The following is a 55,352-nucleotide window of genomic DNA, read 5'->3' as shown; positions in this document are numbered from 1 at the left end:
TGTCTCAGTCTCATTTTTTTTTTATAAAAAAGCAGGAATTTTGTTGAATGAAGGTGAATAATGTTGATTACGTAAAATTAAACTGCTTTTCAACGAGCTCGATATCCTCATCAAACTTCTCATGTGTTTTTTGAAACAAATGAACAAACATATCTCCAAGTTCCTCTTCTAATACTTTAATTCCTTCTCCTGTAACACCGCCCTTTACGCATACTTTCTCTTGTAAAGTAGGGAGCGTAAAAATTTCTTTTTCAAGTAATTTACCCATTCCAATAATCATATCACTAGCCATAATGGTTGCTTCTTCTTTTGAAATCTCCGTTTCTTGAACAGCAGCATCAATAAATTTCTGTAACAAGAAGCTGAAAAAAGCAGGTCCACAGCTAACAATATCCGACGATACCCTTGTAATGTTTTGTGGAATTGATACGGTTTTAGACATGCTGCTAAATAAATTTGTTAAGTAATTTTGATAAAAAGATGAACAATGATCGCCATATGTCATAAGTGATACGCCTGACAACGCACGATTTGTAATGCTTGGAATGATTCGTGCTACTTGGGTAGTCACGATGCTTTCCAGCTGCTCCACGCTTATTGGACTTGTAATCGATACAATGCAATGTTCTTTCGTTAACAGCGGTTTTATTTTTATTAAAAGGGGGTGAATATCCAATGGTTTTACACATATAAAAATAAGTTGTGAAGAACGGACAACTTCTTCCGCACAATCTCCCAGCTGAATTTCTCGGTGCTGCTTTTGAATCGTTTTTGCTTTGCCTTTTGTTCGATTTGTGATAGTTAGTTGTGAAGGATGTACGGCTTTTGACTCAATAAAGGCATCAATTAATATTCTCCCCATATTACCTGTTCCAATAAATCCTATATTCACTTGTACTTCCCTCCTTCAAAAGCCTATTCTTCTAAACAGTATGAGATTATTAATCAATTTATGACGTTAGTTCATAATCCCTTAAGGAGGAAACCATGACTTTATCGAAAAAACATTGGATTATTTTGGGTTTTATTTCGGTAGCTGTATGTGGGTTTTTAATTTATACAAATGTTTTATTTCCCCAGGTAGAAACGAGTGCTCAGGTTGGAGATGACTTTCCATTTGCTGAAAAACAAGAAAGTAGTTCTTCAACAAGAGACGTGCCTCAAAAAGATTCTACAAGTACTCAAATCGTTGTTGATGTGAAAGGTGAAGTTCAAAAACCAGGCGTATACGAGCTTGAGGCTGGCCTTAGGGTTCAGGATGCTGTCGAGAGAGCGAGTGGAATTACGAAAGAAGCGGACATGAATCAGGTAAATTTAGCAACAAAAGTAGCTGATGAAATGGTCATCTATATTCCAGCTATTGGTCAAGAGCCTCAAGTACCTGTTGCTAGTGGAGGAAGCGTTGAAAAAAGTGACAGCGGTGTAGTGAATCTTAACACAGCAACGTTAGAAGACCTGCAAACTTTAAATGGAATCGGTCCGTCAAAAGCGCAAGCGATTCTCACATATCGTGAAGAAAATGGTCCTTTTAAAACAGTGGAAGATCTGCTACAAGTCTCAGGAATTGGCGAAAAATCATTGGAGAAAATAAAAGCAGAGATAGCAATAAATTAGTGAATGCGTTGACGTCATCTCCTTTTAACCGATACACTATGTACTAGATAGCGAGACAAGAAAGTAGGGAGTAGAAGATGACAAGAATTTCGTGGGATCAATACTTTATGGCACAAAGTCATTTATTAGCATTACGCAGCACGTGTGAACGTTTAGCTGTAGGTGCCACAATTGTAAGAGATAAACGTATTATTGCAGGCGGATACAACGGATCAATAAGCGGCGGGGTGCATTGTGCAGACGAAGGCTGTTACGTCATTGATAACCATTGTGTCAGAACCATTCATGCAGAGGTAAATGCTCTGTTACAGTGTGCTAAATTTGGTGTTAAAACAGAAGATGCAGAAGTTTATGTCACGCATTTTCCTTGCTTAAACTGTTGCAAAGCACTTATTCAAGCTGGGATTAAGACCGTTTATTATGCCAACGACTACAAAAATCACCCATATGCTATTGAATTATTTGAGCAATCAGGGGTAAGATTTGAAAAAGTCGAGCTAAACGAAGCTGTCATTGATTTAAACAGTCAAGAAAAATGGAGCTTTGTAAACAGTATTTTAGAGAAGCTTCACCAGAGTAATCTTTCAAAAAAAGAAATTGCTCGCTTAGAAGACCAAGCCTTTTCGTTGTTTCAACCTTCATAAGCTAGGCACTTGGTGTCTAGCTATCTCTTTTGAATGGGAGGTGCTTTCTTGAAAGGTTTCTATTTATATATAGCAGTTAGCTCCATGTTAACCATGTTTTTAGCTTATCATCTATCATGGATTACATTCGTATTTGCACTAAGCTACGCGGTTTTTTTATACCTGAAGTGCCCACCGTATGTTTTCGTCCTTTGTGTTCTTGTTGGCGGTTTTTCTTTTGGGTTGTTTTATCTTTTTTCACTTCATCATCAAACATCTATCTCTTCCAATCAAACAATATTTACCGGTCAAATCGCTTCTATTCCTGATATTGACGGAAGCCAAGTGCGCTTTTTCTTTAGCACTCAAGGTGAGGACATATCCGTTACGTATTATATGAAAAAAGAAAGTGAAGTTAAACAGATTCAAAACCTAACGATTTATGACCAATGTATGCTAAAAGGCAAACTTTCTTCTTTTGAAGAAGGGCGAAATCCAAATGCATTTAACTACAAAGCATACATGAATACTCAGCGTATTCACTGGAATCTTAAAGCATCTACTTTTACAACCTCTTTATGCCAACCTCCTAAACGATTATCTCTCATTCAGTCCCTTTCTACCTATCGACAAAAAGGAATTGACTACCTTAAACAGACTGTTCCTCAGCCAGCTTCTTCTTTTATGCAAGCGCTCATTTACGGAGAGAGAAACCAAATCGATTCTGATTTACTCCAGCTTTACCAAAGTTTCGGGCTTATTCATTTGCTAGCTATTTCAGGACTTCACGTTGGTTTAATGACCTTTATGTTTTTTTATATACTGATTCGAGTGGGGGTTACGCGCCAGTTAGCCATAAACATTTTATTAGTAACTCTTCCTTTGTATGCTATTATCGCGGGTGGGGCGCCTTCGGTTATTCGTGCAGTGTTAATGAGCATGTTAGCATTAATTAGCATGCAGTATCAAAAAAAGATTAGTCTAACCGACAGCATAGCAATAGCATTTTTGTTAATGGTAGTTGTTAATCCATTTTATATTTTACAAGTGGGATTTCAATTATCTTTTGTGGTGACCCTTTTTATTGCGCTTAGTACACAGATTATTCTAAAGCGAATTACCTCAACTATAGCTCAGCTACTGATGGTATCGTTGGTTGCGCAGCTCGGATCGCTACCGCTGTTATTGTTTTATTTTTATGAAATTTCGCTACTAAGCCTTCCTCTTAATATGATTTATGTTCCCTTTTTTTCAACAGTCATTCTTCCACTTTGTTTGTTCACATTTATTGCTTCATTTTTCTTTTCACCCATCGGAACTATAGGTCAATGGCTACTAAATAATATATTATTACTGAGCGAATGGTTCTTGAAGCTACTACACGATGTATCTCCTGTGTTCTTAATAACAACCGGCAAGCTTTCTCTATGGGTTGTTGGACTTTTTTACATAGGTATTTACGGCGTTTTATGGTCTATGGAAAACAAGAAATATACGTCTTTTTTTAGCATAGTCACTGTCCTAATGTTTGTGGTTCAATGTCTTTTTCCGTATGTAAATCCATATGGGAAAGTGACGATGATTGACGTGGGTCAAGGAGATAGCTTGTTAATTGAGCTTCCCTATAGGCAAGGGATTTATTTAATTGATACGGGAGGTAGCGTTCCGTTTTTCAGTGAAGATTGGCAAGTACGTCGCGATTTGTTTGATGTGGGAAGGGATGTTATCATGCCAGTTTTAAAATCAAAAGGAATTCGAAAGGTAGATAAGTTATTGATTACGCATGGCGACTATGACCATGGTGGAAGTGCCAGCACGTTACTGAATCAAGTCAAAATTGAACAGGTGGTGCTGGGGAAAAAGAAGCAGTTTACAGATTTAGAACAAGATATTATCAAGCAAGCAAGGAAAGCGAATAGCGAGATTTCTTATGTTCAGAAAGGAGATCACTGGAAACAAGGAGACATTTCTTTTTATATTCTTTCACCAACAGGATCAGAAACAACAAGCAATAATTCATCTATTGTTTTGTTTACAGAGTTTGGAGGACTAAACTGGCTTTTTACAGGTGATTTAGAAGAAGCGGGAGAAAATGAGATTCTTCGCACTATTCCTTCGCTGCAAGCTGATGTGTTAAAGATTGCACATCATGGAAGTAAATCGTCTACATCACCTGCGTTTCTTCGTGCACTTAACCCCAAAATTGCTCTCATATCAGCAGGTAAAAAGAACCGTTACGGTCATCCTCATGAGGAAGTGGTTGAAAGGTTACAAGAAGCCGATGTTTTGATTTACCGAACAGATGAAAACGGTGCAATCACGTATACATTTCGAAAAAACAAAGGAACCTTTTACCCCCAACTTCCATAGTCTATATCAAGTTAAAAAAACGACTGTAGATGACAGTCGCTAAGTGTTGCTGATTTTCTATCTCGTTTACCGATTCAACTAATGAATAAAGGTTGTATTCATTAGCAGCTACTTATGAACCAAAGTAGTGAATGACCGTTGCGATAATAAATAAGGTAGTAAAAAATCCAAATGATGCGATAAATCCTACAGCCGAATCGACTGCGTCGTTTCGTTTACTTTGAACGCTTTCTTCAAATTGATTCATTGCCACCCCTCCTATTTACAGTATAATCCATGTTTTTTAAAAAATCTATAAAATATAAAGCGTTTTCCTAACATGACAACAGTTAACAATCATTGTTTGTGGCAAAAAAGTAAACGATAATTATATGGGTTTACTCATTAACAAATAAGTAACCTAGGGCTTAATTTGTTAGTGTTTATTATAAACTGAGGAGTTGCTGCTTTTAGCAATTCCTTTTTGTATTCTTGCCAAACCGTTGTCGCACCTATACCATAGAAGGTGAAGAACTATAGAATGGAGCGTAAAAAATTGGCAATAGATTCGTTGAAAACTATCAATTCTAAGGACATAAAACCCGTCTATTTATTACATGGTTTAAATGCTTTTATTATGAAAAAAGCAAGAGATAAAATTATTCAACATTCCTTATCAGATGAGGAAAAAGAGTTTAATTTATCGATATATGACTTAGAGGAAACGCCGATTGAACAAGTAATTGAAGATGCTGAAACGCTGCCTTTTTTAGGTGATAAGCGAGTGGTAATTGCCAAGAATGCTTTTTTTCTAACGGCAGAAAAATCAAAATCTAAGGTAGAACACGATGTTAGTAAATTGCAGGACTATCTTGAGCAACCCGCACCTTTTTCAACTTTAATCGTGCAAGCTCCTTATGAAAAATTAGATGAGCGTAAAAAGATAACAAAAGCGTTAAAAAAGCAGGCTACATATGTGGAAGCAAATGAATTTAATGAGCATGACTTAGTGCAGTGGATAAAAGACGTATTGCATAAAAGAAACGTGGAAATGGATGAAGATGCTAAGCAGCTCTTGCTGCAGCTTGTCGGATTAAACGTTACGATCATCACAAATGAAGTGGAGAAAATGATGCTTTATGTAGGAGATAATGGTGTCATTACGCGGGAAGTTGTACACGAGCTTGTAGCCAAAACGTTAGAACAAAATGTTTTTACACTTATTGAAGCAGTTATGAATAAAAACCTAAAAGAAGCGTTAAATATTTATCAAGATTTGCTTCGGAACAATGAGGAGCCAATCAAAATTCTATCGTTACTAGCTTCACAATTTCGCTTAATTTATCATACAAAGCAGCTTTCTGGTCAAGGGTATAGTCAACAGCAAATTGCACAAACGTTAAAAGTGCATCCTTTTCGAGTGAAAATTGCTCTTCAACAAAGTCGAAAATTTGAAGAGCCGTTGCTGCGTAGCATTATCAAAGAGCTAGCAGAAGCAGATTATGAAATGAAGACGGGAAAAATAGACAAAGAATTGCTTTTACAATTGTTTTTCTTAAAGCAAGCTGGTGTCTAGCAAAACATAAAAAAAACGATCCTATAGGGATCGTTTTTTCGCTTATTATGCAGATAAACCGTTAAGTTTTTGCGCTAAGCGAGATTTTTGACGAGCTGCAGCGTTTTTGTGGATAAGACCTTTTTGTGCAGCCTTGTCTAATTTTTTAGAAGCAACAGAGTATGCTGCTTTTGCATTATCTACATCGTTGTTTTCAACTAAAGCTTCAAAGTTTTTGATAGCAGTACGCATAGCAGATTTTACTTGGATGTTATGTGCACGACGAGCTTCAGCAGTTTTTACACGTTTGATAGCTGATTTAATGTTTGGCATTCGTTTCACCTCCCGAAATTATAACAATCGAGATTATATAGAACTCGACATTTCTTACAATAAGAACAAAGGATATTTTATCAAACCCACGGCTATAATGCAATAGCACCTAAAAGGAATTTTATCGCTCTCGTGCATGAATTAATTAGCAAGAGGTGAAACTAACTTCTATGATAATAGCTGAGGAGGGTCTGCAATGAATGAAAACTTAGACTTAAGTCAATATAGTATTCGCACTGATTTAGCCGTGGAAGCAAGAACGATGGCTGTTGAAGACAATGAAAAGCAAGCCAAGCAGTCTGAGCTTGAAGGCGTTATTTTTAAAGAGAAAGATGTCGATGGAGTAAAGGTATCTTTAGTCGAAATAACTGAACGAGGTGCCCAAACGATTGGAAAGAAAAAAGGTCGCTATCTTACTCTAGAATCTGTTGGAATTCGCGAGCAGGATACCGAAAAGCAGGAAAAGATGGAAGAAGTATTTGCCGAAGAACTAAATCATTTTATAAAAGGCTTGAATATCCCAGATGATGCAAGTTGTTTAGTAGTCGGTCTTGGAAACAGCAGCGTTACTCCGGATGCACTTGGACCAAAGACGGTCGAAAATTTATTAATCACTCGTCATTTATTTGCTCTACAGCCTGAAAGCGTAGAAGAAGGGTTCCGTCCGGTAAGTGCTATTATACCTGGTGTAATGGGGATTACGGGAATTGAAACGAGCGATATTATCTTTGGTGTTGTCCAAAAAGTAAAACCTGACTTTATTATTGCGGTTGATGCTTTAGCAGCTCGTTCAATCGAACGTGTGAACGCAACGATTCAAATTTCAGATTCAGGTATTCATCCCGGCTCTGGAGTTGGAAATAAACGAAAAGAAATTAGCTATGAAACGCTAGGTATCCCAGTAATTGCAATCGGTATACCCACAGTTGTTGATGCGGTATCAATTACAAGCGATACCATTGATTTTATTTTAAAGCATTTTGGACGTGAGATGAATGAACAAGACAAGCCTTCGAAGTCTCTTATCCCTTCTGGAATGACGTTTGGAGAAAAAAAACAGTTAACTGACGAAGATTTACCAAGCGAAGAACATCGTCAAACGTATTTAGGAATGATTGGTACGTTACCTGATGAAGAAAAGCGTCGTTTAATTCATGAGGTGTTAGCGCCGTTAGGTCATAATTTGATGGTTACACCAAAAGAAGTTGACTTATTTATAGAAGAGATGGCCAACGTGGTAGCTGGAGGGCTGAACGCAGCTCTTCACCATGAAGTGGATCAAGGAAACTTTGGATCTTATACTCATTAAAAGTGAATGAAACAAGAAGAAGTATCCCATAATGAATACTACGAAAATGAATAGGTATGTTTAGATGAAAGGAGCATTCTCATGGCGAAATTCATGATGAAGTCGCTGCTGCTAAGCGTTGTGTTATTGTTCGGTGTACTATTAGGGATGCAGACTGCCCAGCAAGGGCTAATTAAGATGAAAGGGTATGATGACCCTAGTATTCAGCAAGTTTTTACAGTTTCTAAAACGAGCGAGGGCGAAGTAGAAGCAGATGTAATGGGCAACAAGCGAGTTGTGGACCTTGAAGAAAAACAAAAGCTACTGGAAGAGCGAAAGGCATTTAACTTTTTTTCTTCAATCGGAAAAAGCTTAGCTAACGGCATACAGGCTGTTATGCAAAAAGCAGTCGAAGCTTTTCATAACCTGTTTGTATAAAACAACAAAGCAGAGCAGCCTTAATGTTTCGCTATACATTAAAGCTGCTCTGCTTTACTATTGAGCTCATCTCTCTCCTTCCTTTGAGAAGTTTATTGAATGTTGACTGATGTGTTGTTATAATTTACTTTAGTGTATTTTGCCGATTTTCAGTAGGAGTGAAAAAATGATGGATAGAGAAGCGAAGTTAAACCGACAGTCGAAAATTAGAAACTTTTCGATTATTGCTCATATAGATCACGGAAAGTCAACATTAGCTGACCGTATTTTAGAAAAGACAAATGCGCTTACGCAGCGCGAAATGAAAGCTCAGCTTTTGGATTCTATGGATTTAGAACGTGAGCGTGGAATTACTATTAAGCTAAATGCTGTTCAGCTTAAGTATAAAGCAAAAGATGGGGAAGAATATATTTTCCATTTAATTGATACTCCAGGGCACGTCGATTTTACATATGAAGTGTCTCGTAGTCTTGCAGCTTGTGAAGGAGCAATTCTTGTAGTGGATGCAGCTCAGGGAATTGAAGCGCAAACATTAGCAAACGTATACTTAGCGCTAGATAATGATTTGGAAATCTTACCGGTTATTAATAAAATTGACCTTCCAAGTGCTGAGCCTGAACGCGTACGTCAAGAAGTGGAAGATGTAATTGGCTTAGATGCTTCAGAAGCAGTGCTCGCTTCTGCAAAAGCAGGTATTGGAATTGAAGAGATTTTAGAGCAAATTGTAGAAAAGGTACCTGCTCCTGAAGGCGATCCTGAAGGGCCTTTAAAAGCCTTAATTTTTGATTCATTCTATGATGCGTATCGTGGTGTTGTTGCATCTATTCGTATTGTAGAAGGGTCGGTCAAAACAGGCGATAAAATTCGCATGATGGCAACGGGCAAAGAGTTTGAAGTAACAGAAATTGGTGTATTAACACCAAAAGCAGTTCCACAAGACCAACTATCTGTTGGAGATGTAGGATATTTAACAGCTGCTATTAAAAACGTAGGAGATACACGTGTAGGGGATACGATTACGCTTGCTAAAAATGGTGCAACTGAACCATTACCAGGTTACCGTCGTTTAAATCCAATGGTATATTGCGGCTTGTATCCAATTGATACAGCAAAATATAATGACTTACGTGAAGCCTTAGAAAAACTGGAGCTGAATGATTCTGCCCTTCAATTTGAACCAGAGACATCTCAAGCATTAGGATTCGGCTTCCGCTGTGGATTCTTAGGCCTGCTTCACATGGAAATTATCCAAGAGCGTATCGAGCGTGAGTTTAAGATTGACTTGATTACAACAGCACCAAGTGTTATCTACGATGTTTACATGACGGATGGCGAGAAAGTATCTGTTGATAACCCGTCTAATATGCCAGACGCTCAAAAGATTGAAAAAGTGGAAGAGCCGTATGTAAAAGCAACGATGATGGTTCCTAATGATTATGTAGGAGCTGTTATGGAGCTTTGTCAGAAGAAGCGCGGTAACTTCATCGACATGCAGTATTTAGATGCGAATCGAGTGAGCATTGTGTATGAGATTCCGCTAGCTGAAATCGTGTATGATTTCTTTGATCAATTAAAATCAAACACAAAAGGGTATGCATCCTTCGATTACGAATTAATTGGTTACAAAGAATCTAAGCTTGTGAAAATGGATATCTTATTAAATGCAGAAAAAGTCGATGCACTGTCCTTCATCGTGCACCGTGACTCAGCGTACGACCGCGGTAAGATTATCGTAGAGAAGCTTAGAGAGCTGATTCCACGTCAGCAGTTTGAAGTCCCTATTCAGGCAGCTATTGGTCAAAAGATTGTAGCACGTTCAACAATCAAAGCCATTCGTAAAAATGTATTAGCAAAATGTTACGGTGGAGATATTTCTCGTAAGCGTAAGCTTCTTGAGAAACAAAAAGAAGGTAAAAAACGAATGAAGCAAGTCGGATCAGTAGAAGTTCCACAAGAAGCATTCATGGCTGTACTGCGTATGGATGAAGAGTGAGAAATCATTTAATATAAGCAGTTTAGTGTTTTATAACTGATTGATTTGTTACACTATAGCGTAGAGCGATTAAAGACGCGTTACGATAAAAAATACCGCAGAGAGCATCTGCGGTATTTTTATCATTTACTTTAACTATTTTGAGGTGGAAGACGATGATTGAAGCAGCTTACCTGCACATTCCTTTTTGTCATCATATTTGTCACTATTGTGACTTTAATAAAGTATTTTTCAAAAATCAGCCCGTTATGCCTTATCTAGAAAAAATGAGAGATGAGATGAAGCAGACGGTAGAAAGGTATCCAGCTAATGATTTAAAGACGATTTTTGTCGGTGGAGGAACTCCGACAGCCCTTGATGAAAAGCAACTGACGTACTTTTTAGAATCCATTCATGAATCGTTTCCAGTTCATGATGTAAAAGAGTTTACGTTTGAAGCAAATCCTAATGAGCTAACAGAAGAGAAGTTACGAATTTTACATGCGTACGGTGTAGATCGATTGAGCATTGGTGTTCAAACGTTCAATGAACAGCTTCTTGAAAAAATTGGACGTGTTCATAGCAACCAGCAAGCATTTCAAGCTGTTGACGAAGCGAGAAAAATAGGGTTTAGAAATATTAGCTTAGATTTAATGTACAGCTTGCCTGGACAAACGATTTCTGATTTCAAAGAAACGCTTGATATTGCATTTTCACTGGATGTCGAGCATATATCTGCTTATTCTCTTATCATTGAGCCTAAAACCGTATTTTATAACTTAATGAATAAAGGAAAGCTTCGTGTGCCTTCTCAAGAAGATGAAGCGTTTATGTACGAGATGTTAATGGATGAGATGGATAAGCATGGATATTCTCAGTATGAAATTAGCAATTTTGCTCGTTCAGGCTACGAAAGCCTCCATAACCTGACGTATTGGAATAATAATGATTACTACGGGATAGGAGCGGGAGCTCATAGCTACATTGATGGAATTAGACGATCGAATATTGCACCGTTAAAAAAATATATGCAGGCCGTTACTGAAACGAATCATGCTTATTTAGATGAAATTTCTGTTTCAAAAGTGGAAAGAATGGAAGAAGAGATGTTTCTAGGATTGCGTAAAACAAATGGTGTTAACAAAGCTAGCTTTTACGAAAAGTATAAAGTTGAAATGAATGATGTTTTTTCTGAGCCAATAAAAGAATATACAAACAAAGGATTGCTGGAACAAACCGAAAGTTCGCTGCGACTAACAAAAAAAGGGCGCTTTTTAGGAAATGAGGTATTCCAGGCATTTATTGGTGGAATCTAATCGTTGACATGACCCATAATGATTTGGTAATTTATTATTAGATTTAGCACTCAAGCTTTTAGAGTGCTAACAGAGGTGATGAAACGTGCTTACTGATCGACAACTATTAATTTTACAAGTCATAATTGATGATTTTATTCGATCTGCACAGCCTGTTGGCTCTCGTACACTTTCTAAAAAAAGTGAAATTAACTTTAGTTCAGCAACAATTCGCAATGAAATGTCTGATTTAGAAGAGCTGGGCTTTATTGAAAAAACTCATACATCTTCAGGGCGCGTTCCATCCGAAAAAGGATATCGCTATTATGTGGATCATTTGTTATCTCCGCAGCTATTAACGAATGAAGATATTTCAACAGTTAAGTCTCTCTTTGCTGAACGAGTTGTTGAACTGGAAGAGATTGTGCAAAAATCTGCTCAAATTTTATCAGACTTAACAAGCTTAACGTCCATTGTGCTTGGCCCTAAAGCAGTAACGAATAAGCTCAAGCAGCTGCAGATTTTGCCGTTAACTGAGGAGTCAGCCGTTGCTATTATTGTTACAGATACAGGTCACGTACAGCATCGTACCATTACTTTACCTACTGGTATTGGCGCATCAGATATTGAGAAGATGGTCAATATTTTAAACGATAAGCTAGTAGGCGTTCGGATTACTGAGCTACATGATAAGATGTATAAAGAAGTAGCTTTATTGTTAAAAAATCATATTCGAGGGTATAAAGAAACGATGACGATTTTAAGCGATACGTTAAAGCTGAATACAAGCGGTAAAATGGTTATCGGTGGAAAAACGAATATGTTTGCTCAGCCTGAGTTTCATAACATTGATAAAATTCGTGATTTATTCACTATTATTGAACATGAAAAAGAGTTTTCACAGCTTTTAACGTCTAGTGAATCTGGTATTCACGTTAAAATTGGCCGTGAGAATGAAGTAAACGAAATGGCTGATTGTAGTTTAATTACTGCTACGTATTCGTTTGGTGAAGAACAAATTGGTACCATTGCTTTATTAGGACCGACTCGTATGGAATATGCGCGAGCTATTAGCTTAATGACATTGTTATCTTCTGACATGTCTCGTTTATTAACGAATTTATACAAGCAATAAAAAATAAAAGGAAAGTGCTGGAAGTCATTGCTTCCTGTCTTTCCTATGATAAAATAGACAGCAGCATGAACGTGCTCTAACTTTAAGGAGGTGAAGGAATTGTCAAACGAAAAGCAAGTAGAGGATGTAGTAGAAGAAACTGTAGATACAGAAGTTCAGCAAGAAGAGACTGTTGAAGAATCTGTAGAAGAATCTGTAGAAGCTACTCTTCAAACAGAAATTGACCAATTAAAGCAACAGCTTGAAGAACAGGAAAATAGATATGTACGTCTACAAGCTGATTTCGATAATTTCCGTCGTCGTTCTCGTCTTGATGCAGAAGCAGCACAGAAATATCGTGCTCAATCTTTAGTGACAGATATCTTACCAGCACTAGATAACTTTGATCGTGCTCTACAGGTGAACACAGAAGATGAGAATACGAAGTCTGTGATGAAAGGTGTAGAGATGGTCTACCGTCAATTAGTTGAGGCACTTCAAAAAGAAGGTGTTGAGGCAATTGAATCTGTAGGGAAACCATTCGATCCTTATGAACATCAGGCTGTTATGCAAGTAGAAGATGAGGCGTATGAACCAAATACAGTCGTAGAAGAACTTCAAAAAGGGTATAAACTAAAGGATAAAATTATTCGCCCTGCAATGGTAAAAGTAAACCAATAAAACTATTACATAAAACAAGGAGGTTATTTTACATGAGTAAAATCATTGGTATCGATTTAGGTACAACGAACTCTTGTGTCGCTGTTTTAGAAGGCGGCGAGCCAAAAGTAATCCCAAATCCAGAAGGAAATCGTACAACACCATCTGTTGTTGCGTTTAAAAACGGTGAGCGTCAAGTTGGGGAAGTAGCAAAGCGTCAAGCAATTACAAACCCAAACACAATCATCTCAATTAAACGTCATATGGGTACAGATTACAAAGTAGAAGCTGAAGGGAAAGAGTATACACCTCAAGAAATGTCAGCAATTATTCTTCAACATTTAAAAGGATATGCAGAAGAATACTTAGGTGAGCCTGTAACAAAAGCGGTTATTACAGTTCCTGCATACTTTAACGATGCTGAGCGTCAAGCAACAAAAGATGCTGGTAAAATTGCTGGTTTAGAAGTTGAGCGTATCATCAACGAACCAACAGCAGCTGCTCTTGCATACGGATTAGAAAAAACAGACGAAGATCAAACTGTACTAGTATATGACTTAGGTGGAGGTACGTTTGACGTATCGATTCTAGAACTAGGCGATGGTGTATTCGAAGTACGCTCAACTGCTGGTGACAACCGTCTTGGTGGAGATGATTTTGACCAAGTAATCATCGACTACTTAGTAGCTGAGTTTAAAAAAGAAAATGGCATTGATTTAGCTAAGGATAAAATGGCGCTTCAACGTCTAAAAGATGCTGCTGAAAAAGCGAAGAAAGATTTATCTGGTGTAACTTCTACACAAGTTTCATTACCATTTATCACAGCTGGCGAAGCTGGACCACTTCACTTAGAAGTAACGCTATCACGCGCGAAGTTTGAAGAGTTATCTGCAGACCTAGTAGAGCGTACAATGGCTCCAGTACGTCAAGCATTACAAGATGCTGGTCTTTCTGCAAGTGAACTAGATAAAGTTATTTTAGTTGGTGGTTCTACTCGTATTCCAGCTGTACAAGAAGCAATTAAAAAAGAAACTGGTAAAGAGCCTCATAAAGGCGTAAATCCTGATGAAGTTGTTGCTTTAGGTGCAGCAATTCAAGGTGGCGTATTAACTGGTGATGTAAAAGACGTAGTATTACTAGATGTAACGCCATTATCTCTAGGAATTGAAACAATGGGTGGCGTATTTACAAAGCTAATTGAGCGAAACACAACAATTCCTACAAGTAAATCACAAGTATTCTCAACGGCAGCTGATAACCAAACGGCTGTAGACATTCATGTGCTTCAAGGTGAACGTCCAATGTCAGCTGACAACAAAACGTTAGGTCGTTTCCAATTAACGGACATTCCACCAGCTCCACGTGGTGTACCTCAAATTGAAGTAAGTTTTGATATTGATAAAAACGGTATCGTAAACGTACGTGCAAAAGATTTAGGTACAAATAAAGAGCAAGCAATTACAATCAAGTCTTCTACTGGTTTATCAGATGATGAAATCGAACGCATGGTAAAAGAAGCAGAAGATAATGCGGATGCAGATAAAAAGCGTAAAGAAGAAGTTGAATTACGCAATGAAGCAGATCAACTTGTATTTACAACTGAAAAAACGTTGAAAGACCTTGAAGGTAAGGTTGAAGAAGCGGAAGTAACAAAAGCTAACGAAGCAAAAGATGCGTTAAAAGCTGCAATTGAAAAGAATGACCTTGAAGAAATCAAAGCGAAAAAAGATGAACTTCAAGAGGTTGTTCAAACTCTAACGGTGAAAATGTACGAGCAAGCTCAACAAGCAGCTGGTGGCGAAGGCGCTCAAAACGATGATGTTGTAGATGCAGAGTTTGAAGAAGTAAACGACGATAAAAAATAATGCATCTTGACGACTAATGTGAAGGACGCCACGGTGCAATTCACAGGATTTCAAAAGTCAAAGTCAAGCTATCTCTTGGCTTTGACTTTTTTAACGTACAAAAATAGCAATTCACAATAGGTTCGGTGTGTCGCTTAACTTTTCTGTTGCGATGGAAAGATTAATGATGATACAATTACGTTTATGTGAAACGATTCGGGAGTGAGTATTGATGAGTAAGCGAGATTACTATGAAGTACTCGGCATCAGCAAAGGCGCTACAAAAGATGAAATTAAAAAAGCGTACCGTAAGCTTTCAAAAAAATATCATCCAGATATTAATAAAGCCGAGGATGCTGCAGAGCAATTTAAAGAAGTCAAAGAAGCATATGAAGTATTGAGTGATGATCAAAAGAAAGCACACTATGATCAATTTGGTCATACTGATCCAAATCAAGGCTTTGGTGGTTTTGGCGGCGGATCAGACTTTGGCGGCTTTGGCTTTGAAGATATTTTTAGTTCAATCTTTGGTGGTGGAGGTCGTAGAAGAGACCCTAATGCGCCAAGACAAGGTGCCGATTTACAATATACGATGACGTTATCGTTTGAAGAAGCGGTATTTGGGAAAGAAACAACAATTGAAATTCCTCGTGAAGAAACATGTGACACATGTAATGGGTCAGGTGCAAAGCCAGGTACAAAAGTAAGCACATGTTCACACTGTAACGGTTCTGGGCAATTAAATGTGGAACAAAACACGCCGTTTGGTCGTGTAGTAAACCGTCGTGCTTGCCATCATTGTAATGGAACTGGTAAGAAAATTGAGCAGAAATGTTCAACATGTCACGGAGAAGGAAAAGTAACAAAACGTCGCAAAATTAATGTGAAAATTCCAGCTGGTGTGGATGATGGTCAACAGCTTCGCGTGAGTGGCCAAGGAGAACCTGGTGCAAATGGCGGTCCATCTGGAGACTTATACGTTGTGTTTAACGTTCGATCACATGAACTCTTTGAGCGTGACGGTGATGATATTTATTGTGAAATGCCGTTAACCTTTGCACAAGCCGCACTGGGAGATGAAGTGGAAGTACCGACGCTGCATGGAAAAGTAAAGTTGAAAATTCCTGCAGGTACGCAAACGGGTACAAGGTTCCGACTAAAAGGGAAAGGTGTAGCAAACGTTCGAGGATATGGTCAGGGTGACCAGCATATTCACGTGCGCGTTGTTACACCAACAAAGCTTTCTGAGAAACAAAAACAATTGATCCGAGAATTCGCAGAATTAAGCGGACAAGAAGCAGTTGATGAGCAGCACGATTCTTTCTTTGCAAAAGTAAAGAGAGCAATTAAAGGCGAATAGTAAACACTGACAGGTTGGTAAAATGCTTTACCAACCTGTCAGCTGTCATAAAACAAAATGAAGTGAAAAAATAGAAGGGATGAAGTTGGTAGAGATGAAATGGTCTGAAATTTGTATTCATACGACACAGGAAGCGATTGAACCAATCTCACATATTTTACATGAATCAGGAGCGAGCGGTGTTGTAATCGAAGATCCTGCAGATTTAATAAAAGAAAGGGATACAACTTTTGGGGAAATCTACCAGCTTAATGCCGATGATTACCCTGAAGAAGGCGTAATTGTAAAAGCATACCTTCCTGTAAATAGCTTCTTAGGTGAGACGGTTGAAGGTATTAAAGAGGCTATTAACGGCCTGTTAGTTTATGACTTTGATTTAGGTGCAAACAAGGTGACAATCAGTGAGGTAAATGAAGAAGAGTGGGCAACTGCATGGAAGAAATATTATCATCCTGTAAAAATATCTGAGCGTTTTACAATTGTCCCTACTTGGGAAAACTATGAAAAAGTCAACACAGATGAATTAATTATTGAATTAGATCCAGGGATGGCGTTTGGAACAGGGACCCACCCAACAACGGTCATGTCTTTGCAAGGACTTGAACGAACGGTTAAAGAAAATGATACGGTTATCGATGTTGGAACAGGTTCTGGCGTTTTAAGTATTGGTGCAGCAATGCTTGGAGCAAAATCTGTAAGAGCACTTGATCTTGATGAAGTAGCCGTTCGTTCTGCTCGTTTAAACGTAAAGCTAAACAAAGTGCAAGATGCTGTAACGGTTGCTCAAAATAACCTTTTAAATAATATTGAAGGTCCTGTAGACGTTGTTGTTGCAAATATTTTAGCAGAAATTATTGTTCGTTTTGTTGACGATGCATATGCGGTTCTGAAGCCAGGCGGTTCATTTATTACATCAGGCATAATTAGTGCCAAGAAAGAAGAAGTAAAAGAAGCGCTTGTGAAGGCTGGATTTGTTATTGAAGAAGTAACAATGATGGAAGATTGGGTAGCTATTATTGCGACTAAACAAGCTTGATAAGTGAGAAGGTGTAGCTGTGCAACGTTATTTTCTAAAAAATGATCAATTTGTTGATAAAACGGTGAGAATTACTGAATCAGATGCTCACCACATTCAGCGAGTGATGAGAATGTCAGAAGGAGAACGTATTATTTGTTGCAATGAAAATGGACAAGCGGCTCTCTGTGAGATTGAAATGATTTCCACTGACGAAATCCAAGGATCCATTATAGAATGGCTAAGTGAAGAAAAAGAAATGCCTGTGACAGTTACGATTGTGAGCGGGTTGCCTAAAGGGGATAAGCTTGAGCTTATTATTCAAAAAGGGACAGAACTTGGCGCAACGAGGTTTATCCCTTTTATTGCGGATCGCTCCATTGTGAAATGGGACGAGAAAAAAGGTAAAAAGAAATTAGAGCGATGGAACAAAATTGCAAAGGAAGCTGCAGAGCAATCTCATCGTACCATAGTGCCAGCTGTTGACAGTCCGATGACTTTAAAACAGCTCGTTGCAGCAAGCGACTGTACGCATAAAATTGTAGCGTATGAAGAAGTAGCTAAGCAAGGTGAGTCTTCTAATTTGCATCATGTTTTATCTAATCTACAGCCAGGTGATTCGCTTTTGGTTGTTATTGGACCAGAAGGTGGACTCACAGAACAAGAAGTTGCGTTTTTAGAAGAACATCAATTTATTAAATGTGGATTCGGTCCTCGAATTTTACGTGCAGAAACAGCACCGCTATACGTGCTATCTGCTATTTCATATCAAACTGAGTTAATGGGGTGAACACAATGCCAACAGTTGCTTTCCACACGTTAGGGTGTAAAGTGAATCACTATGAAACAGAAGCTATTTGGCAGTTGTTTAAAGGAGCTAACTACGATCGCGTAGAATATGAACAAACTGCTGATGTATATGTTATCAATACCTGTACGGTAACGAACACAGGTGATAAAAAAAGTCGCCAAGTAATTCGTCGTGCAATTCGTAAAAATCCAGATGCTGTTATTTGTGTAACAGGATGTTACGCACAAACATCACCAGCAGAAATAATGGCGATTCCTGGCGTTGATATCGTTGTAGGTACACAAGATCGCGTGAAGATGCTAGATTACATTGAACAATTTAAACAAGAGCGCCAGCCGATTAACGGCGTAGGAAATATCATGAAAACACGCGTATATGAAGAATTAGACGTACCAGCTTTCACGGACCGTACGCGTGCATCCTTGAAAATCCAAGAAGGCTGTAACAATTTCTGTACGTTTTGTATCATTCCTTGGGCAAGAGGTTTAATGCGTTCACGCGATCCAAAAGAAGTTGTAGCGCAAGCTCAACAATTAGTAGATGCTGGTTATAAAGAGATTGTTTTAACGGGAATTCATACGGGTGGCTACGGTGAAGATATGAAAGATTATAATCTTGCACAGCTATTACGTGATTTAGAGTCTCAAGTAAAAGGATTAAAACGCATCCGTATTTCATCAATTGAAGCTAGTCAGATTACAGACGAAGTTATCGACGTGTTGGATAAATCTGAAATGGTTGTTCGTCATTTACACGTGCCCCTTCAGTCCGGGTCAAATACGGTGTTAAAACGCATGCGTCGTAAGTACACAATGGAATTCTTTGGAGAGCGTTTGACACGCTTAAAAGAAGCGTTACCTGGACTTGCGATTACATCTGATGTAATTGTAGGATTCCCTGGTGAAACAGAAGAAGAGTTTATGGAAACATACAACTTCATTAAAGAGCATAAATTCTCAGAGCTTCACGTGTTCCCATACTCTAAGCGTACAGGTACACCTGCTGCTCGCATGGACGACCAAATTGATGAAGAAGTGAAAAACGAGCGCGTACATCGCTTAATCGAGCTTTCAAATCAACTGGCGAAAGAGTATGCTTCAGAATTTGAAGGTGAAGTATTGGAAGTTATTCCGGAAGAACGTTACAAAGAAGAATCAAATAGCAATCTGTACGTTGGTTACACGGATAACTATTTGAAAGTAGTGTTCCCAGCAACGGAAGAAATGGTTGGAAAGCTTGTGAAAGTAAAAATTTCTAAAGCTGGTTACCCATATAACGAAGGTGAGTTTGTACGTGTGATGGACGATGTAGAAATGCCAGCAGATCGCGTTAAACTAAGTTCTTAATTTCAAAAAGCACACGCAGGTTTGGAAGATAAAGAAAGCCTGCGTGTGCAAGTTTTATAATTGATTGAGAAAATGGGTATGGTTTAATAAGTGAATTCATAAAATACAATTGAATGGGTTTATTACTTTATTTAAACTGGTTGACCTTAAGAGTTCATTATATTATAATGGCAAAAGACATGTCTAACACATGTCATTATGATGTTAGTGGTTTTGTTCGGAGGGAGGGAATTAGAATGTCAAAAACAGTTGTTCGTAAAAACGAATCGCTTGAAGATGCTCTTCGTCGCTTCAAACGTTCAGTTTCAAAAACTGGTACGTTACAAGAAGCAAGAAAGCGCGAATTCTATGAAAAGCCTAGCGTAAAGCGTAAGAAGAAATCTGAAGCTGCTAGAAAGCGCAAGTTTTAATAAGAGGGTGGATTTATTATGAGTCTTCTCGAGCGTTTAAATAGTGATATGAAGCAAGCGATGAAAAACAAAGAGAAAGAGAAGCTAACTGTGATTCGCATGGTAAAAGCATCTCTTCAAAATGAAGCCATTAAGTTGGGCCACGATCTAACTGAAGCAGACGAGTTGACGGTTATTTCTCGCGAATTCAAACAACGTAAAGACTCCCTCCATGAATTTGAGAAAGCAGGTCGTCAAGATCTTGTTGATAAAATTCATTCTGAATTAGTTATATTAGAAGCTTATGCGCCTAAGCAACTAAGTGAAGAAGAGTTAAGCGAATTGATTAAAGCAACGATTGAAGAAACGCAGTCTTCCTCTAAAGCTGATATGGGGAAAGTTATGGGAGCGCTTATGCCTAAAGTGAAAGGTAAAGCTGATGGCTCTCTTGTAAATAAGCTTGTTCTTCAACACTTATCGTAAAAAACACCTTACACACGTAAGGTGTTTTTTATATGTTATAGGTTCATATTCATACATAAAAAGTTTCAAAAACTTGAAACTATTTGTAAAGTTAATCGTATAAGAAGATAAGCACTCATATGATGCAAAGAGAGGAGGGGTGATAGAATAAGTGAAAAAAATAACTGTAAGCATCATTGTCGCTACGTTTATCATACTTTGTTTCTTGCCACAAGCCTTCACTGCTAGTTCAGAGAAAGTATATGTCATTCCAGTTGAGGATACAGTTGAAAAAGGACTTCTCGCTTTTTTAAACCGTAGTATTAAAGAAGCAGAAACCGAAAAGGCAGATTTAATTGTGTTAGATATTAATACGCCTGGTGGGGCCGTAGATGCTGCTTCTGATATTGGAAAAAGTATTACAAAAACGGATATTCCCATTGTTGCGCTCGTCAATAAAAAAGCATTATCCGCAGGAGCATACATTGCCTTAAATGCGGATGAAATTTATATGACTCCTGGATCAACAATGGGTTCTGCAGCTGTTATTGATGGGTCAGGTAACGCAGCGGACGACAAAGCACAGTCTTATTGGCTATCAGCGATGAAAAGCGCCGCTGAGCAAAATGGACGCGACCCAAAATATGCAATGGCAATGGCAGATAAATCGATTGAGCTGCCAGAGCTGGACATAACGAATAAAGAACTGCTAACGCTGACTCCTAAACAAGCGGAAGACGTACAATATTCTGAAGGAACAGTTGCTAATTTAAATGAGCTATTAGATAAATTAGGCTATGAAAATTCGGATGTGATTACAACAAAGGTTAGCTGGGCAGAGCATATCGCTCGCTTCGTTACCAATCCAGTAGTCGTACCAATTTTGCTGTCGATAGGAGGACTAGGTTTAGTGATTGAGCTTTATACGCCAACGTTTGGTTTAGCTGGTTCCATGGGAATTGGTGCGCTACTTCTATTCTTTTATGGTCATCTGGTAGCGGGGTTAGCAGGAATGGAAGCAATTATTGTATTTATTATTGGAATTGTTCTTCTGCTTTTAGAGCTTTTCTTACCAGGTGGAATATTAGGAATAATTGGGTTAGGGGCTATTTTTGTTAGTTTCTTTCTCACTACGGATAACTACGTGCAAATGGGAGTGTCGTTAATCATTGCTTGTGCTGTTGCTTTGGGAGGAGCGTTTGTTATGATGAAATTTTTTGGTAAGAGAATGAAAACGTTGAGAAAGATGGTATTAAGTGACTCACTTAATACAGAGTCGGGTTATGTTTCTAACCAAAATCGTTATGAATTGATCGGTAAAGAAGGGGTAACAATTACACCACTTCGACCATCTGGTACAGTTTCAATCAATGATGAATACATCGACGTAGTATCAGAGGGGAATTATTTAGCAAAAGATGTTAAAGTGAAAGTGATGAAAGTAGAAGGATCACGAGTTGTGGTACGAAAAGTGAAAGACTTACCAACCGAGGAGGAAGTTAAATAATGGAACCAGGTAGCTTATTATTTTTTGTTGCAATTGGCTTAGGCATTATACTATTAGCCGTATTCTTTACGTTTGTACCGGTAATGCTGTGGATTTCAGCATTAGCAGCAGGTGTACGTATTAGTATCTTTACACTAGTCGGAATGAGATTACGTCGCGTTATCCCGTCTCGCGTTGTAAATCCATTGATTAAAGCAAGTAAAGCTGGATTGGATGTTTCGACAAATCAGCTAGAGAGCCACTACTTAGCAGGTGGTAACGTTGACCGCGTGGTTAATGCGTTAATTGCTGCTCAGCGTGCAAACATTGAACTACCATTTGAACGTGGAGCTGCGATTGACTTAGCGGGTCGTAATGTGTTAGAAGCTGTTCAAATGAGCGTTAATCCAAAAGTAATTGAAACACCTTTTATTTCAGGTGTGGCGATGGATGGTATTGAAGTAAAAGCAAAAGCTCGTATTACAGTACGTGCAAACATTGACCGTTTAGTAGGGGGAGCTGGAGAAGAAACAGTTATTGCCCGTGTCGGTGAAGGGATTGTTTCTACAATTGGTTCTCAGCAAGATCATAAAAAGGTATTAGAAAACCCAGATATGATTTCACAAACAGTTTTAACAAAAGGGTTGGATTCAGGAACAGCCTTTGAAATTCTATCAATTGATATTGCAGATATCGATATCGGTAAAAACATTGGTGCAGTCCTTCAAATTGACCAAGCGGAAGCTGACAAAAACATTGCACAAGCAAAAGCGGAAGAGCGCCGTGCAATGGCTGTAGCACAAGAACAAGAAATGCGTGCAAAAGTAGAAGAGATGCGTGCAAAAGTAGTAGAAGCCGAAGCGGAAGTTCCGTTAGCGATGGCAGAAGCACTGCGCTCTGGTAACCTTGGCGTGATGGATTATATGAATATCCGAAACATTGATGCAGACACGAACATGAGAGATTCTATCGGCAAAATGGGACAGGATGACGAAGAGAAATAAGGAGGGCTCTCCTCATGAACATAATTCAAGGCATATTTGAATTTATTATCGGAAATCTCTTTCTTGTTATCATCGTCGGAGGCTTTATTTTAAACGTTATTCAACGTTATATTGGTTCAGGGGCAGAAGAGGAAGAAAAACGCCCACAGCGCCAGCCAATGCCTCCTGTTGGTAATCCTACTTCTAGAGAAGAGAGAAATCGACCAAAACGAATACCCTATCGTCCTTCTGAGCGCAACAAAAAAGAAACGGTAGTAGAAGCTAAGAAAGATATGAAAGAAGAGGCTCAAGCCGTTCGGAATGAGCTTCAGGAAAAGCTTGAACAATTAAAGACTCAAAGAGAAATACCAAAGCGAGCTGGAACGAGCTCAGTTTCATCTATCGACAAAAAGCAGGATACATCTACTCGTCCCGTTGTGTTTTCGAAGAAAGCAGCAATTCAAGGTGTTATTTGGTCGGAAGTACTAGGACCGCCAAAGTCGAAAAGACGAAGTTATAAAAGATAAATAGATGTGATACATTAACCCCCTTTCTCATAAACATGAGATGAAAGGGGGTTCTTTTTTATGAGCAAAACATGGAGACAGCAAATGAAAAGATGGATGACGAAAACGATGGAACTACCCGCTGATGTGTTAATGGATCTTCCTCGGATTACGTTAGTTGGACAAATACACATATATATTGAAAATCACAAAGGTTTATTAGCCTTTTCTGATACTGAAATACGAGTGTTGTTGAAGCAGGGACAAATGCTAGTCCGCGGTGAAGGACTCGTGATAAAGGTGATTTTACCTGAAGAATTAGTGTTAGAAGGGAAAATTAATCAAGTTCTTTATTTAGAACAGTAAGGGTAGGAGGAACATAATGAAGAATGGATGGACAAACTTTATTATTGGAACCGTTCGAATTCGAATTGTTGGAAAAGGTATTGAACGTTTTGTGAATTTATGCGTGCGCCAAGGAATTATGATCTCTCATGTCAAAAAAGTAGAAGAGGGTTGTATTACAGCCACTATTTTGTTGAAAGACGTCAAAAAAATTCGTATACTGATTCGAAAAGCTGACTGCAAAATTTATTTTGTACGTCGGCAAGGCTTTCCTTTTTTAACAAAAACAATGTGGAGAAACAGCGGGTTTGTATTAGGCGTTCTTTCTTTTTTTCTTTTGCTTACGCTGCTATCTAATATGATATGGAAAGTTGAGATAACTGGAGCTTCTCCAGAAACAGAATATGAAATGACCAAGAAGCTAAAGGAAGTTGGCGTTAAGAGAGGAGAATTTCAATTTTCATTAGGTAGTCCTGAGCAAATACAGCGTTACTTAACCGACTCCATGAATAATATCACATGGGTCGGTGTAGAGGTTAAGGGAACTTCTTATCACTTTCAAGTTGTTGAGAAGAATGAACCAAAGCAGCAGGAGAAATCATCTCATCAGCATTTAGTTGCAGCTAAAAAAGCAACGATTACAAAAATGTTTGTTGAGAAAGGACAACCTTTGGTAAAAGTAAACGACGTGGTAAATGAAGGTGAAGTACTGGTTTCTGGTATTATTGGTAACGAGAAAAATAAGAAGGTTGTATCAGCAAAAGGGGAAGTTTATGGGGAGACATGGTACAGGTCTGAAGTAGAAGTTCCACTGGAAACTAATTTTCATGTGCTGACTGGAGAATCCTATAATAAGCACTACTTAGATTTAAGCGCATTTAAAATGCCGCTTTGGGCGTTTTCAAAAGAAAAGTATAGAACGACAAAAGTTGAAAAAGAAGTGAAGCCGCTGTACTTTTTCAAGTGGAAAACACCCCTTTCTTATGAAAAAGTGATTATAAGAGAAAATCAAACTACAAAACGGGTATACTCTAAACAAGAAGCCGTTGCCAAAGGGCTTGAAACGGGTCGAAAACAATTAAAAGCATTTTTAAGTGAAGATGCTGAAATAAAAGGTGAAAAAGTTTTGCACCAGCAACTTGAGAATGGTAAAGTAAAATTATCAATACATTACCAAGTTATAGAAAATATTGCGAGTACCCAACCAATTATTCAAGGAGATTGAGGAATGTCAGAACAGCTAGTAACAATTAACGTACAACTTGACGATTCAAACGAAGCAATTTCTTTATTCGGTGTTCAGGATGTTAACTTGAAAAGAATTGAAGAAGAAATGAATGTAAACATCATCTCTCGAGGTGAAACAGTCATTGTTTCAGGTAACCCTGAAGATGTACAAACCGTTGAAGAAATGTTAAAGAAGCTAGTAACAATTATTCGTAAAAACATTACAATTTCAGAACGAGATGTTGTCTATGCAATTCAGCTTGCTAAAAAAGGTACGCTGGAGTTTTTTGAAGATGTATATGAAGAAGAGATTGCCAAAAATGTACAGGGTAAGTCAATTCGTGTTAAGACATTAGGGCAAAGTCACTATATTTCTGCTATTAAAAAGAATGACCTTGTATTTGGTATTGGACCAGCGGGAACGGGAAAAACGTATTTAGCCGTAGTAATGGCCGTTAACGCCTTAAAAAATGGTTTTGTAAAGCGTATTATTTTAACGCGCCCAGCTGTTGAAGCAGGGGAAAGCTTAGGTTTTTTACCAGGAGATTTAAAAGAAAAGGTAGATCCTTATTTACGACCACTATATGATGCGCTGCATGATGTGTTAGGAACGGAGCATACGCAGCGACTAATAGAAAGAGGAGTAATTGAGATTGCTCCACTTGCTTATATGCGTGGCCGTACATTAGACGATGCTTTTGTCATTTTAGACGAGGCGCAAAATACAACATTAGCACAGATGAAAATGTTTTTAACTCGATTGGGTTTCGGGTCAAAAATGATTATTACAGGTGACGTATCACAGGTGGACTTGCCTAGAGGTGTGAAGTCTGGATTAGGGTCAGTTACAAAAATATTAAATAATGTAACAGGCATTTCGTTTATCCATTTAGATCAATCAGATGTCGTTCGTCATCCATTGGTTGGTCGAATCATTCAAGCGTATGACCAATTTGACAAAGAGACCCTTTAATTTAGGGTCTATTTTTTGTAAAAGGGGGAAATTGGTGTGTCAAAGTTTCGGTTTTTTAAACAAACAATGGCACAGATCGAAAAGCTGCGGTTAATTCAACTAGGGTTATATGCTTTAATTGGTCTCATTATGTTTGCGTCTATGTACAGCAATGTAAAGCCAGAAGAATTGGACTTGAGGCTTTTATCGATTTCACCGGAGACGATTTACTCACCTGTGACAATTGAAGATAAAGAAAGTACAGAAAAGAAGAAGGCAGAGGCAAAAGAAGCAGTTGAAGATGTGTATACACAAAAAACAGAATATGCACAAAACCAGGTCGATCTTGTTGCATCTATTTTTGATGCTATTATTGAAGTGAATAAAGAGTACGACCAGTTAGAAAATAAAAGCGAAACAAGCAAGCAAGAAATGTTGCAGGACAAGCTTCCAGATAATATTCGTAAGGGTCTATCTGACAAGGCAATTAGCGAGCTTTTACAGACGAACAAAGAAGAATTATCGGTTGCAAAAGATGCGGTTGTTACAGCAGTCCACCACGTAATGAAAAACCAAGTTATGATTAGTGACTTAGAAGAAATGAAAGACCAAGCTGAGGGGCAGCTGGTGTATACAACTAATGTAAGTTCTAGCCTAAAGGCTGCGATGAATGAAATCGCAAGATCTTCTATTATTCCAAATGTCATTTACGATCCACAAAAAACATCTGAAAATCGCCAAGCAGCAGTTGAAAAAATAGAGCCTGTGCGGATTAAGCAAGGTCAAATTATTGTGGAAGAAAATCAACTCATCAATGCGGATATCTACCGTCAGCTTCAGCTTGCTGGGCTGTTAAACAATAAAGGAATGCTGCAACCGTTTATTGGCTTAAGTTTGCTAATTATTATTATGATTGGCGGAGCAGCTTTTTATTTGCGAGGCCTTCATGCAAATACATATAAGCCACTCCTTTTATATGCAATTATCACAAGTATTACGATTGCTTTAATGAAAATCTTAAGCTTTTTTCAACGAATTGATTTATCTGAAATTGGCTACTTAGCCCCTGTGGCTGTTGGTGGTATTTTGCTGCGAGTGTTAATGAATGAGAAGATTGCCATTATTTCCAGCATCATTTTTGCCATTTGCGGTAGCATTATTTTTAACGGTGAATTGACAACAGCGTTTAATATGAATATAGGGATTTACTTTTTGATTAGTAATATTACAGCTATCTTGTTTTTAATGGACAAACAGCGCAAGGCAAGAGTGCTTCAAGCAGGACTCGTTGTCGCGCTAATGAATGTGATTGTTAGTCTATCAATTATTTTTATTAAAAATGGTCAGTTAGATACAATGGAGCTTGGTTATTATAGCTTAATGGCAATGGCATCTGGCATTATCTCTTCAGTATTAGCCATTGGTTTGCTTCCTTTCTTTGAAAGTGGCTTTGGTATTTTATCAACAATGAAGCTAATTGAGCTATCTAGTCCAAATCATCCTTTACTGAGAAAAATCTTAACGGAAACGCCGGGTACGTATCATCATAGCGTAATGGTAGCTAACCTTTCAGAAGCTGCTTGTGAAACAATTGGAGCGAACGGTTTGCTCGCACGCGTAGGGGCTTATTATCACGATATTGGTAAAACGAAGCGTCCTCAATATTTTATTGAGAACCAAATGAATATTCGTAATCCACATGATACGTTATCTCCAAAAGTCAGCAAAAATATCATTACATCTCATACAACAGACGGAGCAGCTATTTTGCGCAAGCATAAGCTACCAAAAGAGATTGTTGATATTGCCGAGCAGCATCATGGAACGTCTTTATTAAAGTTCTTCTATCATAAAGCATTGGAACAAACAGAAGAAGAAATAAAAGAAGAAGACTATCGTTACGAGGGGCCTAAGCCCCAAACAAAAGAAGCAGCCGTCATCTGCATTGCAGACAGCGTAGAGGCTGCTGTGCGTTCGATGCCCAATCCAACCCCAGAAAAGATTGAGAAGCTAGTGCGAAGCATCATTAATGACAGAGTTGAAGATGAGCAGTTTATTGAATGTGATATTACATTAAAAGAATTGGAATTGATTAGACAAGCTCTTTGTGAGACGCTAAATGGTATATTCCATTCTCGTATTGAGTATCCTGAATTAAAAAAACAGAAGGTGAAAGCATGAGTTTATTAATTGACTTTATTGATGAAACAAATGAAATAACAAATGAACAAAAAGAAACATTAGAAGCCTTATTAGCAGTAGCTGCTGCTAAAGAAGGTGTAGAAGACGGAACAGAAGTATCAATTACGTTTGTAAACAATGAACGTATTCAAGAAATCAACCGTGAATATCGTGACAAGGACAAGCCGACGGACGTTATTTCTTTTGCTTTAGAGGAAATGGGCGAAGGGGAGATTGAAATCTTTGGAGAGGAAATGCCGCGAGTTTTAGGCGATATTATTATTTCCGTTCCAAGAACAGTTGAGCAAGCTGAAGAATATGGCCACTCCTTTATGCGCGAACTAGGTTTTTTAACCGTACATGGTTTCTTACATTTGCTTGGTTATGATCACGAAACGGTTGAAGATGAGAAGCAAATGTTTACACGTCAAAAGGATATTTTAGATGAGCATGGACTCACGCGATAAAAGAGGAATAAGACGATTAGTTCGTAGCTTTGGCTATGCAATAGAAGGATTTAAGTATGTAGTTACAAAGGAAGCAAACATGAAAATTCATGTTTTCGCTTCCTTTGTAGTTATCTTAGCAAGCTTGTGGTTTCGTATCTCATTAACAGAATGGCTGGTTGTTCTGCTGTTAATTGCAGGTATGTTTAGCTTAGAACTTATGAATACGGCTGTTGAAAAAACAGTGGATTTAATTACAACTAAACGTCATCCTTTAGCAAAGCACGCAAAAGATGCTGCCGCTGCGGCAGTGTTGGTTTATGCGTGTTTTGCTGTTGTTATTGGCATCCTTATCTTTTGGAAATACATCTTCTTTTCATGAGTTGTTTGTATTCTCTATATAGCGTTGTGCTATAATGATGCTATAGTAAGATTTGCTCTTTTTTACAGCATGCTAAACTGATTACGTGTTGTAGAAAAGGTGATAAGAATATTATGAATGGATCAATCATCGGAGGCTTTACATGAGTAATCATACATTTAAATCAGGTTTTGTTTCAATTATTGGTAGACCTAATGTTGGGAAGTCTACCTTTTTAAATCGAGTAATTGGGCAGAAAATCGCCATTATGAGTGACAAGCCACAGACAACTCGTAATAAAATTCAAGGCGTTTATACAGAAGATGAGGCACAGATTGTGTTCATTGATACACCTGGGATTCATAAGCCTAAGCATAAGCTTGGGGACTTTATGATGAAAGTTGCGCAAAATACCTTAAAAGAAGTAGATCTTGTGCTGTTTATGGTAAACGCAGCTGAAGGGTTAGGTCGTGGTGATGAGTTTATCATTGAGCGTTTAAAAGAGACAAAGACACCCGTGTTTTTAGTCATTAACAAAATTGATGAAATTCACCCAGATGAGTTGTTTACAATTATCACAACGTATAAGGATCTATATCCTTTCGCTGAAATTATCCCAATTTCTGCTTTGCAAGGAAACAATGTAGAGCGTTTGTTAGAGCAAATTAAAAAAGTGCTTCCAGAAGGTCCGCAATACTATCCTGCTGATCAAGTAACGGACCATCCAGAGCGTTTTATCATTACAGAATTAATTCGTGAAAAGGTATTGCATTCAACGCGCGAAGAAATTCCTCACTCCATTGCAGTTGTCATGGACTCCATGCAAAAGCGAGATAACGGTGCTATATACGTCGGAGCAACAATTATTGTTGAACGCGATTCTCAAAAAGGCATCGTCATCGGAAAGCAAGGGAAAATGCTAAAAGAAGTAGGTAGAAAAGCGCGTGCTGATATTGAAGCTTTACTAGGTTCAAGAGTATTCTTAGAGCTTTGGGTGAAGGTGCAAAAAGATTGGCGCAACCGTTCATCACACTTAAGAGACTATGGTTTTAGAGAAGATGAATATTAAATTAACACATCACAAATTGTAAAAAATTGTGTTACATGATTTTAGCTAGGAAGGCTATTCTAAACGTAAGGAATTGAAATTGTATCTGATCTATACGATTAGAAAGGTGGGAGTTCTATGTTGAATTTTACTTGGAACGTCTTTTCACAAACAGGTAGTATCGATACATACCTTCTTTTCAAAGAACTTGAAAAAGAGGTAATAGAAGGGCCTGAAGCACACGAAGATGATACTGATGGTCTCAATTCTCCAGTTTCGTAGCCTTCCCAACAGTAGGTGATAAAGTTTGTTTAAAAAATGTGAAGGTATTGTTATTCGAACGAATGACTATGGTGAATCAAATAAAATTGTAACCATCTATTCACGTGAATTGGGCAAGGTAGGCTTAATGGCCAGGGGCGCGAAGAAGCCGAGTAGCCGTTTAGCTTCTGTGACACAGTTATTTACGTATGGCTATTTCTTTATACAAGCAGGTTCAGGAATGGGAACTCTTCAGCAAGGTGAAGTGATTTCTTCTATGAGAAGCATACGCGAAGATATTTTTACAACCGCGTATGCTTCTTATATTCTTGAATTAACGGATAAGGGAACAGATAACAACAAGCCAAATCCGTTTCTGTTTGAGCTACTTTACCAAACGATTCATTATATGAATGAAGGATACGATACTGAAATTTTAATGTATATTTATGAAATGAAGATGTTGAATGTACTAGGTTTATATCCAATTCTTGATGAATGCGCGGTCTGTCATGCAAAAGAAGGAACTTTCCACTTTTCTGTACGCGAAGGGGGCTTTATTTGTCACCGTTGCCTAGAAAAAGATCCGTATCATTTTAAACTGACGCCCATGACCGTTAAATTACTGCGCTTATTTTATTATATGGATTTAAAAAGACTAGGCTCTATTTCAGTTAAGCCGGAAACGAAAAAACAATTGCACTTTATTATTGATCAATATTATGATGAGTATTCAGGCTTGTATTTAAAAACAAAGCGATTTTTAACTCAGATGGAATCTTTGAAAGCGGCACTGCCAACTAAAAGCGAATAAAGGTTACGTATGAGTTTTATAACATAACGTGAGGGTGCCTCAAAGGATAAAGTAATATTTGAGACGCCCTTTTTACTATTGATTTAAAAAAGCGAATAGTCATTAAAAAAGTTACAGGCATCTTTCATGTTTTTTTGGCCGTAACATGATAGAATAAAAAATCCTTTTAAAAATATATCTTTTCATCTTTTACTTTTGAATAAAAAGTATATAATGTTTCTATAAATAGTATGTCACATTTAACAGTTAGGTGGTGATTAAAATCGAACTAAATAAAAGACAAGAGCACATCTTACAGATTGTAAAAGATCAAGGTCCCATTACTGGAGAGCATATTGCAGATAAGCTAAACTTAACGCGTGCAACGCTGCGACCGGACTTAGCGATTTTAACAATGGCAGGTTATTTAGAAGCACGACCTCGTGTGGGTTATTTCTATACAGGAAAAACAGGGGCGCAGCTGCTAACGGATAAAATCAAAAAAATCCAAGTTCAGGACTATCAATCTATTCCTGTTGTAGTCAATGAGAATGTGTCCGTATACGATGCGATTTGTACGATGTTTCTAGAAGATGTAGGAACGTTGTTTGTTGTGGATGAACAGTCGTTATTAGTAGGAGTTCTATCTCGAAAAGACTTGCTGCGTGCCAGCATCGGGAAACAAGAGCTTACATCAATTCCTGTTCATATTATTATGACTAGGATGCCTAACATTACATATTGTCATCGTGAAGAGCTTCTCATTGATATTGCACAAGTGCTGATTGAGAAACAAATTGATGCCATTCCCGTGGTGAAAAAAGTAGACGCAGGACTTGAGGTAGTAGGAAGAGTGACCAAAACAAATATCACAAAATTACTAGTAGCACTGGCTCATGATGAAGTATTATAATCGAAGTGATTAAAATGATTAAGGGGATGTGCCAAAATGAACAACCCATGCTTATATGTAATTTCAGATTCGGTTGGGGAAACAGCAGAATTAGTTGTCAAAGCAGCTTCCAGTCAATTTAATATGACGGAGTTTATTATTAAACGAGTTCCTTATGTAGAAGATACTGCTACGTTAGCAGAAGTGGTATCTTTGGCTAAGTTGAATAATGGAATTATTGGATTTACGCTTGTGAAACCAGAAATGCGAAACTTTTTGCTGAACGAAGCGGCTAAAAAAGGCGTGGAAGTTTTTGATATTATTGGACCGCTTATTGATAAAATTCAATCATCCTATCAGCTATCGCCAAGATATGAACCAGGAACGGTTCGCAAGCTAGATGATGATTATTTCAAAAAAGTGGAAGCGATTGAATTTGCAGTTAAATATGATGATGGACGAGATCCAAGAGGCATTCTGCGAGCAGATATTGTGCTCATTGGAGTATCACGAACGTCTAAAACGCCGCTGTCTCAGTTTTTAGCTCATAAACGTTTAAAGGTGGCTAACGTTCCAATCGTACCGGAAGTAGATCCACCAGAAGAACTCTTTCACGTGTCGCCTAAAAAATGCATTGGCCTGATGATTAGTCCTGATAAATTGAATGATATTCGCAAAGAACGTTTAAAATCATTAGGACTAAATGACCAAGCTATTTACGCAAACATTGAAAGAATTAAAGAGGAGTTAGATTTCTTCCAAGGAATTGTCGATAAAATTGGATGTGAAGTAGTGGACGTCTCAAATCGAGCTGTAGAAGAGACTGCTGGAATTATTGCGAAAATCATTCAACAAAAGAAATAAAGCAGTTGTCAGTTACACGAAGAAATGACGTGACAACACTGTGTTGCTTTATGAGCCATCATTCCTGAATGATGGCCCTTTGCGTGAAGGGCTACTCTTTAACTTTATGGTAGAAAATATTGCGTAGTTATATTATAATTAAAAATTGTGATAAAAAAGAATAGTTTTAGGTTTAGACTCTGTGAAGAACGAATAAACTATTTATATAAATGTCAAGGATTGAGTCTAAAAAGTATTCGACAAACGCAATCTACATGAAATTACAAATGGTAGAAGGAATCTGTGGAGGGATGTAGAATACAGAGTTATAGCAAAAGAAACTATACGATTTTTGTCGATGCTGATGCGTGTCCTGTAAAAAAAGAGATTGTAGAACTGGCACATACATACTGCGTTGAGGTTGTTTTTGTTGCTTCATATGCTCACATGCAAACAAACCCTTCAGCTGGTAAGTGGGTTTACGTAGATAGTGAGAAGGAAGCAGTAGACTTATACATTTTAAATCATGTTCAGCAAGGAGATGTCGCTGTAACACAGGATACAGGGTTAGCGAGCATGCTTCTTAGTCGACGTGTTTATGTATTGTCTCCACGTGGAAAAGTATATAGTGAGAACGATATGGATACGGTTCTTTTTTTTCGATATGTTTCAGCAAAGGAAAGAAAAGCAGGTCGCTATTCAAAAGGTCCTAAAGCTTTTAGCGATGAAGACAGAGAAAAATTCAGCACAGCACTCGAAAAAATATTGTCGAAACGTGAAGGAATTTAGCTTTTGATGAAGAATTACTATAGAAATACGGAGCTGTTAACATGGCAAATCGAATTCCTGATGAAGTGATTGATCGTATTCGGCGTTCAGTAGATATTGTCGATGTCATAAGCGACTATGTGCAGCTAACGAAACAGGGCCGAAACTATTTTGGGCTGTGTCCGTTTCATGGGGAAAATACACCATCGTTTTCCGTATCGCCAGATAAGCAAATTTATCATTGCTTTGGCTGTGGAGCTGGAGGAAACGCATTTTCATTTGTTATGGATTTAGAGGGGCTTTCATTTACCGAAGCTGCTCAACACCTTGCTGATAAAGGAAACATTCCATTTGAATATGAAGTGCAACAGCCGAGCTCTGAGGGTTCAAAGTCAGAAAATGCCCTTGTTGATGCACATGAGCTTTTAAAGAAATTTTATCATCATTTATTGGTAAATACAAAAGAAGGCCAGGAAGCCTATGACTATTTAATCAACCGTGGTTTCACAAGAGAAATTATAGACGAGTTTGAAATTGGATATGCGCTAGATTCCTGGGATTTCGTTACTAAGTTTTTAACAAAGCGTGGATTTAAGCCAGATGAAATGGAAGCTGCAGGTCTTATTATTAAACGAAATCAAGAAGAAAGCTATTTCGATCGGTTTCGAGATCGAGTTATGTTTCCTATTGCAGACTTACAAGGAAGAACCATTGCTTTTTCAGGTCGCCTATTAAAAGAGATAAAAGGGCAGCCCAAGTATCTAAATAGTCCCGAAACTTCAATCTTTAATAAAAGTCGTACACTCTACAATTTTCACCGTGCAAAAAAACACATCAGAAAAAATCAACAAGTCATTTTATTTGAAGGATTCGCAGACGTTATTTCATCGGTTACTGCTGAGTGTCAACAGTCAATTGCAACGATGGGTACTGCGCTTACAGAAGAGCAGGCAAAAATTATTCGTCGAAACGTTGAATCCGTTATTGTATGCTATGATGCAGACTCGGCAGGTATTGAAGCTGCGTATAAAGCTGTGAATATTTTAACAGATGCAGGCTGCTCAGTAAAAGTCGCCACGATGCCGGATGGATATGACCCTGACGATTATATAAAAGAGTTTGGAGCAGCAAAATTTCGAAACGAAGTCATTGAAAACAGTTTGACGCTTATGGCGTTTAAAATGCGATACTTGCGACGTGGTAAGAACTTGCAGATTGAAGCTGATCGCATGAAGTACATTGATGAAGTGTTAAAAGCAGTTAGTCAATTAACAAAAGCGGTCGAAAAAGACTATTACCTCAGGCAACTGTCTCAAGAGTTTTCAATTTCATTAGATGCTTTAAAGGAACAGCAGCAACAAGTTCGCCATGAAGTGAAAAAGAAAAAGGATAATGATTCTTGGAATAGAAATACTATATCAAGACATCCTGTCACCAAAAAAAACCTTCTTCCTGCACATGAAAATGCAGAGAGGCATTTAATTGCATATATGCTAAAAGACAGGGATATAGCGTTTCGGATTCAAGATCTGCTTCAAGCACAGTTTAATATAGAAGAACATAGGGCTCTTGTGACATACTTGTATGGTTACTACGAAGAAGGGTATAGTCCTAACCCAAGCAACTTTATCGAACGTATTCCTGATTCAAATCTGACAGGTTTAGCTTCGGAACTAGCGATGATGTCAATTAACGAAGAATTGTCGGAGCAAGCGTTGCATGATTACATTCAACAAGTGTTGAATTATGAAAAGAAGTCCATAATAAAAGAAAAAGAGCAGCAAAGGCAAGAAGCGGAGCGTCAAAAGGATTATGTAAAGGCTGCGACGATTGCAATGGAAATTTTGGAATTAAAAAAGGCGTTAAAATAAAACGTGTTTATTAGTCCCACTTTTAAAAAAGGTGTCCTCAAAATTTTGGAAGGAGGGGATTTGATGGCTGAAAAATCAGCACATTCAAAGCAACTTGATTCAGATTTAACAATAGAGCAAGTCAAAGAACAATTGACTGAAATTGGTAAAAAACGTGGTGTTCTCACATATGAAGAAATTGCCGAGCGCATGGCAAATTTTGAAATTGAGTCCGACCAAATGGATGAATACTATGAATTCCTTGGTGAACAAGGTGTTGAAGTGATGAGTGAAGCAGAAGCAAATGAAGATGCGGATCCAGATATTCAACAATTGTCTAAGGAAGAAGAGTTTGATTTGAATGATCTTAGCGTGCCACCAGGAGTAAAAATCAATGACCCTGTTCGTATGTATTTGAAAGAAATTGGTCGTGTAGATCTTCTATCTGCTGAAGAAGAAATTAACTTGGCAAAACGTATTGAAGAAGGCGATGAAGAAGCTAAGCGCCGTTTAGCAGAAGCAAACTTACGTCTAGTTGTAAGTATTGCTAAGAGATATGTAGGACGCGGCATGCTTTTCTTAGATTTAATTCAAGAAGGAAATATGGGCCTAATTAAAGCGGTTGAAAAGTTTGATTACCGTAAAGGTTACAAATTTAGTACGTATGCAACATGGTGGATTCGTCAAGCCATCACACGTGCGATTGCAGACCAAGCAAGAACAATTCGTATTCCTGTACACATGGTAGAAACAATTAACAAGTTAATTCGTGTTCAACGTCAATTACTGCAAGACTTAGGTCGTGAGCCATCTCCAGAAGAAATTGCAGAGGATATGGATTTAACGCCAGAAAAAGTACGTGAAATCTTAAAAATTGCGCAAGAGCCTGTTTCACTTGAAACGCCTATTGGTGAAGAAGATGATTCTCATTTAGGTGACTTCATTGAAGATCAAGATGCAACATCGCCTTCTGAGCACGCTGCTTACGAACTATTAAAAGAGCAATTAGAAGACGTCTTAGATACGTTAACAGATCGTGAAGAAAATGTGCTGCGTCTTCGTTTTGGCTTAGATGATGGTCGTACACGTACACTTGAAGAAGTTGGAAAAGTGTTTGGCGTAACGCGTGAACGTATTCGTCAAATTGAAGCAAAAGCGCTACGTAAGTTAAGACATCCAAGCCGCAGCAAGCGCTTAAAGGATTTCTTAGAATAGAATTTGTGATGAATTAATAGTTTACTTCTATATAGGAGTAAACTATTTTTTTGCTTCTTTTTTTTACCAATCACTACCCTTTGAATATATTTTACTGAAATGAGTTTTGTTTTGCAAATGCTCTTTTAAAAAAAATCCACTAATTTATCCAGTCACGCCCTTAAATGCAATCGCTGTCATTTTTTAAAAGAAACTTTCGTTTATTATATCATGAAATAGATTCTCTTATTTTAAAAGTTGAGAAAATTTACAAAAATGACTTATAATTAATTATTGTAAGCGTATACATTTTGTTTGGGGGGATTTGAGATGAATTTTGAATTAACGGCAGAACAGAAAATGATTCAAAAAACACTTCGAGAGTTTTCTGAAGCTGAGGTTGCACCAGGAGCATTGGAACGAGACAAGACGAAAGAATTTCCGTTAGATGTGTTTAAAAAGTTATCTGATTTAGGCGTTATGGGACTTCCTTTCCCAGAAGAGTATGGTGGGGGCGGTGCTGATACGGTCAGCTTTGCAATTGTAGTAGAAGAGCTAAGCAGAGCGTGTGGTTCAACGGGAATTACATATTCTGCTCATGTATCGTTAGGGGGTGCGCCTATTCACCTATTTGGAACACCGGAGCAAAAAGAAAAATACTTAGTTCCAATCTGCACAGGAGAATCGTTTGGAGCATTTGGGTTAACTGAGCCTAATGCGGGAAGTGATGCTGGAGGAACTGAAACAAGTGCAGAGTTAGAAAATGGTGAATATACGATTAACGGTAGTAAATGCTACATTACCAATGCAAGCTATGCAAAATTTTTAGCTTTGACAGCTGTAACGGCAAGACATGAAGGAAAAAAAGAGATTTCTGCGTTAATTGTGCCGACTGATGCAGCTGGTTTCTCAGTCATCGATAATTATGAAAAGATGGGACTTCATGCTTCAAATACAACGGAACTAATTCTAGAAGACGTAAAAGTGCCAGAAGAAAATCTACTTGGCAAAAAAGGAGAGGGATTTAAGCAATTCTTAAAAACGCTCGACGGAGGACGAATTGGAATTGGAGCAATGGGAGTTGGAATTGCTCAAGCGGCTTATGAAAAAGCTCTTGCTTATGCACAAGAAAGAAAGCAGTTTGGAAAAACACTTTCGTCTTTTCAAGCAATCCAATTTAAACTAGCAGATATGGCCATGAAAGTGGAACTGGCAAGAACAATGGTTTATAAGGCAGCATGGCTGAAAGATCAAGGCAAACCTTTTACTAAGGAAGCAGCCATGTGTAAACTATATGCCTCTGAAATATGTATGGAAGTAGCGAGCCAAGCGATTCAAATCCACGGTGGATATGGTTATATGAAAGAGTATCAGGTTGAGCGCTTTTTACGTGATGCCAAGCTGTTGGAGATTGGTGAAGGGACATCTGAAATTCAGCGTTCCGTTATTGCTAGGCAAATTGGATGCTAATTAACTACTTGAAAAGTGTAAACGCTTCGAAAAATAGTAGATTTTATGGATAGGTTAGATAATTCTGTAAATAAAACCCTTTCACTTGTCCTCGTTTTACAGTAAAATAAAGATGCTTATACTATTTTTGCTATTTCACGGGATGGGAATACATAAAGGGGGTATAGTTAATGAATCGAAATCCACTGATACCATTTTTGCTTATTGCACTTATTGGAATTGGATTAATGGTAACCTTCTCATTTAATGGTCTCAACAACGCAGAAGAAATAGCCGCTGAAAAAGAAGGTGGAGGCGAAGAAGATCAAGCCTCAGCAAAGCCTGAAGATCTCTATCAACAAAACTGTATTGGATGTCACGGCGATCAGTATCAAGGAGGCGTAGGGCCAGCTTTAAAAGGAGTGGGCGACAAGCTTTCTGAAGAAGAAATTGCTGATATCCTAGTGAACGGAAAGGGATCAATGCCACCAGGGTTAATATCTGCTGAAAAAGCTCCTGAGATGGCGAAATGGGTTTCAGAAATTAAATAAATAGGATTTTTATGGTAGCCTCTTACAAACGAAGAGGCTTTTTTTTATGGGATATAGGAAATAATAGAAGCGGAGTCACAGTATGATTCGCAACAGTGTTTGTGATAAAATAAGGAACAGTAATTACATAAAGAATAGGTGACAAGACAATGAATGAGCTAAAATTATCCAAGCGACTAGAAGAAGTCGCAAAATCAATTCCAAAAGGAGCTATGCTTGCTGATATTGGATCAGATCATGCTTATCTACCTTGCTATGCATATTTACAAGGGTATATAAAAGGAGCAATTGCAGGTGAAATTACAGAAGGTCCTTTTCAATCAGCTGTTAAGCAGGTAGAAAAAACAAACTTAACAGACGTTATTGAAGTAAGAAAAGGCGATGGGTTATCTGTTATTAAACCGGGTGAAGTAGACTGCATTACAATTGCAGGAATGGGTGGAACTTTAATTCAAACCATTTTAGAAGACGGGAAAGAAAAGCTACAGGGCGTTACAAGACTTGTGCTTCAGCCTAATATTGGGGCTCATCATATCAGACAGTGGTTAATTGAACATAAATGGTCTTTAATTGACGAAAAAATCATGGAAGATGACGGTCGAATCTATGAAATTCTTGTTGCTGAACAAGGAGAGCCGTTAGAGTCTTATGATGAAAAAGTTGAAGCGGGAATTTTAGTAGGTCCAATCTTAGCAAAAGAGAAAAACGATGCTTTTAAAAAGAAATGGAATCATGAGCTAGCTCATACAAAAAAGATCGTCGAGCAAATGGAGAAATCAGCTACAACAAAAGAAGGGCAAGAAAAAAAGAAAAAGCTAGAAAATGAAATTCGAATCATTGAGGAGGTTTTATCATGAATAAAGTACCAAACGGTTATCAAGTTATTGAACTGTTTGAGTCTTTTTCCCCGAAGCACTTAGCTATGGAAGGGGATAAAATTGGTTTGCAAATCGGGACATTAAACAAGCCGGTTCATAAAGTGATGATTACCTTAGATGTATTAGAAACGGTTGTTGATGAAGCGATTGAAAAACATGTTGATCTCATTATCGCTCATCATCCTCCTATCTTTCGACCATTACAACAAATTCAAACGGACCAACCCGCTGGCCGTATTGTTGAAAAGTGCATTAAACATGATATTGCGGTATACGCTGCTCATACGAACTTAGATATTACTGAAGGTGGGGTTAACGATTTGTTAGCTGATGCATTAGGTTTGCAAAATACCGAAGTGCTTGTTCCAACGGGTGCTGAAGAACTAAATAAACTTGTAGTCTATGTGCCAAAAACTCACTATGAAGCCGTTCACCAAGCTATCTCAGAAGCCGGTGCAGGTGAGATAGGGCTATATAGTGGCTGTGCTTTCTTTACAGAAGGGATTGGAACCTTCACTCCATCTGAGCAGGCAAACCCTTATATCGGCTCACAGGGTACTGCAGAACGCGTGAACGAAGTGAAAATTGAAACGATCTTTCCAGCAAAGCTTCAAAAAAAAGTTGTACAAGCTGTGCTGCGTGCTCACCCATATGAAGAAGTAGCGTATGACATTTATAAGCTTAAGCAAAAAGGAAAAGAGTACGGTCTTGGGAAGATTGGAAAGCTTCCTCGTGAGATGACTTTAAAAGAATTTGCTCATCATGTAAAAGAAGCGTTAGATGTAGAAGGGCTAAGAGTTGTTGGTGACTTACATGATACGGTGAAAAAGGTAGCCGTATTAGGTGGAGATGGTAACAAATACATCTCTAATGCAAAGTTTAAAGGTGCGGACGTTTACGTTACAGGAGACTTATATTTTCACGTAGCTCATGACGCGATGATGATGGGATTGAACGTTATCGATCCTGGTCATCATGTGGAAAAGGTAATGCGTCAAGAGGTTGAAAAGAAAATGCAAGAGCTATGTAAAGACAAAAAGTTTGAGTGCACGATCTTTTCTTCTCAAGTTGATACAAATCCATTTACGTTTCTATAAAAAAGATGCTCATCAGAGCATCTTTTTTTAGGATGATTTTTTTGTACGTACTTTTGGTAAGATTTTTGATAAAGGAACAGCTTTTTCGCGCGTCCAAGTCGTTTCATCAGCAGGGTCAAACTGCTCTAGATACTTAATGACTTCTTTTGTAATTGGCGTAGGAGTTGATGCACCAGCCGTTACAGCAACAGAAGTAGCATCTTTAAGCCAATCCACTTCAAGCTCAGAAATATCGCTAATACGATAAGCTTTTGTTCCAGCAATCTCTTCAGAAACCTGCGCTAGGCGGTTAGAGTTATTACTTTTTGGATCACCGACAACAATTGTCACGTCGGCTTCTCCGGCTTGTTCCGCTACCGCTTCTTGACGTACTTGTGTTGCTAGGCAAATTTCTTTATGAACTTCAGCATGAGGGTACTTCTCCTGAACTTTTTCAATCACATCGGCTACGTCCCATTGGCTCATTGTTGTTTGATTAGTCACAATGATTTTATCTCTTGTAATCGCAAGGGATTCCACATCTTCTTCTTTTTCAATTAGATGAACGATGTGAGGTGCAATTCCAACTGCACCTTCCGGCTCAGGATGGCCTTTTTTGCCGATATAGACAACCTCATAGCCTTCTTTTTCTTTTGCAAGAATAAGGTCATGGGTTTTTGTTACGTCTGGACACGTTGCGTCAATGGTAACAAGTCCTTTTTCCTTTGCGCGTTCTTTTACTTCTGGTGATACACCATGAGCTGTAAAAATGACCGTACCTTCATTAATTTTATCTAAAATCTCTAAACGGTTTGCACCGTCTAGGGTAATGATTCCATCTTCTTCAAACGCGTCTGTTACGTGCTTGTTATGCACAATCATGCCTAATATATAAATTGGGCGTGGAAGTGATGTATCCAAAGCTGCGTTGCGTGCAATAACCATTGCATCAACAACTCCATAGCAATAGCCGCGTGGAGCAATTTTTATAACCTTCATTAGTATCCTCCTCATCATAAGGTGACGAGTATTTGTAAACTCCTCTCTATTATATAAAAGCATGAACAATAATACAAAGAATATATTGGTGCTGTAATGGTTCATCTCAATAACTGGAATTAGCCCTTAGTTTCGATGCAAGTATGTATAAAAGGTAGATGTTAACCTCTCTACCTTTTTTATCTTAAATGTAAAGCTTTGGTGTTGATTGGCGTACCTTTTTAACAGATTTAATTTCTTGATCATCAAAATCAAACTCGTCACTTTCCGATTTTTTTTCTTTTTCGTCCTCTTTTAAACCATCAACCTGCTTACTTACTTCATTTTCTTTTTCTTCGCTATCGTTATTTGCGTCATTCTCTTCTCCTTCATCTGTATCCGCCGTTCGTAATAGCTGATACATTTTTAGGAGAGATGGAGCGTTTTTAACGAGTGGTCCGTATTGTTGTACCATTGGCCCCATGGTTTCAGCTACTTTAATAACCTTTTGAATATTGGTCATCATAGAGCTAAGCGTAGCAGGGTTCGTTAAGTTCTGCAAGTTACTTAATAATGAAGCAGACGATGCTGGTGTAGCTGCACTTTGAACCGTATTAAATAGAGAAGTAGGTGGAATCATCCTTTGAGCTCCAGCAGCTCCAGAACCTCCAATGGCTTCAGGACCTCTGGCACCAGAACGACCTCTTCCAAATATACGAGCTAGTAAATTCCCTGGACCACGAGACGTTCCTTGAGGGTTGATTCCCTGTGTATTCGGGAAGAATGTTTGTTGAGTATTAGTAGGTCCAAAAGGACTCTGCATACGAGGGGGAAAGGATGGTCTTCTTGGAATCAAAGAGCGCACCTCCTTTAGGTTAGTAAACTTCTTCTTTATCCTATGCATTTGTACCGAAAATGTTTGCAAAACCCAATATAAGTTTTTAGAATCGAAATGATCAGTAGTCAGCGAGAGCAAAATGGATTATAATCATATATTGTGTTTAAAATTGAACGTGACAGTAAAAAAAGGAGATTTAATATGGAAAAAACTAACTTTGAACGTTTTGAGCTACAGCCATTTTTAATAGAAGCAATCAAGCAATTAGGGTTTTATAACCCAACGGAAATTCAAGAACGCTTAATTCCATCAGTTTTAAAGGGAGACAGCGTTATTGGTCAGTCGCAAACTGGAACAGGTAAAACACATGCATATTTACTTCCTCTTTTAGAAAAAGTAAATCCAGCAAAACAAGAAGTACAGGTTGTTATTGCGGCACCAACACGTGAGTTAGCTTCACAAATTTATAAAGAAGTACTAAAGATTACGAAGTACTGTGAAGAAGGCAAAGAAATTACGGCAAAATGTTTTATTGGTGGAACAGACAAGCAGCGTACGATTGAAAAGCTAAAAAAACAGCCGCAAATTGTCGTTGGAACACCTTCACGTTTATTTGACTTAGTGAATGAAAAAGCGTTATTTGTTCATACAACTGCAGCAATCGTTGTGGATGAAGCAGATTTAATGCTTGATATGGGCTTTTTAGAAGATGTAGATCGCTTAGCGAGTAGCATGCCTGAAAAGCTTCAAATGCTTGTATTCTCAGCTACAATTCCAGAGAAATTAAAGCCATTCTTGAAAAAATATATGGATAACCCTAAGTATTCTCACGTATCACCAAACCAAGTAGCAGCAGCTAAGCTAGAGCATGTATTAGTACCACTTCGTCACCGTAACAAGTTTAAACTTTTACATGATATGCTTTTGTCGTATAACCCATATTTAGCTATTGTGTTTACCAACACGAAGAAGATGGCTGATGAAGTAGCGGATGATTTAATGGCAAAAGGTCTTCGCGTAGGTCGTATTCACGGGGATTTAACGCCGCGTGATCGTAAGAAAATGATGAAACAAATCTCAAATTTAGAGTTTCAATACGTTGTTGCAACAGATTTAGCAGCTCGCGGTATTGATATTGAAGGAATTAGCCACGTAATTAACTTTGAGCTTCCTTCAGACCTGGATTTTTATATTCATCGCGTAGGACGTACAGCACGTGCTGGATATTCAGGAATTGCTGCTACAATGTATGATGTAGAAGATGAAGATGCAGTGATTCGACTTGAGAAAATGGGAATTGAGTTTGTGAACAAAGACTTAAAAAACGGTGAGTGGATTTCAATTGATGACCGCAACCGTCGTAAAAAACGTCAAAAGAAAACGGATGACGTTGATAAAGAAGCAAGTCGCTTAATTCAAAAGCCGAAGAAAGTAAAACCTGGTTATAAGAAAAAACGTGCTCGAGAAATTCAAAAATTTGTTCAGAAGAAAAAAAGAAGCGAGCGCCGGAATAATCGATAAAACAGAGGTGGTAACAACATGTTAAAAATCGGTTCACACGTATCAATGAGTGGGAAAAAGATGTTACTTGGTGCTAGTGAAGAAGCTGTTTCATATGGAGCGAATACGTTTATGATTTATACGGGTGCTCCTCAAAATACAAGACGCAAAAAAATTGAAGAGCTAAACATTGAAGCTGGTCTACAGCATATGAAAGAAAACGGTATTGATAATATCGTTGTGCATGCTCCATATATCATTAATATTGGGAATACAACAAATCCAGCCACGTTTGAGCTTGGAGTAGAGTTTTTAACTTCAGAAATTCAGCGCACGCATGCTCTTGGGGCTCGCCAAATTGTGCTTCATCCAGGAGCTCATGTAGGAGCGGGGGCAGAAACAGGAATCAAGCAGATTATTAGTGGGTTAAACGAAGTGCTTCGTCCAGACCAAGAAGTACAAATTGCTTTAGAAACAATGGCTGGAAAAGGTTCTGAATGTGGAAGAAGTTTTGAAGAAATCGCTATGATTATTGATGGAGTGACGCATAACGAAAAGCTGTCGGTTTGCTTTGATACATGTCACGTTCACGATGCAGGCTATGATATTGTGAATGATTTTGACGGTGTGCTAAACGAATTCGACAAAACAGTAGGTATCGACCGTATTAAAGTACTGCACGTTAACGATAGTAAAAATAGCTGTGGGGCTAAAAAAGACCGACATGAAAATATTGGATTTGGCCATATTGGATTTGACGCGTTAAATTACATTGTCCATCATCCAGCATTTGTGGATGTACCTAAAATTTTAGAAACGCCGTACGTTGGTATTGACAAAAAGACGAAAAAAGCACCGTATAAGCTTGAAATTGATATGCTAAAAGCAAAAGCGTTTGATCCCGAGTTACAAAATAAGCTGATGAGCTAACAGCTAAAATAAGCTGGGACATAAGTATTTGAGCTAACGAGATATCCGAACTAGTGGAAGTTAACGACTTTTGATAGTTTGGGTATCTTTTTGTTTGTTTTGAAAATAAGTTAAAAAGCCTAGTGGAATGGAGCGTAAGACATATGACTCCTGCGGGAACAGAGGAAAGGCTGAGACCCCGCAGCGCAGCGAGGAGGCTCAGATTCCTCCCCGCGGAAAGCGAGTGTCTGCAGCGCAATGGAACGAACTGGTTATTACAGCCTAAAGACTTTAGAAAAGGCATACGTGGTCTTTGAGAAAAAATCATTTCGTTTTTTCTTAGACTCTTTGTTTATGTTACATCAGTTTTTGGAACAGCTCATTAACCTTTTTAGCCGTTTCACGATCTGTTACTTGAGCAATTTGTTTAATTAAATAACGCCGCTCAGATTCATTGTAAATATTTACAGGTTTTTGCTTAATGACGTTTACAAGAGTATGAGCCTGTTCAGGTGTAATGAATACATTATACTGCTTACTATAGCTAAGCAACTCTTTGGGTGTTAAGTTATTTATTTTTTTGTTCACGATTTGTTGAACAATTTTCATGTCAATCCCTCCTCGTTATATATATTGTATGAGGGAAAGTGCAACATGTGCCTATTTTCTTTATGTGTTAAAGTTTACAACAAAGTAGGATTGAGGTATACTACTAGAATGATTAAATCGTAACGATTCTGACATGAATGGGGTAACGGCTAAGACAATAAACCGTGCCCTGTTCGTCGTGCTTAAATATAGAAAAGAATGGTGATGGATATGAGTATAGCGAATGCTATTGAAGTTGAACAATTATCGTTCCAATACGATGGGAGATATGTTTTAGAAGACATTAGCTTTTCAATTCCAAAAGGGTCTTTTTTAGGGCTTGTGGGTCCAAATGGCTCTGGAAAATCAACGCTTATTAAATGTATTCTAGGATTGCAGAAGCCTTCAAAAGGATTAATTCGCTTATTTGGGACAGAACAAAGAAAATTTAAAGAGCGAAGCAAAATTGGCTATGTGTCACAAAAAGCAAATAGTTTTAACAGTGGTTTTCCCGCAACTGTATTTGAAGTTGTATCAACAGGGCTAACGTCTAAGATTGGCTTGTTTAAGTTTATGACACCAGCACATCGAAAAAAAGTCAAAGAAGCAATAGCGGCAGTTGGTATGAGTGAGTTTATAAATCGAAACATAGGTGAGTTATCCGGTGGACAGCAACAGCGTATTTTTATTGCACGTGCTCTTGTGAGTGATCCGGAGCTGCTTATATTAGATGAGCCAACGGTTGGTGTGGATGCTCAAAATGTTCAAAATTTTTATCAATTATTAGAAAAGCTAAATAAGGAACACGGAATTACGCTGTTACTTGTTACGCATGATATTGGAACGATCACTGATAAAGTAACGCACGTTGCGTGTTTAAATAAATTTTTACATTTTCACGGGGAATCAAAGGACTTTGAAACGTTTTGTGAGCATGATGTATCCATGTTTTATGGACATGACATTCATATGTTAACTCATCACCATGACCATGGAGGGCAGCACGCATGATTGCAAGTTTATTTGAATTTGAATTTTTACGCAATGCATTTGCAACGGGAATGATCATTGGAATCCTAGCTCCGCTTTTGGGCGCTTTTATCGTTGTGCGCCGCCTTTCTCTTATTGCAGATGCGCTTAGCCATGTAACTCTTGCCGGAATTTCTTTCAGCTTGTTATTGAGTCAGAAAGTAGGGTTTATGCAAGGGGTAAATCCACTATATCTAGGAATGGTTGCTTCAGTTGGAGGATCGCTTTTCATTGAAAAGCTACGTGCGGTTTACAAGCATTACCAAGAATTAGCCATTCCCATTATTTTATCGGGCGGAATAGGAATTAGTGCCATTTGTATTTCATTAGCAGATGGCTTTAACAATGACCTAATGAATTATTTGTTTGGTAGCGTGAGTGCTGTAAGCCGATCGGATTTATGGACGGTTATTGGTATTGCGGTAGTAGTTATTACGCTCGTTTTCGTATTTTATAAAGAATTATTTATTTTATCCTTTGATGAAGAGCATGCGTCAGCATCTGGCATTAAAGCGAAATGGGTGCATTTTTTATTTATCGTAATGGTTGCTTTAGTTATTGCGGTTTCCATGCGAATTGTTGGAATTTTATTAGTGTCATCCTTAATGACGCTCCCGGTAGCAGCGAGCATTCGCTTAGCTAATGGTTTCAAACAAACCATTTTATTATCGGTCATGTTTGGAGAAGTATCCGTACTAGGTGGGTTGTTTTCAGCTTACTATTTAGATTTAGCTCCCGGAGGTACAATTGTTGTCATTGCTGTTATAATTTTAATTATATCAATTATGATTAACAAAGGGCGAAAGGGGAAAAGAACATGAATTTGTCAGAAGCAATTAATTTGTTAAAAGATGAAGGATATAAGCATACTGGAAAACGAGAAGAAATGCTTACGTTGTTTTCAAAAACGGATAAGTACTTAACGGCTAAAGATGTGTTAGAGCATATGCGATTGGATTATCCAGGTCTTAGCTTTGATACTATTTATCGTAACTTATCACTATTTGCAGACCTTGGCATATTAGAGATGACGGAGCTTTCAAGTGAAAAGCACTTCCGCTTTAAATGTGCAACTAAACACCACCATCATCACTTTATTTGCTTAGAATGCGGCAAAACAAAAGAAATTGATGCTTGTCCAATGAAGTATGTAAACGAAGACTTAAAGGGATTCGATGTAACGGGACATAAATTTGAAATCTACGGCAAATGTACGGATTGTAACGAGCAAGTGGTAAACTAAATTTTATAAACAAAAGGCGAACTTAGCTTAAGTTCGCCTTTTATTGTTGCAATTATGATTGTATTTTTAACCAATTGTTTACCCATTCATTTGCTTCTATCCAATTATGAACCCGTACCACTTTTGACGGCACTGGAAGGCGGTTATAAGGTGTATCAAAAAGAATGACGGGTATATCGCACTCTTCGCTTATATCACAAGCATTATCGTGTTTGTCCTCAAAAAAGATATCCACTTTGTGCTTTTTCGCTGCTTCTACTTTAAAGTGCGTTCCAATTAGTTCAATATGATGAAAGGATACATCATGTTCATTAAACCAATTTTCTGTCACATCCAATAGCTTATCTGAGCGAGCGCTGATAAAAAAGAGCTCATGCTGCTTATGCCATTGCTGCAAAATTTCCTTTGCATGTGGAGCAAGAGGGGATGTTTTGTAAATGGCAGCTTCGTTGTCTGTAAACCATTGTGCTAATTCTTCGCGAGTAGCATTTACAAAAGGTAAAAAATCATACTCCGTAATATCTTCGTAAGTTAAATTTACATTAAATGCTTTATTCAAATGAGGAACAAATGTTTCGGGTGAAGTGACTGTTCCATCAATGTCAATTCCAAATCGTTTAGACAACCAATTGCACTCCAATCTGTAAAATCTTCTCTAGCGGCTTGTTATGTTAAGTGTACTAAAGTAAGAAAACATTAACAACTATAATTTTAAGATGACATCACATACTATAAATGCTCCTTTATTTCAGAAAGTGAGGGATAGACATGGAGAATAAGCAGCATGAACGACGTAAGGATATAGATTATGACGCGTACGAAGCAGACTTTATGGAAGAAACGGCTGCTGAGATAGCAGTTCCAGCTTCAGCACGTGAAGAGCATATTCATCGTGAACATGAAGTAGTTGATCGAGATGAAGGGAAAGGGTATGGGCGTTTTGCGCTAATCCTATCCATTCTTTCGTTATTCTTCTTGCCAATTATCCTTGGCGCAGCTGGGATTATTTTAGGGTTTATCGCACGAAGAAAAGGAGCATATACGTTAGGAGCATGGGCAATGGGAATTGGGATTGTATCCATTATTGTGGGAACCTTTGTCCTCCCGTTCTTTTAACAAAGAAAACAGGGTACCGAAACGGTACCCTGTTTTTTAAGCATTTTGTTCTGCTTTTTGTTTTTCATAATATTCTTCAGCAATTTTATCTACTTCTTTTTTCAACTCTTCAACCATTGTTTCCTCTGGAACCTTACGAACGATTTCACCCTTGCGGAAGAGCAATCCTTCACCTCGAGCGCCAGCAATTCCGATATCGGCTTCACGAGCTTCACCAGGTCCGTTTACTGCACAACCTAATACGGCAACTTTAATTGGTGCCTTAATGTGTGAAATATACTCTTCGACTTCGTTTGCAATGCTAATGAGATCAATTTCAATGCGTCCGCATGTAGGACAAGAAATTAAAGTCGCTGCGTTAGCTGCTAAACCGAATGATTTTAATAATTCGCGAGCTACCTTTACTTCTTCAACTGGATCGGCACTTAAAGATACACGAACGGTATTTCCAATACCTTTAGATAAAATAGCACCTAATCCAGCAGCGCTTTTTACTGTTCCAGCAAATAATGTACCAGACTCTGTGATACCTAAGTGTAGAGGATAATCAAAAGCTTTTGCTGCCTTTTCATATGCTTCAATGGCTAGGTTTACATCAGAAGCTTTCATGGATACGATGATATCGTGGAAGTCTAAATCCTCTAGAATTTTAATGTGATGTAATGCACTTTCCACCATGCCATCAGCCGTTGGATATCCGTATTTATCTAGAATACGCTTTTCAAGTGACCCTGCGTTAACTCCAATACGAATTGGAATACCTTTAGCTTTCGCAGCGTTCACAACGGCTTCAACTTTTTCACGGCGTCCAATGTTTCCTGGGTTAATTCGAATTTTATCAGCTCCGCCTTCAATTGCTTTTAAAGCAAGACGGTAATCGAAATGAATGTCAACAACTAAAGGGATATTGATTTGTTTTTTAATATCTGCAATAGCATTTGCTGCGCGCTCATCTGGGCAAGCTACGCGAACAACTTGACACCCTGCTTCTTCTAGGCGCTTGATTTCAGCAACCGTTGCTTCAACATCATGTGTCTTTGTTGTTGTCATGCTTTGGATAACTACTTCATTATTACCACCGATTGTTAAATTTCCAACTTTAACAGGGCGTGTTTTTGTACGATGTATAATTTCACTCACGTGATAATCTCTCCTTCAAAAAGAAATCAAGAATTTAGATTCATTAATAGAATAACTCTTTATAGATAAAATAACTAGTATAAAGTGTCGCTTGTTTATTTTAACAATGTCAATCTTTGTTTGACAAGAAGTATGCTGTAATTACTTGTAAGTAGGAAATTTATATGTTTTTCCAACTTGAATTTCATGTGGAGAAAGCCCGTTGTTTAAGCTTGTAAAGTCCTTTGATAGCTGATTGATTGAAACGGGAATAGAGCCTTTTAGTGCTTTTTCTATAATGGACAATACTGTATCACCAGCTTTTACTCTTACTTCTATAAAGTGTGCTGTTGTTTGTGTTGGTTTTTCTTTCTCAACATTTGCTATGACAGGAGCAGCTTCAGTTGAGGAAGGGATCGTACCATATTTAATATCATAATGACAAATATAACCAACAAATGCGAGAGCGGCAAGGGCAGATAGTCTTTTCATAAGCTCCTCCTGAAAGCAAATTTTAAATAAACAGGGTGTTATAGCTTATGCTTGTCCAACTTTAACTATGAATGGAGAATTTATTTTGAAAGAAAAATTAATGATGATCTCACTAGGATTGTTACCGCTCATTATGGTGTTAGGAAATTCTACTTTGATTCCTCTGTTACCAAATATTCAGCAGTCCTTAGGTTTAAACGAATTGCAAACAGGCTTTATCTTAAGCGCTTTTACAATCCCGGCTGCCATTTTAATTCCAATTGCAGGCATCCTATCCGATCGTTACGGTAGAAAAAAGCTTATTTTAATTTCGTTAACCTTTATTATGGTTGGAAGTGTTATTTCATTTTTAAGCATGGTCATACCAAATGAGGCATTTTCAATTCTAATTGGGGGGCGAGTGATACAGGGAATGGGAGCAGCAGGCACGACAACCCTTGCAATGGCCTTAGTAGGTGATGTATTTCATAATGATAAGCGAGCGACGGCATTAGGATTATTAGAAGTTTATAACGGAGTAGGGAAGGTAATTGCTCCTATTATAGGTGCAACTGTTGGGCTCGTAATATGGTCTGCTGTTTTTATTGTCTATCCTTTGGTTGCATTGATGGCTTTTTTAGGTATTAGCCGATATGTGGAAAATGTAAAGGGCAGTGAAAATGTGTTAGGAATTAGAGCTTATTTTCAACAAGCTTTTCGAATTGTTTACCAAAGAAAAAAAGAATTGTTTCCTCTTTTTTTTATAGGAGGGGTAGGATTGTTTATTGTGTTTGGTGTTCTGTATTTTCTATCCTTTTTAATTCAGGAAACGTATCATATCGATGGTTTTTTTAAGGGAACAGCTTTTTTCTTCCCTCTCAGTGCGATGACCCTTGCTTCTTACTGGAGCGGAAAAAGAATTAAAAACGATGAGGCACTAATGAAGAAGTTAATGCTTCTAGGTACGAGTTTATTATTTGTAACGTTCGGCTTGCTTATTTTTGTTCATTCTCTGTCTGTTTTAATGTTTAGCTTGACGCTTGCTTTTGGTGGGCTTGGCTTTGTATTACCATGCGTCAACATGATGATTACGTCTACAGCTTCAGATGCAGAAAGAGGATTTGTTGTGTCATTATACGGGACAACGCGATTTCTAGGTGTTGCTTTAGGACCCATTGTATATGGAATTTGGATGATGAATGAAAAAAGCATGTACGTGTATAGCTTTCTGACTTTGCTGATAGCGGGTGGCTGGTTGATTTTACGAATCTTCAGTTCAGTTGATATTGGAAAGAGAAAAGTCGTAAAAATGAAATCGAAGTAGTTCTTTTTACCTAAAGAGAACAATTTCTTTACATAGAATTTACAACCTTCTGTCATACTTTTGACTAGTAGTTACAGGGGGGAACAAAATTGAGTATGAACAAACAGAGAAAAAAGAAAAAATCCCAGCAATTTTCACTTTCAGTAAGGTTGTTAGCAGTTGTCATCTTGTTATTGATCTTTGCAATCTCTGCAGTTGGAGCCTTATCTTATATTAAATCCAAAGAAGGTATTGTTTCAGTGATTGAAAATCGTTTGAAAAGAGAGATTAATACTTCGTTTGAAATAACAAGAAATTTAATGACAATGTATATAAATGAGCCGGACGAACTGCAGCGTAAAATGAACCAAAGTATAAAACAACAAATGGCTGAGCTGCAAAGAGAAGGAATAGCAGGTGAAGTAATTCTGTTGCAGAAGGAAAAAGCTGTGACGCTTGTAGAAAATCGTAACGTAACAGTAGATATTTCAAACGCTCTAGAGAAAAAGGTGGAAAGAATAGGGGAGGGTGTTGTCCATTTTCAAGTTAAGGACCAAGGTTACACAGTAGCCTTTAAACAAATTCCTGAAGTTAAATCTTTAATTACGTCTTTTCAGTTAATGTTAGAGCATATGCAATCAATGTTTTTACAACTAAAAGAAACAACTGCTGCTCTTGATAATACGGGTTATATGCTAAAACAAGCCTCGACTAATTCACTTGACCATAATAGACAGTTAGTAGAGATGGCAGATCTTTTACAAATAGGCGCTTCTCAAACGACTACTAGTTCAGAACAAAATATTAATTTTTTTCAAAACATGAATCAATATATAGATAGTATGATTTCTCAAATGAAACAATTATCAATAAATACAAGAGAAATGGATGAACGAGCTAAAATGGGGCAGCTGTCTGTTCAACAAATGTTGAAAACACTGATAAAATAGGACAGGAGTTAGCCACACTTTCCAAAAAACTGCAGCAAGTCGCTCATTTCTTTTAATTACTATAAAGCGTACCTCTTAAGCGTTTAAAGAGGTACGCTTTTCCTTTTTAATCGGAAGCCTAGATAAAATAAATACATATGCAAATAGCACTCCAACTAAATAAAGGCTTGTTGAATAAGGCGCAGAATAAGAGAGCAAATCAATTACCATAAATAGAACAGTCATGGGAGTAATGCTGTAAGCACTCAACACCCAAGCTTGTTTGAACGTCAATATTCTTTTGGTGAAGCGACTCGCGTACAGACCAATCACAGCAAACAGTGTAATTTGAATAAACTTTAATCCTGCTGTTAAACAAAATAATAAAAAGACAGAGAGAGGAATGAAGATAAAAAGTGTATTTTTAATATCTTTTAAGTGATGTAAAAGATTTTCTTTACTTAAAGAATTCCATCCTAAAAGTTCGTATGAATAGACCTGTACTTGGCCTTTAATGGCAAGAAAGACACCATCTTTTAGCAACCCTATTCCATATAAAGGCGGTGCACTTGAAATCTCCTCAGTTGTAATGGTGGAATCTAGAGTAAACGAAGAACTAGAAACATTTATTTTTTCTTTTTCATACAGTTTGAAATCCTCAAGGTAAACAGCGGTGGATGGGGTTTCAATATGCTGAACGGCGTTTTGATAACCGCTTACAATTGTGGGTATCATAAAAAGCAAAGCTGGTAGTAATGAAAAAGCAGTTAGCAATAAAACATACCCAATGGTTTTATTTGGATGTTCAAACCGAAGCATCACTGCTTTTTTTGGAAGGTATGTACTTATTAAAAAGCGGCGAAACATTTCCATGGTCAAAGCTCCTTATTTTAGTAACATTTGCTTTTTATTTTACCATTATATTCATAATGAAAGTGTGAAAAAATGACTTTTTTTATGTGGATGCTGTGTTATGTAAATGAAATGTTAAGATAATGTAAATTTTTTAGAATCAGCGTTTACACAACATTTATTTTACGTTAATAATTATGTGGGACTTGTAGATGTCTGTCGAAAAATGAAACTGTAGAGATAGGAGTGAAATTCTTTGGAACTAGATGTTCAGAAGATGATATTTGAATTTATCGGTGGCCTCGGGATTTTCCTGTTTGGGATTAAATTCATGGGTGATGGCTTACAAAAGTCAGCTGGAGATAAATTACGCGATATACTAGATCGTTTTACAACCAACCCATTTATGGGTGTGTTAGCAGGGATTTTAGTTACCATACTTATTCAAAGTAGTTCCGGAACGACTGTTATTACCGTAGGGTTAGTAAGTGCTGGTTTTATGAACTTACGCCAAGCCATTGGCGTTATCATGGGAGCGAATATCGGGACAACCGTTACAGCTTTCATTATCGGTATTAAAATTTCAGACTATGCGCTACCGATTTTAGCTGTAGGTGCTCTCATGCTATTCTTCTTTAAAAGCAAGCCAGTTCAAAACTTTGGTCAAATCGTATTTGGCTTTGGGATGTTATTCTTTGGTTTAGAGCTAATGGGCGATGGCATGAAGCCACTTCGTTCCCTTCAAGCGTTTCAAGACTTAACAGTAAGTATGAGTGATAACCCAATTTTAGGTGTTGTCATCGGTACAGTATTTACGGTTATCGTTCAAAGCTCAAGTGCAACAATTGGTATCTTACAGGAGCTATTTGGCCAAGGAGCAATCGATATTTATGCAGCGTTACCGGTATTGTTTGGTGATAATATTGGTACAACTATTACGGCAATTTTAGCATCCATTGGTGCAAGCGTTGCGGCAAGACGCGCAGCGTTAACTCATGTAATGTTCAATATTATTGGAACAGTTATCTTCTTAATTATTTTACCGCTGTTCACAAAGTTTGTTTTATATTTACAAGATACATTAGCATTAAACCCAGAGATGACGATAGCTTTTGCACACGGAACGTTTAACATCACGAATACTATTATTCAATTTCCGTTTATTGGATTATTGGCTTTAATCGTAACAAAAGTAATTCCTGGAGACGATGCGTTAGTTGACTTTAAACCGAAACATCTAGATCCAGTTTTTATTGAACAATCACCATCAATTGCGTTAGGACAAGCAAAAGAAGAGCTCGTTCGTATGGGGCAATTCTCAACAATTGGATTAGAAGAAGCAAACAATTATTTGAAAACGAAGCAACATAAGCATTCTGATATGGCTTTACAAATTGAAGATGCCATTAACAATTTAGATAAAAAAATTACTAACTATTTAATTTTACTTTCTTCTTCTTCTATGTCAGCTTCAGAAAGTGAAGAGCATTCAATGCTTTTAGACACGGCTCGTGATATTGAACGTATTGGAGATCATTTTGAAAATATCGTAGAGCTTGTTGATTATCAAATTACTAACAAAGTAAAGGTAACATCTGAAGCTAATAAAGATTTAGCAGAAATGTTTGAACTAACAATTTCAACAGTTAAAGAAGCTGTTGCAGCACTAGAGAACAACGATCGTGAAAAAGCTGTTCACGTAATGCAACAAGAAGATCAAATCGACAGCATGGAGCGTTCACTTCGTAAAAAGCATATTTTACGCTTAAACGAAGGTGCTTGCACAGGCTCAGCTGGTATTGTATTTGTTGACATTATTAGTAACTTAGAGCGTATTGGAGATCACGCAGTTAATATTGCAGAAGCAGTGTTAGGAGAAAATCAAAAGAGTGTGACTCAAAAATCTCAATAAGCTAGAA

57 protein-coding genes are annotated in these 55,352 nt (G+C 37.8%); 47 read left to right on the top strand and 10 right to left on the bottom strand.

Translation table 11 applies throughout. The annotated features are described in order from the left end of the window. Positions 1-67 precede the first annotated feature (67 nt). The gene (gene comER / locus BFL01S_RS02250) at positions 68-892 is read right to left on the bottom strand and encodes a late competence protein ComER (RefSeq protein ID WP_061784769.1); all 825 of its coding nucleotides are present in this window, start codon (positions 890-892) and stop codon (positions 68-70) included. Positions 893-987: 95 nt separating this feature from the next. Here comER and BFL01S_RS02245 point away from each other — a divergent pair, with 95 nt between their 5' ends. The 3 genes from BFL01S_RS02245 (at position 988) to BFL01S_RS02235 (ending at position 4,607) form a co-directional block, all read left to right on the top strand. Continuing rightward, entirely contained in the window at positions 988-1,614 is a 627-nt protein-coding gene (locus BFL01S_RS02245) for a helix-hairpin-helix domain-containing protein (protein ID WP_061784768.1), read from the top strand. A gap of 77 nt (positions 1,615-1,691) precedes the next feature. Further along, the gene (locus tag BFL01S_RS02240) at positions 1,692-2,258 is read left to right on the top strand and encodes a ComE operon protein 2 (RefSeq protein ID WP_025911670.1); all 567 of its coding nucleotides are present in this window, start codon (positions 1,692-1,694) and stop codon (positions 2,256-2,258) included. A 48-nt stretch (positions 2,259-2,306) separates the two neighbouring features. Further along, positions 2,307-4,607 carry a DNA internalization-related competence protein ComEC/Rec2 gene (locus BFL01S_RS02235; protein WP_061784767.1) on the top strand — a complete coding sequence of 767 codons (2,301 nt, stop codon included), beginning with the start codon at positions 2,307-2,309 and terminating at the stop codon, positions 4,605-4,607. A gap of 112 nt (positions 4,608-4,719) precedes the next feature. On the opposite strand, the gene BFL01S_RS19825 is transcribed toward BFL01S_RS02235, so the two are convergent. Continuing rightward, entirely contained in the window at positions 4,720-4,854 is a 135-nt protein-coding gene (locus BFL01S_RS19825; protein ID WP_025911668.1) for a YqzM family protein, read from the bottom strand. A gap of 273 nt (positions 4,855-5,127) precedes the next feature. Between BFL01S_RS19825 and holA the strand changes: the two genes are divergently transcribed. Further along, positions 5,128-6,162: a DNA polymerase III subunit delta gene (gene holA / locus BFL01S_RS02230; protein WP_224839995.1), complete on the top strand. Its 1,035-nt coding sequence runs from the start codon at positions 5,128-5,130 to the stop codon at positions 6,160-6,162. Positions 6,163-6,207: 45 nt separating this feature from the next. Here holA and rpsT read toward each other — a convergent pair whose 3' ends face one another. Next, positions 6,208-6,474, bottom strand: coding sequence for a 30S ribosomal protein S20 (rpsT, locus tag BFL01S_RS02225; RefSeq protein WP_025911665.1), 267 nt, complete (start codon positions 6,472-6,474; stop codon positions 6,208-6,210). Positions 6,475-6,670: 196 nt separating this feature from the next. Between rpsT and gpr the strand changes: the two genes are divergently transcribed. From gpr to BFL01S_RS02060, 34 genes are all read left to right on the top strand, one after another. Then, positions 6,671-7,783 (top strand): GPR endopeptidase, encoded by a 1,113-nt coding sequence (gpr, locus tag BFL01S_RS02220; protein ID WP_061784766.1) that lies wholly within the window; start codon positions 6,671-6,673, stop codon positions 7,781-7,783. An 81-nt stretch (positions 7,784-7,864) separates the two neighbouring features. Beyond that, complete coding sequence (locus BFL01S_RS02215) at positions 7,865-8,200, top strand: DUF3679 domain-containing protein (RefSeq protein ID WP_025911662.1); 336 nt, start codon at positions 7,865-7,867, stop codon at positions 8,198-8,200. 166 nt (positions 8,201-8,366) lie between these two features. Further along, positions 8,367-10,193 carry a translation elongation factor 4 gene (gene lepA / locus BFL01S_RS02210; protein ID WP_025911660.1) on the top strand — a complete coding sequence of 609 codons (1,827 nt, stop codon included), beginning with the start codon at positions 8,367-8,369 and terminating at the stop codon, positions 10,191-10,193. A gap of 155 nt (positions 10,194-10,348) precedes the next feature. Then, the gene (gene hemW, locus BFL01S_RS02205) at positions 10,349-11,488 is read left to right on the top strand and encodes a radical SAM family heme chaperone HemW (protein WP_061784765.1); all 1,140 of its coding nucleotides are present in this window, start codon (positions 10,349-10,351) and stop codon (positions 11,486-11,488) included. An 85-nt stretch (positions 11,489-11,573) separates the two neighbouring features. After that, the gene (hrcA, locus tag BFL01S_RS02200; protein ID WP_025911656.1) at positions 11,574-12,602 is read left to right on the top strand and encodes a heat-inducible transcriptional repressor HrcA; all 1,029 of its coding nucleotides are present in this window, start codon (positions 11,574-11,576) and stop codon (positions 12,600-12,602) included. Positions 12,603-12,701: 99 nt separating this feature from the next. Next, complete coding sequence (grpE, locus tag BFL01S_RS02195; protein ID WP_061784764.1) at positions 12,702-13,262, top strand: nucleotide exchange factor GrpE; 561 nt, start codon at positions 12,702-12,704, stop codon at positions 13,260-13,262. Between the two features lie 32 nt (positions 13,263-13,294). Beyond that, on the top strand, positions 13,295-15,106 hold the full coding sequence (gene dnaK, locus BFL01S_RS02190; RefSeq protein WP_025911652.1) for a molecular chaperone DnaK: 1,812 nt from the start codon (positions 13,295-13,297) through the stop codon (positions 15,104-15,106). A 211-nt stretch (positions 15,107-15,317) separates the two neighbouring features. Beyond that, entirely contained in the window at positions 15,318-16,445 is a 1,128-nt protein-coding gene (gene dnaJ / locus BFL01S_RS02185; protein ID WP_025911650.1) for a molecular chaperone DnaJ, read from the top strand. 94 nt (positions 16,446-16,539) lie between these two features. Then, the gene (gene prmA / locus BFL01S_RS02180) at positions 16,540-17,481 is read left to right on the top strand and encodes a 50S ribosomal protein L11 methyltransferase (protein WP_061784773.1); all 942 of its coding nucleotides are present in this window, start codon (positions 16,540-16,542) and stop codon (positions 17,479-17,481) included. Positions 17,482-17,500: 19 nt separating this feature from the next. Next, positions 17,501-18,250: a 16S rRNA (uracil(1498)-N(3))-methyltransferase gene (locus BFL01S_RS02175; RefSeq protein WP_061784763.1), complete on the top strand. Its 750-nt coding sequence runs from the start codon at positions 17,501-17,503 to the stop codon at positions 18,248-18,250. 5 nt (positions 18,251-18,255) lie between these two features. Next, positions 18,256-19,617: a tRNA (N(6)-L-threonylcarbamoyladenosine(37)-C(2))-methylthiotransferase MtaB gene (gene mtaB, locus BFL01S_RS02170; protein WP_025911646.1), complete on the top strand. Its 1,362-nt coding sequence runs from the start codon at positions 18,256-18,258 to the stop codon at positions 19,615-19,617. A 236-nt stretch (positions 19,618-19,853) separates the two neighbouring features. After that, entirely contained in the window at positions 19,854-20,027 is a 174-nt protein-coding gene (gene rpsU / locus BFL01S_RS02165; RefSeq protein ID WP_003152957.1) for a 30S ribosomal protein S21, read from the top strand. Positions 20,028-20,045: 18 nt separating this feature from the next. Next, a complete protein-coding gene (locus tag BFL01S_RS02160; RefSeq protein ID WP_025911644.1) occupies positions 20,046-20,489 on the top strand; it encodes a GatB/YqeY domain-containing protein in 444 nt (147 codons plus the stop codon). A gap of 151 nt (positions 20,490-20,640) precedes the next feature. Next, positions 20,641-21,975 (top strand): NfeD family protein, encoded by a 1,335-nt coding sequence (locus tag BFL01S_RS02155; protein WP_061784762.1) that lies wholly within the window; start codon positions 20,641-20,643, stop codon positions 21,973-21,975. Further along, positions 21,975-22,958: a flotillin-like protein FloA gene (gene floA, locus BFL01S_RS02150; protein WP_061784761.1), complete on the top strand. Its 984-nt coding sequence runs from the start codon at positions 21,975-21,977 to the stop codon at positions 22,956-22,958. Before BFL01S_RS02155 ends, floA begins: the two co-directional genes overlap by 1 nt. A gap of 14 nt (positions 22,959-22,972) precedes the next feature. Further along, positions 22,973-23,464 (top strand): YqfB family membrane protein, encoded by a 492-nt coding sequence (locus tag BFL01S_RS02145; RefSeq protein WP_061784760.1) that lies wholly within the window; start codon positions 22,973-22,975, stop codon positions 23,462-23,464. A 60-nt stretch (positions 23,465-23,524) separates the two neighbouring features. Further along, positions 23,525-23,809 carry a sporulation protein YqfC gene (gene yqfC / locus BFL01S_RS02140; protein ID WP_025911638.1) on the top strand — a complete coding sequence of 95 codons (285 nt, stop codon included), beginning with the start codon at positions 23,525-23,527 and terminating at the stop codon, positions 23,807-23,809. Positions 23,810-23,825: 16 nt separating this feature from the next. After that, entirely contained in the window at positions 23,826-25,013 is a 1,188-nt protein-coding gene (yqfD, locus tag BFL01S_RS02135; protein WP_061784759.1) for a sporulation protein YqfD, read from the top strand. Positions 25,014-25,016: 3 nt separating this feature from the next. Next, positions 25,017-25,988 (top strand): PhoH family protein, encoded by a 972-nt coding sequence (locus BFL01S_RS02130; protein ID WP_025911635.1) that lies wholly within the window; start codon positions 25,017-25,019, stop codon positions 25,986-25,988. 66 nt (positions 25,989-26,054) lie between these two features. Beyond that, a complete protein-coding gene (locus BFL01S_RS02125; protein ID WP_061784772.1) occupies positions 26,055-28,148 on the top strand; it encodes an HD family phosphohydrolase in 2,094 nt (697 codons plus the stop codon). After that, positions 28,145-28,615: an rRNA maturation RNase YbeY gene (ybeY, locus tag BFL01S_RS02120; protein WP_025911633.1), complete on the top strand. Its 471-nt coding sequence runs from the start codon at positions 28,145-28,147 to the stop codon at positions 28,613-28,615. Before BFL01S_RS02125 ends, ybeY begins: the two co-directional genes overlap by 4 nt. Beyond that, complete coding sequence (locus BFL01S_RS02115) at positions 28,593-28,976, top strand: diacylglycerol kinase family protein (protein ID WP_025911632.1); 384 nt, start codon at positions 28,593-28,595, stop codon at positions 28,974-28,976. Before ybeY ends, BFL01S_RS02115 begins: the two co-directional genes overlap by 23 nt. A gap of 142 nt (positions 28,977-29,118) precedes the next feature. Further along, on the top strand, positions 29,119-30,024 hold the full coding sequence (era, locus tag BFL01S_RS02110; protein WP_025911630.1) for a GTPase Era: 906 nt from the start codon (positions 29,119-29,121) through the stop codon (positions 30,022-30,024). Positions 30,025-30,141: 117 nt separating this feature from the next. Then, on the top strand, positions 30,142-30,285 hold the full coding sequence (locus tag BFL01S_RS19820; protein WP_064484023.1) for a YqzL family protein: 144 nt from the start codon (positions 30,142-30,144) through the stop codon (positions 30,283-30,285). 25 nt (positions 30,286-30,310) lie between these two features. Next, entirely contained in the window at positions 30,311-31,078 is a 768-nt protein-coding gene (gene recO, locus BFL01S_RS02105) for a DNA repair protein RecO (RefSeq protein ID WP_025911629.1), read from the top strand. A 253-nt stretch (positions 31,079-31,331) separates the two neighbouring features. Beyond that, positions 31,332-31,970 (top strand): transcriptional regulator CcpN, encoded by a 639-nt coding sequence (gene ccpN, locus BFL01S_RS02100; protein ID WP_090752854.1) that lies wholly within the window; start codon positions 31,332-31,334, stop codon positions 31,968-31,970. 36 nt (positions 31,971-32,006) lie between these two features. Continuing rightward, entirely contained in the window at positions 32,007-32,813 is an 807-nt protein-coding gene (locus BFL01S_RS02095) for a pyruvate, water dikinase regulatory protein (protein WP_025911626.1), read from the top strand. Positions 32,814-33,095: 282 nt separating this feature from the next. After that, complete coding sequence (locus BFL01S_RS02090; protein WP_061784758.1) at positions 33,096-33,581, top strand: YaiI/YqxD family protein; 486 nt, start codon at positions 33,096-33,098, stop codon at positions 33,579-33,581. A gap of 41 nt (positions 33,582-33,622) precedes the next feature. Next, positions 33,623-35,431 carry a DNA primase gene (gene dnaG, locus BFL01S_RS02085; protein ID WP_061784757.1) on the top strand — a complete coding sequence of 603 codons (1,809 nt, stop codon included), beginning with the start codon at positions 33,623-33,625 and terminating at the stop codon, positions 35,429-35,431. A gap of 63 nt (positions 35,432-35,494) precedes the next feature. Next, positions 35,495-36,625, top strand: coding sequence for an RNA polymerase sigma factor RpoD (gene rpoD / locus BFL01S_RS02080; protein ID WP_061784756.1), 1,131 nt, complete (start codon positions 35,495-35,497; stop codon positions 36,623-36,625). 309 nt (positions 36,626-36,934) lie between these two features. Next, positions 36,935-38,074, top strand: coding sequence for an acyl-CoA dehydrogenase family protein (locus BFL01S_RS02075; protein WP_025911619.1), 1,140 nt, complete (start codon positions 36,935-36,937; stop codon positions 38,072-38,074). 170 nt (positions 38,075-38,244) lie between these two features. Further along, positions 38,245-38,604 (top strand): cytochrome c550, encoded by a 360-nt coding sequence (gene cccA / locus BFL01S_RS02070; RefSeq protein WP_025911618.1) that lies wholly within the window; start codon positions 38,245-38,247, stop codon positions 38,602-38,604. A 149-nt stretch (positions 38,605-38,753) separates the two neighbouring features. Further along, positions 38,754-39,461 carry a tRNA (adenine(22)-N(1))-methyltransferase gene (locus tag BFL01S_RS02065; protein WP_025911616.1) on the top strand — a complete coding sequence of 236 codons (708 nt, stop codon included), beginning with the start codon at positions 38,754-38,756 and terminating at the stop codon, positions 39,459-39,461. After that, positions 39,458-40,579: a Nif3-like dinuclear metal center hexameric protein gene (locus BFL01S_RS02060; RefSeq protein ID WP_061784755.1), complete on the top strand. Its 1,122-nt coding sequence runs from the start codon at positions 39,458-39,460 to the stop codon at positions 40,577-40,579. The genes BFL01S_RS02065 and BFL01S_RS02060 overlap by 4 nt, the downstream gene beginning before the upstream one ends. A 27-nt stretch (positions 40,580-40,606) precedes the next feature. Here BFL01S_RS02060 and BFL01S_RS02055 read toward each other — a convergent pair whose 3' ends face one another. Both BFL01S_RS02055 and vrrA read right to left on the bottom strand, forming a co-directional pair. Beyond that, positions 40,607-41,557 (bottom strand): 4-hydroxy-3-methylbut-2-enyl diphosphate reductase, encoded by a 951-nt coding sequence (locus BFL01S_RS02055; RefSeq protein ID WP_061784754.1) that lies wholly within the window; start codon positions 41,555-41,557, stop codon positions 40,607-40,609. Between the two features lie 184 nt (positions 41,558-41,741). Beyond that, on the bottom strand, positions 41,742-42,401 hold the full coding sequence (vrrA, locus tag BFL01S_RS02050) for a VrrA/YqfQ family protein (protein WP_390894723.1): 660 nt from the start codon (positions 42,399-42,401) through the stop codon (positions 41,742-41,744). 174 nt (positions 42,402-42,575) lie between these two features. Between vrrA and BFL01S_RS02045 the strand changes: the two genes are divergently transcribed. Both BFL01S_RS02045 and BFL01S_RS02040 read left to right on the top strand, forming a co-directional pair. Beyond that, positions 42,576-43,895 (top strand): DEAD/DEAH box helicase, encoded by a 1,320-nt coding sequence (locus BFL01S_RS02045; RefSeq protein ID WP_025911611.1) that lies wholly within the window; start codon positions 42,576-42,578, stop codon positions 43,893-43,895. 18 nt (positions 43,896-43,913) lie between these two features. After that, positions 43,914-44,804, top strand: a complete 891-nt coding sequence (locus tag BFL01S_RS02040; protein ID WP_061784752.1) for a deoxyribonuclease IV — start codon at positions 43,914-43,916, stop codon at positions 44,802-44,804. 336 nt (positions 44,805-45,140) lie between these two features. Here BFL01S_RS02040 and BFL01S_RS02035 read toward each other — a convergent pair whose 3' ends face one another. Beyond that, entirely contained in the window at positions 45,141-45,392 is a 252-nt protein-coding gene (locus BFL01S_RS02035; protein WP_025911607.1) for a DUF2624 domain-containing protein, read from the bottom strand. A 210-nt stretch (positions 45,393-45,602) separates the two neighbouring features. On the opposite strand from BFL01S_RS02035, the gene BFL01S_RS02030 reads away from it, so the two are divergent. From BFL01S_RS02030 to BFL01S_RS02020, 3 genes are read left to right on the top strand one after another with little or no spacing between them, the layout of a single operon-like run. Continuing rightward, positions 45,603-46,382: a metal ABC transporter ATP-binding protein gene (locus BFL01S_RS02030; protein WP_078989269.1), complete on the top strand. Its 780-nt coding sequence runs from the start codon at positions 45,603-45,605 to the stop codon at positions 46,380-46,382. Further along, a complete protein-coding gene (locus BFL01S_RS02025; protein WP_025911604.1) occupies positions 46,379-47,221 on the top strand; it encodes a metal ABC transporter permease in 843 nt (280 codons plus the stop codon). The genes BFL01S_RS02030 and BFL01S_RS02025 overlap by 4 nt, the downstream gene beginning before the upstream one ends. Further along, the gene (locus BFL01S_RS02020) at positions 47,218-47,643 is read left to right on the top strand and encodes a Fur family transcriptional regulator (protein WP_025911602.1); all 426 of its coding nucleotides are present in this window, start codon (positions 47,218-47,220) and stop codon (positions 47,641-47,643) included. The genes BFL01S_RS02025 and BFL01S_RS02020 overlap by 4 nt, the downstream gene beginning before the upstream one ends. Before the next feature lie 52 nt (positions 47,644-47,695). Here the strand turns inward: BFL01S_RS02020 and BFL01S_RS02015 are convergent, their stop codons facing one another. Next, positions 47,696-48,268, bottom strand: coding sequence for a 5' nucleotidase, NT5C type (locus BFL01S_RS02015; protein WP_061784751.1), 573 nt, complete (start codon positions 48,266-48,268; stop codon positions 47,696-47,698). A 143-nt stretch (positions 48,269-48,411) separates the two neighbouring features. Here BFL01S_RS02015 and BFL01S_RS02010 point away from each other — a divergent pair, with 143 nt between their 5' ends. Then, positions 48,412-48,759, top strand: a complete 348-nt coding sequence (locus BFL01S_RS02010; protein WP_061784750.1) for a DUF4190 domain-containing protein — start codon at positions 48,412-48,414, stop codon at positions 48,757-48,759. Positions 48,760-48,795: 36 nt separating this feature from the next. Here BFL01S_RS02010 and ispG read toward each other — a convergent pair whose 3' ends face one another. Further along, complete coding sequence (ispG, locus tag BFL01S_RS02005) at positions 48,796-49,890, bottom strand: flavodoxin-dependent (E)-4-hydroxy-3-methylbut-2-enyl-diphosphate synthase (RefSeq protein ID WP_174521173.1); 1,095 nt, start codon at positions 49,888-49,890, stop codon at positions 48,796-48,798. A 150-nt stretch (positions 49,891-50,040) separates the two neighbouring features. Continuing rightward, positions 50,041-50,370, bottom strand: a complete 330-nt coding sequence (yqfZ, locus tag BFL01S_RS02000) for a protein YqfZ (RefSeq protein WP_061784749.1) — start codon at positions 50,368-50,370, stop codon at positions 50,041-50,043. Positions 50,371-50,455: 85 nt separating this feature from the next. Here yqfZ and BFL01S_RS01995 point away from each other — a divergent pair, with 85 nt between their 5' ends. Further along, positions 50,456-51,673, top strand: coding sequence for an MFS transporter (locus BFL01S_RS01995; RefSeq protein ID WP_061784748.1), 1,218 nt, complete (start codon positions 50,456-50,458; stop codon positions 51,671-51,673). 89 nt (positions 51,674-51,762) lie between these two features. Beyond that, a complete protein-coding gene (locus tag BFL01S_RS01990; RefSeq protein WP_061784747.1) occupies positions 51,763-52,602 on the top strand; it encodes a hypothetical protein in 840 nt (279 codons plus the stop codon). A 75-nt stretch (positions 52,603-52,677) separates the two neighbouring features. On the opposite strand, the gene BFL01S_RS01985 is transcribed toward BFL01S_RS01990, so the two are convergent. Beyond that, positions 52,678-53,454, bottom strand: coding sequence for a DUF1189 domain-containing protein (locus tag BFL01S_RS01985; protein ID WP_061784746.1), 777 nt, complete (start codon positions 53,452-53,454; stop codon positions 52,678-52,680). A gap of 235 nt (positions 53,455-53,689) precedes the next feature. Here BFL01S_RS01985 and BFL01S_RS01980 point away from each other — a divergent pair, with 235 nt between their 5' ends. Further along, the gene (locus tag BFL01S_RS01980; RefSeq protein ID WP_174521172.1) at positions 53,690-55,345 is read left to right on the top strand and encodes a Na/Pi cotransporter family protein; all 1,656 of its coding nucleotides are present in this window, start codon (positions 53,690-53,692) and stop codon (positions 55,343-55,345) included. The last annotated feature ends 7 nt before the right edge of the window (positions 55,346-55,352 follow it).

The sequence above is a fragment of the Priestia flexa NBRC 15715 genome (assembly GCF_001591565.1).
In the GTDB taxonomy this organism is placed as follows: Bacteria; Bacillota; Bacilli; order Bacillales; family Bacillaceae_H; genus Priestia; species Priestia flexa.
The sequence above is the reverse complement of the archived record's forward strand: the minus strand, read 5'-3'. Positions and strand labels throughout refer to the sequence as shown.

What these genes read in the sequence shown, in the direction of transcription:
- BFL01S_RS02245 (WP_061784768.1), top strand. Translation starts at nt 988, where the DNA reads ATGACTTTATCGAAAAAACATTGGATTATTTTGGGTTTTATTTCGGTA.
- BFL01S_RS02240 (WP_025911670.1), top strand. Translation starts at nt 1,692, where the DNA reads ATGACAAGAATTTCGTGGGATCAATACTTTATGGCACAAAGTCATTTA.
- BFL01S_RS19825 (WP_025911668.1), bottom strand. Translation starts at nt 4,854, where the DNA reads ATGAATCAATTTGAAGAAAGCGTTCAAAGTAAACGAAACGACGCAGTC.
- holA (WP_224839995.1), top strand. Translation starts at nt 5,128, where the DNA reads ATGGAGCGTAAAAAATTGGCAATAGATTCGTTGAAAACTATCAATTCT.
- rpsT (WP_025911665.1), bottom strand. Translation starts at nt 6,474, where the DNA reads ATGCCAAACATTAAATCAGCTATCAAACGTGTAAAAACTGCTGAAGCT.
- gpr (WP_061784766.1), top strand. Translation starts at nt 6,671, where the DNA reads ATGAATGAAAACTTAGACTTAAGTCAATATAGTATTCGCACTGATTTA.
- BFL01S_RS02215 (WP_025911662.1), top strand. Translation starts at nt 7,865, where the DNA reads ATGGCGAAATTCATGATGAAGTCGCTGCTGCTAAGCGTTGTGTTATTG.
- lepA (WP_025911660.1), top strand. Translation starts at nt 8,367, where the DNA reads ATGATGGATAGAGAAGCGAAGTTAAACCGACAGTCGAAAATTAGAAAC.
- hemW (WP_061784765.1), top strand. Translation starts at nt 10,349, where the DNA reads ATGATTGAAGCAGCTTACCTGCACATTCCTTTTTGTCATCATATTTGT.
- dnaK (WP_025911652.1), top strand. Translation starts at nt 13,295, where the DNA reads ATGAGTAAAATCATTGGTATCGATTTAGGTACAACGAACTCTTGTGTC.
- dnaJ (WP_025911650.1), top strand. Translation starts at nt 15,318, where the DNA reads ATGAGTAAGCGAGATTACTATGAAGTACTCGGCATCAGCAAAGGCGCT.
- prmA (WP_061784773.1), top strand. Translation starts at nt 16,540, where the DNA reads ATGAAATGGTCTGAAATTTGTATTCATACGACACAGGAAGCGATTGAA.
- mtaB (WP_025911646.1), top strand. Translation starts at nt 18,256, where the DNA reads ATGCCAACAGTTGCTTTCCACACGTTAGGGTGTAAAGTGAATCACTAT.
- rpsU (WP_003152957.1), top strand. Translation starts at nt 19,854, where the DNA reads ATGTCAAAAACAGTTGTTCGTAAAAACGAATCGCTTGAAGATGCTCTT.
- BFL01S_RS02160 (WP_025911644.1), top strand. Translation starts at nt 20,046, where the DNA reads ATGAGTCTTCTCGAGCGTTTAAATAGTGATATGAAGCAAGCGATGAAA.
- floA (WP_061784761.1), top strand. Translation starts at nt 21,975, where the DNA reads ATGGAACCAGGTAGCTTATTATTTTTTGTTGCAATTGGCTTAGGCATT.
- BFL01S_RS02145 (WP_061784760.1), top strand. Translation starts at nt 22,973, where the DNA reads ATGAACATAATTCAAGGCATATTTGAATTTATTATCGGAAATCTCTTT.
- yqfC (WP_025911638.1), top strand. Translation starts at nt 23,525, where the DNA reads ATGAGCAAAACATGGAGACAGCAAATGAAAAGATGGATGACGAAAACG.
- yqfD (WP_061784759.1), top strand. Translation starts at nt 23,826, where the DNA reads ATGAAGAATGGATGGACAAACTTTATTATTGGAACCGTTCGAATTCGA.
- BFL01S_RS02130 (WP_025911635.1), top strand. Translation starts at nt 25,017, where the DNA reads ATGTCAGAACAGCTAGTAACAATTAACGTACAACTTGACGATTCAAAC.
- BFL01S_RS02125 (WP_061784772.1), top strand. Translation starts at nt 26,055, where the DNA reads ATGGCACAGATCGAAAAGCTGCGGTTAATTCAACTAGGGTTATATGCT.
- ybeY (WP_025911633.1), top strand. Translation starts at nt 28,145, where the DNA reads ATGAGTTTATTAATTGACTTTATTGATGAAACAAATGAAATAACAAAT.
- BFL01S_RS02115 (WP_025911632.1), top strand. Translation starts at nt 28,593, where the DNA reads ATGAGCATGGACTCACGCGATAAAAGAGGAATAAGACGATTAGTTCGT.
- era (WP_025911630.1), top strand. Translation starts at nt 29,119, where the DNA reads ATGAGTAATCATACATTTAAATCAGGTTTTGTTTCAATTATTGGTAGA.
- BFL01S_RS19820 (WP_064484023.1), top strand. Translation starts at nt 30,142, where the DNA reads ATGTTGAATTTTACTTGGAACGTCTTTTCACAAACAGGTAGTATCGAT.
- BFL01S_RS02095 (WP_025911626.1), top strand. Translation starts at nt 32,007, where the DNA reads ATGAACAACCCATGCTTATATGTAATTTCAGATTCGGTTGGGGAAACA.
- dnaG (WP_061784757.1), top strand. Translation starts at nt 33,623, where the DNA reads ATGGCAAATCGAATTCCTGATGAAGTGATTGATCGTATTCGGCGTTCA.
- rpoD (WP_061784756.1), top strand. Translation starts at nt 35,495, where the DNA reads ATGGCTGAAAAATCAGCACATTCAAAGCAACTTGATTCAGATTTAACA.
- BFL01S_RS02075 (WP_025911619.1), top strand. Translation starts at nt 36,935, where the DNA reads ATGAATTTTGAATTAACGGCAGAACAGAAAATGATTCAAAAAACACTT.
- cccA (WP_025911618.1), top strand. Translation starts at nt 38,245, where the DNA reads ATGAATCGAAATCCACTGATACCATTTTTGCTTATTGCACTTATTGGA.
- BFL01S_RS02065 (WP_025911616.1), top strand. Translation starts at nt 38,754, where the DNA reads ATGAATGAGCTAAAATTATCCAAGCGACTAGAAGAAGTCGCAAAATCA.
- BFL01S_RS02060 (WP_061784755.1), top strand. Translation starts at nt 39,458, where the DNA reads ATGAATAAAGTACCAAACGGTTATCAAGTTATTGAACTGTTTGAGTCT.
- BFL01S_RS02055 (WP_061784754.1), bottom strand. Translation starts at nt 41,557, where the DNA reads ATGAAGGTTATAAAAATTGCTCCACGCGGCTATTGCTATGGAGTTGTT.
- BFL01S_RS02045 (WP_025911611.1), top strand. Translation starts at nt 42,576, where the DNA reads ATGGAAAAAACTAACTTTGAACGTTTTGAGCTACAGCCATTTTTAATA.
- BFL01S_RS02040 (WP_061784752.1), top strand. Translation starts at nt 43,914, where the DNA reads ATGTTAAAAATCGGTTCACACGTATCAATGAGTGGGAAAAAGATGTTA.
- BFL01S_RS02035 (WP_025911607.1), bottom strand. Translation starts at nt 45,392, where the DNA reads ATGAAAATTGTTCAACAAATCGTGAACAAAAAAATAAATAACTTAACA.
- BFL01S_RS02030 (WP_078989269.1), top strand. Translation starts at nt 45,603, where the DNA reads ATGAGTATAGCGAATGCTATTGAAGTTGAACAATTATCGTTCCAATAC.
- BFL01S_RS02025 (WP_025911604.1), top strand. Translation starts at nt 46,379, where the DNA reads ATGATTGCAAGTTTATTTGAATTTGAATTTTTACGCAATGCATTTGCA.
- BFL01S_RS02020 (WP_025911602.1), top strand. Translation starts at nt 47,218, where the DNA reads ATGAATTTGTCAGAAGCAATTAATTTGTTAAAAGATGAAGGATATAAG.
- BFL01S_RS02010 (WP_061784750.1), top strand. Translation starts at nt 48,412, where the DNA reads ATGGAGAATAAGCAGCATGAACGACGTAAGGATATAGATTATGACGCG.
- yqfZ (WP_061784749.1), bottom strand. Translation starts at nt 50,370, where the DNA reads ATGAAAAGACTATCTGCCCTTGCCGCTCTCGCATTTGTTGGTTATATT.
- BFL01S_RS01985 (WP_061784746.1), bottom strand. Translation starts at nt 53,454, where the DNA reads ATGGAAATGTTTCGCCGCTTTTTAATAAGTACATACCTTCCAAAAAAA.